This is a genomic window from Streptomyces sp. NPDC018000 (assembly GCF_044328025.1).
Lineage (GTDB): Bacteria > Actinomycetota > Actinomycetes > Streptomycetales > Streptomycetaceae > Streptomyces.
Genome location: NZ_JBIRGM010000001.1, coordinates 553,789 through 609,338, shown reverse-complemented (window position 1 = coordinate 609,338; position 55,550 = coordinate 553,789). Strand labels below are relative to the sequence as shown.

At 69.3% G+C, this 55,550-nt stretch carries 55 protein-coding genes and 2 pseudogenes (1 of these 57 running past the window's edge); 31 read left to right on the top strand and 26 right to left on the bottom strand.

Annotated features, from left to right (window positions below):
- Window positions 1-451 carry the 3' portion of an MIP/aquaporin family protein gene (locus tag ACH4EW_RS03005; RefSeq protein WP_398250462.1) on the top strand. It extends 371 nt beyond the left edge of the window, so 451 of the gene's 822 nt are visible here — the last part of the coding sequence; its start codon lies off the left edge, out of view; it ends in the stop codon at window positions 449-451.
- Here the strand turns inward: ACH4EW_RS03005 and ACH4EW_RS03000 are convergent.
- Window positions 349-1,410, bottom strand: a complete 1,062-nt coding sequence (locus ACH4EW_RS03000; RefSeq protein WP_398250460.1) for an EamA family transporter — start codon at window positions 1,408-1,410, stop codon at window positions 349-351. The two genes, ACH4EW_RS03005 and ACH4EW_RS03000, sit on opposite strands and share 103 nt — an antisense overlap.
- A 128-nt stretch (window positions 1,411-1,538) precedes the next feature.
- Here ACH4EW_RS03000 and ACH4EW_RS02995 point away from each other — a divergent pair, with 128 nt between their 5' ends.
- On the top strand, window positions 1,539-2,456 hold the full coding sequence (locus tag ACH4EW_RS02995; RefSeq protein ID WP_398250458.1) for a LysR substrate-binding domain-containing protein: 918 nt from the start codon (window positions 1,539-1,541) through the stop codon (window positions 2,454-2,456).
- A gap of 149 nt (window positions 2,457-2,605) precedes the next feature.
- On the top strand, window positions 2,606-4,483 hold the full coding sequence (locus tag ACH4EW_RS02990) for a glycoside hydrolase family 3 protein (RefSeq protein ID WP_398250456.1): 1,878 nt from the start codon (window positions 2,606-2,608) through the stop codon (window positions 4,481-4,483).
- Window positions 4,484-4,533: 50 nt separating this feature from the next.
- Here ACH4EW_RS02990 and ACH4EW_RS02985 read toward each other — a convergent pair whose 3' ends face one another.
- Window positions 4,534-4,941: a RidA family protein gene (locus ACH4EW_RS02985; RefSeq protein WP_398250454.1), complete on the bottom strand. Its 408-nt coding sequence runs from the start codon at window positions 4,939-4,941 to the stop codon at window positions 4,534-4,536.
- A 138-nt stretch (window positions 4,942-5,079) separates the two neighbouring features.
- On the opposite strand from ACH4EW_RS02985, the gene ACH4EW_RS02980 reads away from it, so the two are divergent.
- Window positions 5,080-5,460, top strand: coding sequence for a winged helix-turn-helix transcriptional regulator (locus ACH4EW_RS02980; protein WP_398250452.1), 381 nt, complete (start codon window positions 5,080-5,082; stop codon window positions 5,458-5,460).
- Between the two features lie 73 nt (window positions 5,461-5,533).
- On the opposite strand, the gene ACH4EW_RS02975 is transcribed toward ACH4EW_RS02980, so the two are convergent.
- Entirely contained in the window at window positions 5,534-7,003 is a 1,470-nt protein-coding gene (locus ACH4EW_RS02975; RefSeq protein ID WP_398250450.1) for a S28 family serine protease, read from the bottom strand.
- A 99-nt stretch (window positions 7,004-7,102) separates the two neighbouring features.
- Window positions 7,103-7,474, bottom strand: coding sequence for a hypothetical protein (locus tag ACH4EW_RS02970; RefSeq protein WP_398250448.1), 372 nt, complete (start codon window positions 7,472-7,474; stop codon window positions 7,103-7,105).
- Between the two features lie 247 nt (window positions 7,475-7,721).
- On the opposite strand from ACH4EW_RS02970, the gene ACH4EW_RS02965 reads away from it, so the two are divergent.
- Window positions 7,722-8,219 carry a hypothetical protein gene (locus tag ACH4EW_RS02965; protein ID WP_398250446.1) on the top strand — a complete coding sequence of 166 codons (498 nt, stop codon included), beginning with the start codon at window positions 7,722-7,724 and terminating at the stop codon, window positions 8,217-8,219.
- 21 nt (window positions 8,220-8,240) lie between these two features.
- Here the strand turns inward: ACH4EW_RS02965 and ACH4EW_RS02960 are convergent, their stop codons facing one another.
- The 3 genes from ACH4EW_RS02960 to speB form a co-directional block, all read right to left on the bottom strand.
- Window positions 8,241-12,086, bottom strand: a complete 3,846-nt coding sequence (locus ACH4EW_RS02960; RefSeq protein ID WP_398250444.1) for an ABC transporter ATP-binding protein — start codon at window positions 12,084-12,086, stop codon at window positions 8,241-8,243.
- A 94-nt stretch (window positions 12,087-12,180) separates the two neighbouring features.
- Entirely contained in the window at window positions 12,181-13,131 is a 951-nt protein-coding gene (locus ACH4EW_RS02955; RefSeq protein WP_398250443.1) for a serine hydrolase, read from the bottom strand.
- A 291-nt stretch (window positions 13,132-13,422) separates the two neighbouring features.
- Window positions 13,423-14,391, bottom strand: a complete 969-nt coding sequence (gene speB / locus ACH4EW_RS02950) for an agmatinase (RefSeq protein ID WP_398250441.1) — start codon at window positions 14,389-14,391, stop codon at window positions 13,423-13,425.
- Between the two features lie 145 nt (window positions 14,392-14,536).
- Here speB and ACH4EW_RS02945 point away from each other — a divergent pair, with 145 nt between their 5' ends.
- The 6 genes from ACH4EW_RS02945 to ACH4EW_RS02920 all read left to right on the top strand — a co-directional run bounded on the left by ACH4EW_RS02945 (window position 14,537) and on the right by ACH4EW_RS02920 (window position 20,312).
- Window positions 14,537-16,036 (top strand): PucR family transcriptional regulator ligand-binding domain-containing protein, encoded by a 1,500-nt coding sequence (locus ACH4EW_RS02945; protein WP_398250439.1) that lies wholly within the window; start codon window positions 14,537-14,539, stop codon window positions 16,034-16,036.
- A 280-nt stretch (window positions 16,037-16,316) separates the two neighbouring features.
- Window positions 16,317-16,730, top strand: coding sequence for a hypothetical protein (locus ACH4EW_RS02940; RefSeq protein ID WP_398250437.1), 414 nt, complete (start codon window positions 16,317-16,319; stop codon window positions 16,728-16,730).
- A gap of 485 nt (window positions 16,731-17,215) precedes the next feature.
- Window positions 17,216-17,623, top strand: coding sequence for a hypothetical protein (locus ACH4EW_RS02935; RefSeq protein WP_398250435.1), 408 nt, complete (start codon window positions 17,216-17,218; stop codon window positions 17,621-17,623).
- Between the two features lie 89 nt (window positions 17,624-17,712).
- Window positions 17,713-18,456, top strand: coding sequence for an ATP-binding cassette domain-containing protein (locus ACH4EW_RS02930; protein WP_398250433.1), 744 nt, complete (start codon window positions 17,713-17,715; stop codon window positions 18,454-18,456).
- Window positions 18,457-18,459: 3 nt separating this feature from the next.
- Entirely contained in the window at window positions 18,460-19,707 is a 1,248-nt protein-coding gene (locus ACH4EW_RS02925) for a hypothetical protein (RefSeq protein WP_398250431.1), read from the top strand.
- Complete coding sequence (locus ACH4EW_RS02920) at window positions 19,704-20,312, top strand: hypothetical protein (RefSeq protein WP_398250429.1); 609 nt, start codon at window positions 19,704-19,706, stop codon at window positions 20,310-20,312. Before ACH4EW_RS02925 ends, ACH4EW_RS02920 begins: the two co-directional genes overlap by 4 nt.
- Before the next feature lie 321 nt (window positions 20,313-20,633).
- Here ACH4EW_RS02920 and ACH4EW_RS02915 read toward each other — a convergent pair whose 3' ends face one another.
- The 4 genes from ACH4EW_RS02915 to ACH4EW_RS02900 all read right to left on the bottom strand — a co-directional run bounded on the left by ACH4EW_RS02915 (window position 20,634) and on the right by ACH4EW_RS02900 (window position 23,917).
- Window positions 20,634-21,386, bottom strand: a complete 753-nt coding sequence (locus tag ACH4EW_RS02915; RefSeq protein ID WP_398250427.1) for an ABC transporter ATP-binding protein — start codon at window positions 21,384-21,386, stop codon at window positions 20,634-20,636.
- Window positions 21,387-21,397: 11 nt separating this feature from the next.
- Entirely contained in the window at window positions 21,398-21,937 is a 540-nt protein-coding gene (locus ACH4EW_RS02910; protein WP_398250425.1) for a hypothetical protein, read from the bottom strand.
- A gap of 38 nt (window positions 21,938-21,975) precedes the next feature.
- Window positions 21,976-23,316, bottom strand: coding sequence for a hypothetical protein (locus tag ACH4EW_RS02905; protein WP_398250423.1), 1,341 nt, complete (start codon window positions 23,314-23,316; stop codon window positions 21,976-21,978).
- A gap of 124 nt (window positions 23,317-23,440) precedes the next feature.
- On the bottom strand, window positions 23,441-23,917 hold the full coding sequence (locus tag ACH4EW_RS02900) for a hypothetical protein (protein ID WP_398250421.1): 477 nt from the start codon (window positions 23,915-23,917) through the stop codon (window positions 23,441-23,443).
- Window positions 23,918-24,828: 911 nt separating this feature from the next.
- Between ACH4EW_RS02900 and ACH4EW_RS02895 the strand changes: the two are divergent.
- The 3 genes and pseudogenes from ACH4EW_RS02895 to ACH4EW_RS02885 form a co-directional block, all read left to right on the top strand.
- Window positions 24,829-25,065: pseudogene (locus ACH4EW_RS02895) on the top strand (helix-turn-helix domain-containing protein); the annotation flags it as partial.
- Window positions 25,066-25,184: 119 nt separating this feature from the next.
- Window positions 25,185-25,850, top strand: a complete 666-nt coding sequence (locus ACH4EW_RS02890) for a class I SAM-dependent methyltransferase (protein ID WP_398250419.1) — start codon at window positions 25,185-25,187, stop codon at window positions 25,848-25,850.
- An 11-nt stretch (window positions 25,851-25,861) separates the two neighbouring features.
- Entirely contained in the window at window positions 25,862-26,143 is a 282-nt protein-coding gene (locus ACH4EW_RS02885) for a sulfurtransferase TusA family protein (protein WP_398251251.1), read from the top strand.
- 79 nt (window positions 26,144-26,222) lie between these two features.
- Here the strand turns inward: ACH4EW_RS02885 and ACH4EW_RS02880 are convergent, their stop codons facing one another.
- Window positions 26,223-26,774 carry a GNAT family N-acetyltransferase gene (locus ACH4EW_RS02880; RefSeq protein WP_398250417.1) on the bottom strand — a complete coding sequence of 184 codons (552 nt, stop codon included), beginning with the start codon at window positions 26,772-26,774 and terminating at the stop codon, window positions 26,223-26,225.
- Window positions 26,775-26,824: 50 nt separating this feature from the next.
- Here ACH4EW_RS02880 and ACH4EW_RS02875 point away from each other — a divergent pair, with 50 nt between their 5' ends.
- Entirely contained in the window at window positions 26,825-27,436 is a 612-nt protein-coding gene (locus tag ACH4EW_RS02875) for a TetR/AcrR family transcriptional regulator (RefSeq protein WP_398250415.1), read from the top strand.
- Here the strand turns inward: ACH4EW_RS02875 and ACH4EW_RS02870 are convergent, their stop codons facing one another.
- Window positions 27,437-27,775, bottom strand: a complete 339-nt coding sequence (locus ACH4EW_RS02870) for a hypothetical protein (protein WP_398250414.1) — start codon at window positions 27,773-27,775, stop codon at window positions 27,437-27,439.
- A complete protein-coding gene (locus ACH4EW_RS02865; protein ID WP_398250412.1) occupies window positions 27,772-28,110 on the bottom strand; it encodes a hypothetical protein in 339 nt (112 codons plus the stop codon). Before ACH4EW_RS02865 ends, ACH4EW_RS02870 begins: the two co-directional genes overlap by 4 nt.
- 197 nt (window positions 28,111-28,307) lie before the next feature.
- Here ACH4EW_RS02865 and ACH4EW_RS02860 point away from each other — a divergent pair, with 197 nt between their 5' ends.
- A complete protein-coding gene (locus tag ACH4EW_RS02860) occupies window positions 28,308-29,105 on the top strand; it encodes a helix-turn-helix domain-containing protein (RefSeq protein ID WP_398250410.1) in 798 nt (265 codons plus the stop codon).
- Window positions 29,098-29,319, top strand: coding sequence for a DUF397 domain-containing protein (locus ACH4EW_RS02855; RefSeq protein WP_398250409.1), 222 nt, complete (start codon window positions 29,098-29,100; stop codon window positions 29,317-29,319). Before ACH4EW_RS02860 ends, ACH4EW_RS02855 begins: the two co-directional genes overlap by 8 nt.
- Window positions 29,320-29,408: 89 nt before the next feature.
- Here the strand turns inward: ACH4EW_RS02855 and ACH4EW_RS02850 are convergent, their stop codons facing one another.
- Both ACH4EW_RS02850 and ACH4EW_RS02845 read right to left on the bottom strand, forming a co-directional pair.
- Complete coding sequence (locus tag ACH4EW_RS02850) at window positions 29,409-30,497, bottom strand: CU044_5270 family protein (protein ID WP_398250407.1); 1,089 nt, start codon at window positions 30,495-30,497, stop codon at window positions 29,409-29,411.
- On the bottom strand, window positions 30,494-31,171 hold the full coding sequence (locus tag ACH4EW_RS02845; RefSeq protein WP_398250405.1) for an RNA polymerase sigma factor: 678 nt from the start codon (window positions 31,169-31,171) through the stop codon (window positions 30,494-30,496). Before ACH4EW_RS02845 ends, ACH4EW_RS02850 begins: the two co-directional genes overlap by 4 nt.
- A 144-nt stretch (window positions 31,172-31,315) precedes the next feature.
- On the opposite strand from ACH4EW_RS02845, the gene ACH4EW_RS02840 reads away from it, so the two are divergent.
- From ACH4EW_RS02840 to ACH4EW_RS02825, 4 genes are all read left to right on the top strand, one after another.
- Window positions 31,316-32,881 carry a serine protease gene (locus ACH4EW_RS02840; RefSeq protein ID WP_398250403.1) on the top strand — a complete coding sequence of 522 codons (1,566 nt, stop codon included), beginning with the start codon at window positions 31,316-31,318 and terminating at the stop codon, window positions 32,879-32,881.
- Between the two features lie 207 nt (window positions 32,882-33,088).
- A complete protein-coding gene (locus tag ACH4EW_RS02835) occupies window positions 33,089-33,493 on the top strand; it encodes a peptidase inhibitor family I36 protein (protein WP_398250401.1) in 405 nt (134 codons plus the stop codon).
- A 257-nt stretch (window positions 33,494-33,750) separates the two neighbouring features.
- Entirely contained in the window at window positions 33,751-34,908 is a 1,158-nt protein-coding gene (locus tag ACH4EW_RS02830; protein ID WP_398250399.1) for an acyl-CoA dehydrogenase family protein, read from the top strand.
- Between the two features lie 31 nt (window positions 34,909-34,939).
- Window positions 34,940-35,854: an acyl-CoA thioesterase gene (locus ACH4EW_RS02825; RefSeq protein ID WP_398250397.1), complete on the top strand. Its 915-nt coding sequence runs from the start codon at window positions 34,940-34,942 to the stop codon at window positions 35,852-35,854.
- A gap of 89 nt (window positions 35,855-35,943) precedes the next feature.
- Here ACH4EW_RS02825 and ACH4EW_RS02820 read toward each other — a convergent pair whose 3' ends face one another.
- The 4 genes from ACH4EW_RS02820 to ACH4EW_RS02805 all read right to left on the bottom strand — a co-directional run bounded on the left by ACH4EW_RS02820 (window position 35,944) and on the right by ACH4EW_RS02805 (window position 40,695).
- Window positions 35,944-36,723, bottom strand: a complete 780-nt coding sequence (locus ACH4EW_RS02820) for a phosphatase (RefSeq protein WP_398250396.1) — start codon at window positions 36,721-36,723, stop codon at window positions 35,944-35,946.
- Window positions 36,724-36,795: 72 nt separating this feature from the next.
- Window positions 36,796-38,325, bottom strand: coding sequence for a DUF6056 family protein (locus ACH4EW_RS02815; RefSeq protein WP_398250394.1), 1,530 nt, complete (start codon window positions 38,323-38,325; stop codon window positions 36,796-36,798).
- Window positions 38,326-38,420: 95 nt separating this feature from the next.
- Window positions 38,421-39,869, bottom strand: coding sequence for a glycosyltransferase (locus ACH4EW_RS02810; protein WP_398250392.1), 1,449 nt, complete (start codon window positions 39,867-39,869; stop codon window positions 38,421-38,423).
- A gap of 220 nt (window positions 39,870-40,089) precedes the next feature.
- Window positions 40,090-40,695 carry a TetR/AcrR family transcriptional regulator gene (locus tag ACH4EW_RS02805; protein WP_398250390.1) on the bottom strand — a complete coding sequence of 202 codons (606 nt, stop codon included), beginning with the start codon at window positions 40,693-40,695 and terminating at the stop codon, window positions 40,090-40,092.
- A 198-nt stretch (window positions 40,696-40,893) separates the two neighbouring features.
- Here ACH4EW_RS02805 and ACH4EW_RS02800 point away from each other — a divergent pair, with 198 nt between their 5' ends.
- Together ACH4EW_RS02800 and ACH4EW_RS02795 are read left to right on the top strand one after the other, a co-directional pair.
- On the top strand, window positions 40,894-41,163 hold the full coding sequence (locus ACH4EW_RS02800) for a type II toxin-antitoxin system Phd/YefM family antitoxin (protein ID WP_398250388.1): 270 nt from the start codon (window positions 40,894-40,896) through the stop codon (window positions 41,161-41,163).
- Window positions 41,156-41,416, top strand: coding sequence for a type II toxin-antitoxin system RelE/ParE family toxin (locus ACH4EW_RS02795; RefSeq protein ID WP_398250386.1), 261 nt, complete (start codon window positions 41,156-41,158; stop codon window positions 41,414-41,416). The genes ACH4EW_RS02800 and ACH4EW_RS02795 overlap by 8 nt, the downstream gene beginning before the upstream one ends.
- Window positions 41,417-41,566: 150 nt before the next feature.
- Here ACH4EW_RS02795 and ychF read toward each other — a convergent pair whose 3' ends face one another.
- Complete coding sequence (gene ychF / locus ACH4EW_RS02790) at window positions 41,567-42,655, bottom strand: redox-regulated ATPase YchF (protein ID WP_398250384.1); 1,089 nt, start codon at window positions 42,653-42,655, stop codon at window positions 41,567-41,569.
- Window positions 42,656-42,907: 252 nt separating this feature from the next.
- Here ychF and ACH4EW_RS02785 point away from each other — a divergent pair, with 252 nt between their 5' ends.
- Window positions 42,908-43,504 carry a DUF6542 domain-containing protein gene (locus ACH4EW_RS02785; RefSeq protein WP_398250382.1) on the top strand — a complete coding sequence of 199 codons (597 nt, stop codon included), beginning with the start codon at window positions 42,908-42,910 and terminating at the stop codon, window positions 43,502-43,504.
- A gap of 42 nt (window positions 43,505-43,546) precedes the next feature.
- Here ACH4EW_RS02785 and ppgK read toward each other — a convergent pair whose 3' ends face one another.
- Window positions 43,547-44,287, bottom strand: coding sequence for a polyphosphate--glucose phosphotransferase (gene ppgK, locus ACH4EW_RS02780; protein WP_398250380.1), 741 nt, complete (start codon window positions 44,285-44,287; stop codon window positions 43,547-43,549).
- A 67-nt stretch (window positions 44,288-44,354) separates the two neighbouring features.
- Window positions 44,355-45,344 carry a 4-hydroxy-3-methylbut-2-enyl diphosphate reductase gene (locus ACH4EW_RS02775; protein WP_398250378.1) on the bottom strand — a complete coding sequence of 330 codons (990 nt, stop codon included), beginning with the start codon at window positions 45,342-45,344 and terminating at the stop codon, window positions 44,355-44,357.
- A 184-nt stretch (window positions 45,345-45,528) separates the two neighbouring features.
- Here ACH4EW_RS02775 and ACH4EW_RS02770 point away from each other — a divergent pair.
- The 4 genes and pseudogenes from ACH4EW_RS02770 to ACH4EW_RS02755 form a co-directional block, all read left to right on the top strand.
- Window positions 45,529-45,912, top strand: a pseudogene (locus tag ACH4EW_RS02770) (amino acid permease); the annotation flags it as partial.
- An 89-nt stretch (window positions 45,913-46,001) separates the two neighbouring features.
- Window positions 46,002-47,213: an exodeoxyribonuclease VII large subunit gene (gene xseA, locus ACH4EW_RS02765; protein WP_398250376.1), complete on the top strand. Its 1,212-nt coding sequence runs from the start codon at window positions 46,002-46,004 to the stop codon at window positions 47,211-47,213.
- 107 nt (window positions 47,214-47,320) lie between these two features.
- Entirely contained in the window at window positions 47,321-47,587 is a 267-nt protein-coding gene (locus ACH4EW_RS02760) for an exodeoxyribonuclease VII small subunit (RefSeq protein WP_398250374.1), read from the top strand.
- A 188-nt stretch (window positions 47,588-47,775) separates the two neighbouring features.
- Window positions 47,776-48,366 carry a malonic semialdehyde reductase gene (locus ACH4EW_RS02755; protein WP_398250372.1) on the top strand — a complete coding sequence of 197 codons (591 nt, stop codon included), beginning with the start codon at window positions 47,776-47,778 and terminating at the stop codon, window positions 48,364-48,366.
- A gap of 93 nt (window positions 48,367-48,459) precedes the next feature.
- On the opposite strand, the gene ACH4EW_RS02750 is transcribed toward ACH4EW_RS02755, so the two are convergent.
- The gene (locus tag ACH4EW_RS02750; RefSeq protein WP_398250370.1) at window positions 48,460-48,978 is read right to left on the bottom strand and encodes a DUF4245 domain-containing protein; all 519 of its coding nucleotides are present in this window, start codon (window positions 48,976-48,978) and stop codon (window positions 48,460-48,462) included.
- A gap of 142 nt (window positions 48,979-49,120) precedes the next feature.
- On the opposite strand from ACH4EW_RS02750, the gene glpX reads away from it, so the two are divergent.
- On the top strand, window positions 49,121-50,152 hold the full coding sequence (gene glpX, locus ACH4EW_RS02745) for a class II fructose-bisphosphatase (protein WP_398250368.1): 1,032 nt from the start codon (window positions 49,121-49,123) through the stop codon (window positions 50,150-50,152).
- A 120-nt stretch (window positions 50,153-50,272) separates the two neighbouring features.
- Here glpX and ACH4EW_RS02740 read toward each other — a convergent pair whose 3' ends face one another.
- On the bottom strand, window positions 50,273-50,656 hold the full coding sequence (locus ACH4EW_RS02740) for a WhiB family transcriptional regulator (protein WP_398250366.1): 384 nt from the start codon (window positions 50,654-50,656) through the stop codon (window positions 50,273-50,275).
- Between the two features lie 164 nt (window positions 50,657-50,820).
- Window positions 50,821-51,483 (bottom strand): DUF1707 domain-containing protein, encoded by a 663-nt coding sequence (locus ACH4EW_RS02735; RefSeq protein ID WP_398250364.1) that lies wholly within the window; start codon window positions 51,481-51,483, stop codon window positions 50,821-50,823.
- A gap of 185 nt (window positions 51,484-51,668) precedes the next feature.
- Between ACH4EW_RS02735 and ACH4EW_RS02730 the strand changes: the two genes are divergently transcribed.
- Both ACH4EW_RS02730 and ACH4EW_RS02725 read left to right on the top strand, forming a co-directional pair.
- Window positions 51,669-53,336 carry a fumarate hydratase gene (locus ACH4EW_RS02730; RefSeq protein WP_398250362.1) on the top strand — a complete coding sequence of 556 codons (1,668 nt, stop codon included), beginning with the start codon at window positions 51,669-51,671 and terminating at the stop codon, window positions 53,334-53,336.
- Between the two features lie 793 nt (window positions 53,337-54,129).
- A complete protein-coding gene (locus ACH4EW_RS02725; RefSeq protein WP_398250360.1) occupies window positions 54,130-55,431 on the top strand; it encodes a M18 family aminopeptidase in 1,302 nt (433 codons plus the stop codon).
- Window positions 55,432-55,550: the final 119 nt, after the last annotated feature.

Here is a 55,550-nt window from a genome sequence, read left to right as displayed (position 1 = left end):
CACCTGGGCCATTCACGGCAGCGCCGCGCGGGCCACCACGCACCTCGGTGCCACCAACCCTGCGCCCGGGGTGAGCGATGGCCGTGCTCTGGTCGTCGAGATCCTGATCACCTTCGTGCTGGTCCTCGTGGTGACCGCCGCGGCCACCGACAAGCGGTTCCCGGCCCCCGTCGCCCCGATCGTGGTCGGCTTCGCCCTCGCCGCGGCGGTCTTCATCGGCGGCCCCAGTGACGGGGCTGCCGTCAACCCGGCCCGCGGTCTTGGTCCGATGATCGCCGCCGGCTCGTTCAGCGGCTGGTGGGTGATCCTGGTAGGCCCTGTGGTCGGCGGTGTCCTCGCCGCGGTGCTCTACGACCGATTCGTCCGCAGGGGCCGGCCCTCAGCAGTTGAGCAGGTATCCAGGGCCCGCGTCGCCGGCAGCGGACGCGTACGCAGCCGGCGCGTGTCGTAGGCCGGGGCCGGGCTGCCCGGCCCCGCATCGTCCGCCACCGCCGGATCCGGCCCCGCATCGTCCGCCACCGCCGGCTCCGCCCCCGGTACCGCCGTACGGACCCGCCGCGTCCCCGCCAGGGACGTCAGCGCCACTCCGCCCACCAGCAGCGCCGCCGCGCACCACCGCAGCGGGCTCACCGACTCGCCCAGCAGCAGCGCGGCCGAGGACATCCCGAAGACGGGGACCAGCAGAGTGAACGGGGCCACCGACGACGCCGGATGCCGGCTCAGCAGATAGCCCCAGGCGCCGAAGCCGAAGACGGTGGTGATCCACGCGACGTAGACGATGATCCCGGCGCCGCTCCAGTCGAGCGCGGCCAGCGCGGCGGCGTCGCGGTCCCAGCCCTCGAAGACGAGGGAGAGGCCGAGCAGCGGCAGCACCGGCACGGTCGAGACCCAGACCATGAAGTTGAGGGAATCGGGCGGGGCGGCCTTGCGGGTCAGCACGTTGGACACGCCCCAGCAGGCCGCCGCCGCGATCACCAGGACGAAAGCGAGTGCGGGACCGCTCGCGCCCTCGTCGGCCGCGGCCACCCCGATGCCGACCAGAGCTATCCCCATCCCCAACACCCTTGTTCTGCCCGGTCGTTCACCAAGCACGAGAGCTGCGAAGAGGGCCGTGAAGACCGCCTGGACCTGGAGCACGAGGGAGGAGAGACCGGCGGGCATTCCGCGGTCCATGCCGATGAAGAGCAGCCCGAACTTCGCCACTCCGAGGACGAGCCCGACACCCACGATCCACTTCCACGCGACCTTGGGCCGGCCGACGAAGAAGACCGCGGGCAGCGCGGCGACCAGGAAGCGCAGGGCGGAGAAGAGCAGCGGCGGGAAGTGCCCGAGGCCGACCTCGATGACGACGAAATTGACACCCCAGACGGCGGCCACCAGGGCGGCCAGGGCGATGTGGAGGGGACGCATGCACCGAGGATCGCCCGCACCGTCCATGTAGCACCAGCGCCGATTTCTTCATGATGGAATTGAGCAACGCTAACGAATCACGTGACTCGACCCGACCGGCCCGACCGGCAAGAGCCCCGGAGGCTGTGGTGCTCGATCTGTCCCGGCTGCGCGCACTGCACGCCATCTCCGTCCATGGCTCCGTCGCGGGCGCCGCCGCCGCGCTCGGCTACACCCCGTCGGCGGTCTCGCAGCAGATCACCAAGCTGGAGCGGGAGACTCGCACGACCCTCCTCGAACGCCGCGGGCGCGGTGTCGCACTGACCGAGGAGGCGCTCCATCTGACTGAGACGGCCCAGCAGTTGCTGGCGATCGTGGAGCGCGCGGAGGCGGCACTGGAGGAGCGCAGGGGGCTGCCCACCGGGCGGCTGTCGATCGGCGCCTTCGCATCCGCGGCGCGTGGGCTGCTGCCCGGCGTGCTGGCCGAGCTGGACCGGCACCATCCCGCCCTGGACGTCCGGTTGACCGAGGTCGATCCGCATCTCTCGGTCGACCTGGTGGCCAAGGGTGTGATCGATCTGGCGGTCGCACACGACTGGGACATCGCCCCGCTGCCCGCCCCGGAGGGAGTGGCGCAGGCGGTGATAGGTGACGACCTGTGCGATCTGCTGGTGCCCGAAGGCCATCGGCTCGCCGGGCGGGACGGGGTGCGGCGCGAGGAGCTGGCGAAGGAGCGGTGGATCTGCCAGCCGCCGGGGCGGGTCTGTCACGACTGGCTCGTACGGACGCTGCGCGCGGCGGGTCACGAGCCCGACATCCGGCACCAGGCGGAGGAGAACCACACCCAACTGGCCCTGCTCGCCGCCGGTCTCGGGGTGGCGGTGATCCCGCGCCTCGGGCGGGGGCCGCTGCCGGCGGGGGTCGTGGCGGTGCCGCTCGATCCCGTACCGGTGCGTCGGCTGTACGCACTGTGGCGTACGGAGGCGGCCCGGCGGCCCGCGATCACGGCGGCGGTGCCGGCACTCCAGGCACACGGGGCCTCGGTGGGGCTGAGGCAGGAGGCCTGACGCCGCGACCTTGAGCGCCGCGTCCTCGGCCGCCCGGCAGGCTCAAAACGGCCCAGACCCTTGACCGGAAGTTATTTTCTGGATATCCGTGCTTCTTGGAAATTTCTTTCACCACCCCCTCGTCCCCGAGTACGGCCGAAGGAGCTCACGTGCACCACCGCACCTCCAGACGCACCCTCCTCACTGCTACCGCCGCGACCGCCGCAGCCGCCGTCACCGGTGGGGTCGTCGCCCCCGGCGCCGTCGCCGCCCAGAGGTCCCCGGGCAGCGGGCACAGCAGCGGGCACCACACCTCAGCCGCCACCACCAAGCGCCTCAAGCGGCTCATCTCCCGGATGACCCTGGAGGAGAAGGTCGGGCAGCTCTTCGTGATGCGGGTGTACGGGCACTCCGCCACCGAGCCCGACCAGGCCGACATCGACGCCAACATGGCGGAGATCGGGGTCCGTACCGCCGCCGAGATGATCGCCAAGTACCACGTCGGCGGGATCATCTACTTCGCCTGGGCGCACAACACCCGCGACCCGCACCAGATCGCCGACCTCTCCAACGGCATCCAGCGCGCCGGTCTCGCCGGCCCCACTCCCCTGCCGCTCCTCGTCTCCACCGACCAGGAGCACGGCATCGTCTGCCGCGTCGGCGAACCCGCCACCCTGATGCCGGGCGCGATGGCGCTGGGCGCCGGCGGTTCGCGCTCCGACGCTCGCCGGGCCGGGCAGATCGCGGGCGCCGAACTGGCGGCGGTCGGCATCAACCAGAACTACGCCCCGGATGCCGATGTGAACGTCAACCCGGCCAACCCGGTGATCGGCGTACGCTCCTTCGGCTCCGACCCGCAGTCCGTGGCCGGGATGGTCGCCGCCCAGGTGAAGGGGTATCAGAGCAGCGGTATCGCCTCGACGGCCAAGCACTTCCCGGGACACGGCGACACCAACACCGACAGCCACACCGGTCTGCCCGTCATCCGCCACACCCGGGAGCAGTGGGAGGAGCTGGACGAGCCGCCGTTCCGGGCCGCGATCGCCGCGGGCATCGACTCGATCATGACCGCACACATCGTGGTCCCGGCCCTGGACCCGGCCGAGGACCCGGCGACACTGTCCCGCCCGATCCTCACCGGCATCCTGCGCGAGGAGCTCGGCTACGACGGTGTCGTGGTCACCGACTCGCTCGGCATGGAGGGCGTACGGACGAAGTACGGCGACGAGCGCGTGCCGGTCCTCGCGCTTCAGGCGGGCGTCGACCAACTGCTCAACCCGCCGAGTCTCGACGTCTCCTGGAACGCCGTCCTGAAGGCCGTGAAGAACGGCGAGATCAGCGAGGCCAGGATCGAGGAATCGATCCTGCGGATCCTGCGGCTGAAGACGAAGCTCGGGCTGTTCGACGACCCGTTCGTCAGTCACGCGGGGGTGGACCGTACCGTCGGGACGCGGGCCCATCTCGCCGCCGCCGACCGGATCGCCGAGCGCACGACAACTCTGCTCGCCAACAACGGCGGGGTACTGCCGATCTCCCGCCGCTCCCACAAGAACCTGCTCGTGGTCGGCGCCGATCCGGCCTCCCCGTCCGGCACCACCGGACCGCCGACCACCACCCTGGCCACCGCCTTCGGCGAACTGGGGTACGCGGCGACCGCGCTGTCCACCGGCACCGCCCCCACCAAGGCGAAGATCGACGAGGCGGTGGCAGCCGCACAGGGCAAGGACGCGGTGATCGTGGGGACGTACAACGTCTCGGCCACCAGCTCGCAGCGCACCCTGGTGAGCGCCCTCGCGGCGACCGGCATCCCGGTGATCACGGTCGCGATCCGCAATCCGTACGACATCGCCCGGCTGTCCGGGACCGGGTTCGCGGCGAACCTGGCCACGTACTCCTGGACCGATGTCGAACTGCGGGCCGCCGCCCGGGTGATCGCGGGCCGCGCCGAACCGGAGGGCACTCTGCCGGTGCCGGTGCAGCGCGCTGACGATCCGACGCAGGTGCTGCACCCGGTCGGCTACGGGCTGACGTACCGGTCGCGGCACTAGGACCGACCGAGCGGGGCCGGGTGCGTGCCCGGCCCCGCGACGCCGCCCCTTCAGTCGATGACCGCGGTGGCTTCGACCTCGACCAGGATGTCGGGCCCGGCCAGGGCGGCGACGCCCACCCCTGTGAAGGGCGGGGCCGGGGTGACCCCGAGCTTCGCGGCCGCGCGAGCGATCCCCTCCGTGAGCAGGGGCATCTTGTCGGGGGTCCAGTCGACGAGGTAGACGGTCAGTTTTGCCACGTCGTCGAAGGAGGCACCGGCCTCGGCCAGGGCCGTGCCGACGTTGAGGTAGCACTGCTCGACCTGAGCGGCGAGGTCACCTTTGCCGACCGTGACCCCGTCGGCATCGCAGGCGACCTGCCCGGCGATGAAGACCAGCTTCGACCCGGTCGCGACCGACACCTGCCGATAGAGGTCGACCTTCATCAGTCCTTCGGGGTTTGCCAGGGTGATGGCCATGCTGACTCCTCGTCACGAGAGCTCGTGGGCTCGCTTCCACCGAGCCAGGACGCTCGTGGTCTCTTGTGGTTACTGAGGAACCGTAGGAGAGTTCCGCCTGGCGGGGAAGAACGCACTTTTCAGTGACTGGGGAACCTCATGGTGACTAAGCAGCTCAACGGCTCACCCGACGAAGCAGACCTGACGCGGGCGGACTCCCTGGCGCGGGAGATCTTCTCGGACGTCGCCAACAAGTGGGCGCTCTTGATCATCGAGTCCCTCGGTGAGGGAACCATGCGCTTCAGTGAATTGCGGGACAAGGTCGAGGGCATCAGCCACAAGATGCTCACCCAGAACCTGCGCATGCTGGAGCGCAACGGCCTGGTCGATCGAAACGTGCACCCCACCGTGCCGCCGCGGGTCGAGTACACCCTCACCGAGCCGGGCCGAGCCCTCCGGGCGACCGTCGATGGAATGTGTGACTGGACCCACCGCTACCTCGGTCACATCGAGGCATCCCGACACCGCTTCGACGCCTGACGGGCCTGTGCCCCGCCCCGGAGAACGGAAAGGGCTGTGCAGACGCACAGCCCTTTCCCGGCCCGAGAACCGCTTACGGCCGCAGCCCGCGCTCGTTCGTCACGTCCCGCTTGTCGAGCCGTCCGTCGAACTTCGCGAGCGGCTTCGCCTTCGCCGGGTCGTCCTGCACGGCGGCCGGGGCGACGCCCGCCCAGCGCAGGATGGCCGCGGTGGCCTTCGCCTTGTCGTCGACGTCGAGCCCGGCCACGTTGGCACCGTGGTTGCCGCCCGCCACGGTCATGACATAGCTGTCACGGGCGCCCGCACCGAGCCGGAAGCGCTCCGCGCCCCACGGGTCGTTCTGCCCGTACACGTACAGCATGTGGTTGGCGTGGCGCTTCACCCAGTTGTCGACGTCACGCATCACCGACGGCTGGAACTTCATCGGGATGGAGCGCGGCACGAAGGTGCGCGGCGGCTGGTATCCGTACCGGCTCAGATTGCCGAGCCACGGCTGCTCGATGTCGGGCGAACCGAGCTGGGTACCCGCCTGGTAGTAGTACGGCGTGTACTTCTCCAGGCCCTGGTCCGTGTAGGCGGAGAAGCCCGAGATCGAGTCGATCGAGTCCCAGATCGCCTGGTCGGGGGCGGTCTTGGCGTCGGCCGGGATGGAGTCGCAGTCGGACAGCAGGCTGTACTGCCAGAACGCCCAGACGTAGTCCATGACAACGGCTTCGTACGCCTTGTCGAGCGAGCCGACGGTGTTGAAGGTGTAGCCCTTCCCGGCGGCGTACTCCTGGTACTTCTTCTCCAGCGGCTCGCGACGGATCAGCGCCTCGCGCTGCACACCGTTCAGCTTGTCGCGGCACTCCTTGGTGCCGACGCGTCCGAAGAACCGGTCGTACGCCGAGTCCTCCTTGTTGACCACGTCGTTGGGCGCGACGTAGGCGACGACGCCGTCCATGTCCTCGGGGTAGAAGCGCTCGAAGTACGTGGCGGTCATGCCGCCCTTGGAGCCGCCGGTGCTCAGCCAGTTCTTGGTGTAGATCTGCTTCAGCGCGGTGAAGACGCGGTGCTGGTCGCTGGCGGCCTGCCAGATGTCGAGCTTGGACCAGTCGGCGGGCGCCGGACGGGACGGGGTGAAGAATCGATACTCCAGGGAGACCTGGTTGCCGTCGACGATCCGGGTCGGCTCGGAGCGGCTGGGGTTCGTGGAGACGTTGTAGCCGCCGGTGTAGAAGACCGTCGGGCGGGACGTGTCCTTGTGCAGCAGGGTGATGCGCTGCTGGAAGGTGCCCTTGGACGGGTGCCGGTGATCGATCGGCTGGGTGTAGTTGAGGACGAAGTAGCGGTAGCCCTCGACCGGCTTCTCCTCGATGAGGCTCATTCCCGGAATGGCCAGGATGCGGTCCTTGATGTCCGTGCTCGTGCCGCTGTCACTGCCGGCCGCACTCCGGAACGCGGTCGGTTCCGCGGCGGTGGCCGCCCCGGCCGAGGCACCCGTCGCACTCACTGTGCCGATGAGCACCGCGAGCGACAGAAACCCTCTGAGCGCCTTGCGCATGCACCCTCCCCTTGATTCACAACAGACGTCGCGAACCTAGCGGGGCAACACCTCTACCGCCAGACCCTGTTGGCACGGAGCCACGACGAGCTGCCGCCGTCAGCAGAGAATCCAGCCCGTGGAGCCGGACTTTCCCGAGATCGTGGCCGTGGCCCTGACACACCGGTTCAGCGCGTGGACCGTCACCGGGCCGGCCTGTCTGGTGTATGTGCCGCTGTCGACGACGGGGCTGCCGCCGCGCGCCTGGATGAGCACGGACATCTTGCGGCGCGGGGCCGGCTTCTTCGCGATCGCGACCGCGCAGGCGTAGGAGCGGCTCTTGTAGACGCGCAGCTCGCCGGTCTTGAAGTCGACCTTCTTCGCGGGGCGCCCGGCGCAGGCCGTTGCGGCGTCGGCGCTGTTCAGCGCGCTGTCGCTGAGTACCAGACCGAGGGCGGCCACCAGCGGCAGGACGAGAAGACGCACAAGCATCCGGTGCCCCCGGCCGCTTCCGCCCCCGCCGACCGATCCGGCCTTTCCAACCTCTCCGGTCCCTCTGATCACCAGCAGCCCCATCGTCCGATCGAACACTTACGCCCCTACTCGGCACATGTGTGTACATGCGTACGACGCAGGAGGCCATCCGGAGGTTGCACCCGGCGCGCTCCGCTTCCGGGACAACCGAATCGCCACAACATGGCTCCAACAGGGCAGAGCCATATGAAAGGCAGGAACTGCCATGCTCCAACTCCGCAACTCACAGGGTCTCCGCGGCCGGCGCGCCATCGGCCGGACGCTGCTCGCCACCGCTCTCCTCACCGTCGTCGCCGCGGTCCCGGCCGCTGCGGCGGCCCCGCAGGCCCCGGTGGCCGCGGCGCCGGTGCGCAGCGACGCCGGAACCCCGGCGTACCAGCAGGTTGCCCACTTCTACGGCGCCTACATCGATGCCGTCACGGCGAAGGACGGCGACAAGCTCGCCACCGCCCTGAGGACGTTCTATCTGACGCCCCAGCTGTGCACCCAGCTGAAGACCTGGGAGCAGCGCAACCACGCTGACGGTGTGCTCCGCGCCCAGAACACCCCGCTCGCATTCCGGGTCGTCTCCGGCGAGAGCGGCGCGGGCCACACCTGGTCGAAGGTGCGGCTCACCTGGCGCAACGGCAAGCACCCCACCTATTCGTATCTGACCGTGCGGTCGGACCTCCGGACCGGCAAGATCTCCGCCATCGGCGAGTGAACCGGCGGACGGGCCCGGCTCTCACACCCCCGCGGGCTCGTCCTCCCCTATGAAGGTGCGCCACAGCACGGCGTAGTGCCCTTCCCGGGCGAGGAGTTCGTCGTGCGTGCCGTCCTCGACGACCCGGCCGTGGTCCATCACCACGACCCGGTCGGCGCGGGCGGCGGTGGTCAGCCGGTGGGCGACGATGAGGGTGGTGCGGCGGCCGGAAATGGGGCCTCCCCTGCTCGAACGGAGTTGAGAGCTTGGGGAACGGTCGGTCGCCTGGTTGACCAGGGCCTCGCTGGCCAGGTCGAGGGAGGCCGTCGCCTCGTCGAGCAGCAGGATGTCCGGGTCGACGAGTTCGGCGCGGGCGAGTGCGATCAGCTGGCGCTGGCCGGCCGAGAGGTTACGGCCCCGCTCGGCGACCTCGTGCAGATAGCCGCCGTCCAGGGTGGCGATCATGTCGTGGGCGCCGACCGCCCGCGCCGCCGCTTCCACCTCGGCGTCGGTGGCCTCGGGCCGCCCGTACGCGATGGCGTCGCGGACCGTACCGGCGAAGAGGTATGCCTCCTGCGGTACGACTCCGAGCCGGTGCCGGTACGCGGTGAGGTCGAGGCGGCGCAGATCGGTGCCGTCCGCCGTGACCCGGCCGCCCGTCGGGTCGTAGAACCGGGCGACGAGCTTGACGAGGGTGGACTTCCCGGCGCCCGTCTCGCCGACGAACGCGACCGTCTGGCCGGCCGGGATCCGCAGGTCGACACCGATGAGGGCTTCCTCGGCGTCCTCGCCCGAGCCGTAGGCGAAGGACACGTCCTCGAAGGCGATATCGCCGCGCAGCGATGGCACGTCCAGCGGTTCGTCCGGGGTGTCGGTGGAGGTCGGCTCCCGCAGGAGTTCCTGGATGCGGCCGAGGGAGACGGAGGCCTGCTGGTAGCCGTCGAAGACCTGGGAGAGCTGCTGCACCGGGGCGAAGAACAGGTCGATGTAGAGGAGGTACGCGACCAGCGCACCAGTGGTGAGCGTGCCGTTGTCGACCCGGCCCGCGCCGACGATCAGTACGGCCGCCGCGGCCACCGACGACAACAGCTGCACGAACGGGAAGTAGACCGAGATCAGCCACTGGCCACGGACCCTGGCCTTGCGGTAGTGGTCGCTGCGCTCCGCGAACCGGTCCGCGCCGTCGTGCTCGCGGCGGAACGCCTGCACGATCCGCAGTCCGGAGACGGACTCCTGGAGGTCGGCGTTGACGACGCTGATGCGTTCGCGGGCCAGCTCGTACGCCTTGACGCTCTTGCGGCGGAAGAAGAACGTGGCGATGACCAGCGCCGGCAGCGTCGCGAAGACGACGAGGGCCAGCTGTACGTCCAGGACGAGCAGCGCGACCATGATGCCGAAGAAGGTGACGACGGAGACGAAGGCGGTGACCAGGCCGGTCTGCAGGAATGTCGACAGCGCGTCCACGTCGGTCGTCATCCGGGTCATGATGCGGCCGGTCAGCTCGCGTTCGTAGTAGTCCAGGCCGAGTCGCTGGAGCTGCGCGAAGATCTTCAGCCGCAGTGAGTACAGCACCCGTTCGCCGGTGCGGCCCGTCATCCGGGTCTCGCCGATCTGGGCCGACCACTGCACGAGCACGACCACCAGGCCCAGCGCGGACGCCGCCCAGACGGCGCCGAGTGCGAACTGCGAGACACCCTGGTCGATGCCGTGCCGGATCAGTATGGGCAGCAGGAGTCCGGCGCCCGCGTCCACCGCCACCAGCGCCAGGCTCACCAGGAGCGGCAGCCCGAAGCCGCGCAGCAGTCTGCGCAGCCCGTACGAAGCCTCGGCGGCGACGGCCCGCGCCTCGTCGATGTCGGGTGTGTCGGTGGCGGGCGGCAGCGCCTCGACCTGGGCAAGCAGCTCGGGCGTCGCGGGCATGCCGGCCACGCCGGTGTCGCGCGGCTCCTCCTTGCGGATCCACAGGTGGGGGCTGATGCCACGCTCGGCGTCGAACTCGGCGTCCAGTTCTTCCTGGAGCGCGCGGTCGTCCTCGGGGGTCGTGTCGGCGGCGGTGGTCGGCGGCTCGTGTCCGGGCGAGGTGCCGCCCAGCTCGTCCGGGTCGGTGAGCAGCCGCCGGTAGAGCGCGGAGCGGCGCTCCAGCTCCTCGTGCGTACCGATGTCGGCGAGCCTGCCGTGTTCCAGGACGGCGATCCGGTCGGCGAGGCCGAGGGTGGAACGGCGGTGCGCGATCAGGAGGGTCGTCCGCCCGGCCATCACCTGCCGCAGCGCCTCGTGGATCTCGTGCTCGACACGGGCGTCGACGGCGGAGGTGGCGTCGTCGAGGAGGAGCAGCCGGGGGTCGGTGAGGATGGCGCGGGCGAGCGCGACGCGCTGGCGCTGGCCGCCGGAGAGGGTGAGTCCGTGCTCGCCGACCTTGGTGTCGTAGCCCTCGGGCAGGTCCGCGATGAACCGGTCGGCCTGGGCGGCCCTGGCCGCTTCCTCGATCTGTTCCTGGGTGGCGTCGGGGACGCCGTACGCGATGTTGGCGCGGACGGTGTCGGAGAACAGGAAGCTGTCCTCGGGTACGAGACCGATGGCGGCGCGCAGGGACCGCTGGGTCAGCTCGCGGACGTCGTGGCCGCCGACCAGGACCGCGCCGTGCGTCACGTCGTAGAAGCGGGGCAGCAGCAGCGAGACGGTGGACTTCCCGCTGCCGGACGCGCCGACGAGGGCGACGGTCTCACCGGGCTCGATGGTCAGCGAGAACCCGTCGAGGACGGGGCGGTCAAAGGCTTCGCTCCCGAGGTCGTCGTCGGTGGCGGAGCGGAGCGGAGCGTATCCGAACCGTACGTCGTCGAACTCGACGCTCGCGGGGGCGTCGGCCGGGAGTTCCTTGGTGCCGTCCTGCATGGTCGGCTCGGTGTCGATCAGTTCGAGTACGCGCTCGACGCCGGCCCGGGCCTGCTGTCCGACGGTGAGGACCATGGCGAGCATCCGGACCGGGCCGACGAGCTGGGCCAGGTAGGTGGAGAACGCGACGAACGTGCCGAGGGTGATCTCGCCCCGGGTGGCGAGCCAGCCGCCGAGGGCCAGCATCGCGACCTGGCCGAGCGCGGGGACGGCCTGGAGGGCGGGGGTGTAGCGGGAGTTCAGCCGGATGGTGCGCAGCCGTCCGGCGAAGAGCCTGCGCCCGACCTCGCGCAGCTTGCCGGTCTCCTGTTCCTCCTGCCCGAACCCCTTGACGACCCGGACCCCGGAGACGGCCCCGTCGACGACTCCGGCGACGGCGGCGGCCTGCCCCTGGGCGTACCAGGTGGCGGGGAAGAGACGGGAGCGGGAGCGGCGCGCGATGAACCAGAGGACGGGAGCGACGGCGATCGCGACCAGGGTGAGCAGCGGCGAGAGCCACGCCATGATCACCAGGGAGAGGATGAAGAGCAGCACGTTCCCGATGGTCATCGGGAGCATGAACAGGAGCCCCTGGATCAGCTGCAGGTCGCTGGTGGCGCGCCCGACGACCTGCCCGGTGGACAGCTCGTCCTGGCGCTTCCCGTCGAGGCGGGTGATCGTCCCGTACATCTCGGTACGCAGATCGTGCTGTACGTCGAGGGCGAGCCGGCCGCCGTAGTAGCGGCGGATGTACGTGGCTATGTACACCAGTACAGCGGCGAATACGAGGAGTCCGGTCCAGGCGGCGAGGGACCGGGTGTGGTTGCCGACGACATCGTCGATGATCACCTTGGTGATCAGCGGGACGAGGGCCATCACCGCCATACCGGCCAGTGACGAGCCGAGCGCCAGCAGCACATCGCGCCGGTGGCGCCATGCGTAACCGCTCAGCCGCCGAGCCCAGCCCGGGGCCTGCGCCGCGGCCTCTGTGTCCCCTGCGTCCCCTGCGTCCGTCACCGGTGCCTCCCGTTCGACATGGTCTGCCGGAAGGCGACAACGCGATGGGCGGCGGATTTCATCCCGCCGGCCGGTGCCGGCGCCCCCTGCCCGGCTACGACCGCGGCGTCGCGGTGAGCATCCCTACCGCCGGTGCCTCCGGTACCGCGGGCACCGCTTCCTGCGGGGCGGCGGGCGGTACGACGGTCTCCGACGCGTCGGCGGTCGGATTGAGGTCCTTGTGCACGGCGCGGGCAACGGCCTGAATGGTGTCGATGCCGTCGTTCATCGTCTTGTTGTCCTGGGTGAGCACGGTGATCGCGTAGTCGTACCCCTTGCCCGTGAAGGCGCCGATGCTGTGCACCCGCCAGCCGTGCGTGGCGCGCGGCAGCCAGCCGTTCTTGACCTGGACGGTCACTCCGGACGGCGCTCCGGCGGGCGTGCCCCAGCGCTGGGAGGAGACGACCTTGCGCATCAGTCCCAGTTCGTACTCCCGCGCGTTGTCGCTCAGCACGGAGTTCTTGGCGGTCAGCAGAGCCAGCAGCCGCAGCTCGTCCTGGGCGGTGATCTGGGTCAGCCCCCAGTAGCCATCGGAGCCGGGCACGGTCTGCGTCATCCCGGCAGCCTCCAGGAACGCCTTGACCTTGGTCACCCCGAGCTGCTTCCACAGGCTGGTGGTCGCGTCGTTGTCGGACTTGGTGATCATGGCGGTGGTGAGGTCGATCTCGCGCTGGGTGAGATAGCGGTTCTGCTTCTTGTTGTCCCAGAGCAGCGTCGCCAGCACGGTCGCCTTCACGATGCTGGCGGAGTCGTACGTCGTCGTCGCCCGCAAGGAGCAGGTCGTCCTGGTGGTCCGGTCGTAGAGCGCCACGGCCGTGGTCGACTTCCGCGCCGTGAGCGCGGCGGTGATGTCATTCGACAGCTTGGCGGCCAGCCCCGCCTTGCCGGACGTGCAGCTCGCCGTCGGCGTCGCAGCGACGGCGGTGGGCGCGGCGCCGAGCGCCATGGGTGCGAGCACGCCCGTGGCGAGCGCAACGGACAGCGCGCCCCGCGCACGGCAAGACATACGAAGCTGTTTCATACGGCATTTGCCCCTGGCGATTTCGTTCCTGACGGACAGAAAGGTTGTACACCGCGAGCCGGTGTTCCTCGGCCGGGTGGGCCGGGCAGGGATGACATTCGCCGGCAAAACGACTTCCGTCGGCGTAACAACGACTTCCGTCGGCGTAACGGGGAGAGACCACGGCGCAGCTGGACGCCATCGGGAAAATCAGGAACGGGACCGCCGGACGCTGAACCGCCCGCGCCCCCGGCTTCCGGGGGCGCGGGACGGGCGCGATCTACGTGACGGTCGGCCCTACTTCGTGCGGGCGTCTGCGATCTGGCGGGACATGATCGTCGTCAGTTCGTACGCCGTGTGGGAGGCGGCGACGGAGGTGATCTCTGCGTGGTCGTACGCGGGTGCGACCTCGACCAGGTCGGCGGAGACCAGGTTGCAGGAGGACAACCCGCGGACGATCTCCAGGAGTTCACGGGACGTCAGGCCGCCGGCCTCGGGGGTGCCGGTGCCGGGGGCGTGCGCCGGGTCCAGGACGTCGATGTCGATGGAGATGTAGAGCGGCCGGTCGCCGATGCGCTGGCGAAGCTGGTCGGCGACCTCGTCGACACCGCGGCGCATGACGTCGGCGGAGGTGACGATGCCGAAGCCCATCTTGGCGTCGTCGTCGAGGTCCTGCTTGCCGTAGAGCGGGCCACGGGTGCCGACGTGGGAGAGGGCGGAGGTGTCGAGGATGCCCTCCTCGACGGCCCGGCGGAACGGCGTGCCGTGGGTGTACTCGGCGCCGAAGTAGGTGTCCCAGGTGTCGAGGTGGGCGTCGAAGTGGAGCAGGGCGACCGGGCCGTGCTTCTTCGCGACGGAACGCAGCAGCGGCAGCGCGATGGTGTGGTCGCCGCCGAGCGTCATCAGGCGGGCGCCGGTCGAGAGGAGGTCGTCGGCAGCGGCCTCGATCGTCTCGACGGCCTCGTTGATGTTGAACGGGTTCGCGGCGATGTCACCGGCGTCGGCGACCTGCGCGAGGGCGAACGGCGAGGCGTCCTGCGCCGGGTTGTACGGGCGCAGCAGGCGCGACGCCTCACGGATCGCGTTGCCGCCGAAGCGGGCGCCGGGGCGGTAGGAGACACCCGTGTCGAAGGGCACGCCGACAACGGCGACATCGGCGGCGGGGACCTCGTCCAGGCGGGGCAGCCGGGCGAACGTCGCGGGTCCGGCGTACCGCGGGACGCGGGAGGAGTCGATCGGACCGCGCGGCGTTTCGTTGCTGCTCATGGCGGGTGCCTTTCTTGTTGCGATGCGGGGTGGCACGGAGGCGGTGCGCGCTTTGTGGGCGTTCGCGGGCAGGCCGGTAGTGAAGACGGTAGGTGGCCCGCAGGCGGTGCTGAAGTGTACGTTTCATCCATAATTGAAGTTGTCGATGGATGGACCATCCATGCCGGAAGCCTCGACCGGACTCACCCCGCCCGCTCCCCCCTCTCCCTCCGCTCCCCCCACTCCCCCGATCCCGCTCACCGAGCTGCTCGCCCATGAGGAGCTCGGGTTGCGCCGGATCGCGGGTCCGGCCGAGGCGGATCTGCTGTGGGTGCATGCCTCGGAGATGGCCGACCCGTACCCGTATCTGCTCGGCGGTGAGCTGCTGCTGAGCGCGGGGGTGCTGCTCAAGGACCCGGACGCGTATGTGACCCGGCTGATGGAGGCGGGGGCGGCGGCGCTCGGTTTCGGGGTGACGCCGGTGTTCGACACGGTGCCGCAGGCGCTGGTCGAGGCATGCGACCGGCACGGCCTGCCGCTGCTGGAGGTGCCGCCCGGGACCCCGTTCACGGCGATCGCCCGGGCGGTGTGGCGGCTGATGGCCGAGGCCCGGCACCGCGAGCTGCGCCGGGTGACCCGCGCCCAGCAGGCCCTGGCCACGGCGGCGGCCCGGCCCGACCCGATCCCCGCCGTGCTGCACCAGCTGGCGGCCCAGCTGGAGGGCCGGGCGGTGCTGCTCTCCGAGGACGGCGAGGAGCTGCATACGGCGGGCCGCCGCCCGGCCCCCGAGGTCGGGGCGGCACTGACCCGGCTCACCCGGATGGTCTCCGGCGTGACGCGCCCCGCGCCAGTGTCCGCCACCGACACGCTGCGGGACGCGCACCTGTCCGCGTACGCACTGGGCGGCGGCCAGGGTCTCGTGCTGGCGCTCGCGACGCACCGGCGCGAGGCGGGCGACCACACGATCGCCGGGGTGGCGGTCGTCCTGCTCTCCCTGCTGGCTGCCCCGCATCAGGGCGCGGACGCGGCGGGCCGGTCGGCGGCCCTCGTACGGATGCTGCTGGGCGCGGACCCGCAGCACGTCGCCCCGCTGCTGGGTGGTGCCGAGCAGTGGACGGTGGTGCACGCGCGCCGCAGCGGCGACGGCCCGGTCGACCCGCTCACCGCCGGCGCACTGGGCGCCGCTCTCGGCTCGGCCCTGGTCGACGCGGGCCGGGGCGGCGACGCCGTCAGGGTCCTCGTCCCCGGCGGCGACCGGATCACCCCGCAGCCCGGCTGGACCCTCGGCGCCTCCGCCCCCGCGCCCATCACCGCCCTCGACCTCGCCGACGGCCAGGCGGCCCGCGCCCTGGGCCGCGCCATGGCCACCCGCACCCCGCTGGTCCATCACCACACCGGCACCGGAGCAGGTCTGGCCGCCCTGATCCCTCCCGACCAGGCCGAGGCCCACGCCCGAGCCCTCCTCGCCCCGCTCGCCGAGCCCCTGACCGAGACCCTGCGCTGCTGGCTGAGCCTGCACGGCAGCTGGGACCGCACGGCCACCGCCCTCCAGGTCCACCGCAACACGGTCCGCCAACGCATCGCCCGCTGCGCGACGCTACTGGACGCGGACCTGGACGACATGGACGTACGCACGGAACTGTGGTTCGCGCTGCGGCAGCGGTGAGCCGTCGACACTCCTGACGAACCGACCGTTCCTAACCAGTGCGCATGAGTGAGTCCTGGACCCACTGCTGCGTTCTGGGCGCATCCCGAACGGTGTTGGATGCGCGGGGTTCCCGCTTTCGCGTCCCGTTCGGCAGGACGCCTCCAGGGGCGTGAGCCGTTGCGGGTGGGCGGGTTCCCTCACACCACCGGTTGCCTGGTCCGGCCTGGCCGGTCCGATACCCCGCACGATCACTCCGGTCGTGTGGGCGCCGCAGATCCGGCCCATATCTCCTCAGTCGGTGGGGATTCCCGGGTACGGGGTCGATGCTGCCGTCGCCCCGGACGCGCAGGAGGACCTCCGCTTCGACGGGCTGGGTCGGGCCGCGCACGGAGGCGTGCGGCTTCTTCCGGCCGGTGACGGCGTCGGCCTGGTCGGGCCGCAGCATGTCGAGTCTCGGGGCGGCGGTATACCCGTCGGGTGGGACATGGCGGAGGGTGAGCGCGCCGCCGACGTCGGAGTGGGTGCGGGCCGTAGGCGAGCGCGGCGTGGACCAGTACAGGGCGCCCGCGATGTCGTCGGCGGTGAGGGGGCCGTCAGCACGGGCGAGCGCGGTGATCAGGGTGAGGGCGTCGCGGGCGGTTCCGGATGGGCACCGGTCGAGGACTTCGCGGTGGCGGGGCCGCTCGAAGGGGGCCCTCAGTCAGGATGTTGATCTCGGCCAATGTTTGATCTACTTTCGGGCACCCCCCTCCACTCACTTCACCCTCTGAGTGTTACCCAGAGTGTTCTCGCGTGTCCCAAATGGTGGTTGCCGCACGCCGAAGAAGGCGTTCCGTATGGCCAGGATGTAGGCGGGAGTGGCTGGTCGCACTACGGAAACGGAGTGAAGACGCGCTACATCGCATGAGAAGCGGGCCGAGTTCGCCGTGCATGAGATTTGCGATTTGCCTGGCGTCATCGATGCCTAAGCGGAGCGGATCTCGGGCGGTGATGAGGAGGTGCGCTGCGGCTCGTCTACGCATCTCACGCAGCGTGGGATGAGGCGGTGGCTGTCACAGGGGGTAAGCCTGGCGAGGACCACAGCGATGGCACAGATATTCGAGCGCTCATGTCGGAGCTGCCGTATGGTCGCTGTGCGAATTTGCAAACGACATCAATGTGCTCGGGTTCGTTACCTAAGCCCGACGAGGGGGATCTATGCGTACGTCTCGGATAGCAGCTGTTGCGACGGGTGCTGCGGTCATCGGAGTGCTGGGAATCGCGCCGGCGTTCGCGGAGGGCGGTTACACCAGCAGCATTACCGCGTGGCTGCCGGGGAAGGAGTCGAGCCACTGGACGGACAACAACAGGGACAGTGTCTCGACCAGTGTGAAGTTCGCCGGCTGCTCCGTGGACAACGGCCGGTTCACCTACGCGGGACTCCAGTTGAAGCAGGAACGCCCCGGTCTGCCCGACCCGGTCGTCAACAGGGACAACAACTACTGCGACACGTCGAGCTTCGGTGACAAGGCCGCAGGCAAGTACTACTTCAACTACTCGAACCTGAATGGGCAGGACTCCGTGTCCGCGTATCTCAGCGTCGACAAGGTCACTGTGAGTTACTGACCAGTTCGTGGTGTTGTGGGGTGTGTGGTTGCAACCACACACCCCACAACACCGTCTGGACCGGTAGTTTTCACTCACCTGGAGTTTGCGTGCCACTGCGTTTCACGGACTGTTCGTTTGCCTACCGGGCCGACACTCCGGTGCTTGACGGACTGACGATGGACTTCCCGGGAGGGTGCACGGTCCTGCTCGGCCCTAACGGGGCGGGGAAGTCGACGCTGCTCTCGCTCGGTGCGTCCTCGCTCGCCCCGGCGTCGGGGTGCGTCAGCCTGGGCCCCCTGGACAGTGTTCGACGGCGGGACCGTCAGGCTTTTCGGCAGAGGGTGGGGTGGCTGCCACAAGAAGTGAAGGCGATCCCGGCCCTGACGGTTCGCGAGCAGGCCGCGTACGTGGGCTGGCTGAAAGGCCTGTCCAAGCGCGACGCCTGGGACCGATCGGCCACCGCACTTGAACGGGTCCGCCTCACAGAACTGGGCGGGCGTAAGAGCCATGAACTCTCCGGAGGCCAGCTTCGCCGCCTGGGTATCGCGCAGACGCTGGTGCACCAGGCCGAGGTTGTTCTCCTGGACGAGCCGACCGCGGGCCTCGACCCGGTTCAGCGCGGTGTCTTCCGTGACCTGCTCGCTGAACTGAGCGGCTCGGTGCACTTCATCGTCTCCACACACCAGACCGAGGATCTCGCCGACATCTACGACACCGTCGTCGTCTTCGACCGCGGTCGGCCGGTCTTCCGGGGACCGGTGCCCGAGTTCTTCTCCACCGCCCCCGCCGACACGCCGTACGAGCGGCGCGCGGAGAGCGCCTACCGCGGCCTGGTCCGAGGGGAGGTCTGAACTGTGCGCACCACAACGCTTCTGCGCACGGGCCCGGCCGTGTGGGCCGCTCTGGTTCTGGTCCCGGTCCTGGTGTGGTTCAGCGCCCAGAACACCGGGTCCGTTATCGCCTACTGGCCCTCCATCAGCTCCCAGACCACCATCGTCGCCGGCTTCATCAGCGCCGCGTGCGGGGCGGGAGCTGCCTGGGAAGCAGCCCGGATCAAACAGGGCGGGATCAGCGTGCTGGCCCCGGCCCGCGGGATGCTCAGCGTGGCATTCCTGCACCTCGGCCCCATCGCCGTACTCGGTTTGATCGCCATGATCGCCCCTTTCGCCGTCGTCATGACCTCGGTGGCATCCACGTCCGGCTTCCCGAACCCGGCGATCCTCGCCGTCTCCTACAGTGTGATCCTGGCTCACATCGCCCTGGGCTGGTTCGTCGGCGCCCGTATGCCGAAACTCCTCGGCGCCACCACCATGCTGCTCTTCGGATACCTGTGGGGATTCTGGCCAGCTGCTCTCGGCGGTCTGCCCTGGCTTCGCCACCTCAACGGACAAGGCGTCACCGAATGCTGCGGCCTCAACCAGGAACCCTCCATCCGCAGCATGGCAGCCACCCTCGCCTTCTCCCTCGCAATCGTGACGGCTGTCGTCCTCAGCTCAGCACTGCACCATCGCCTCTGGCGCCCCTTGCTGTCTTTGACCGGGTTCACCGTCGCCACCGCCGTGGCGCTCACCCTGGCCGTCCCCCTCGACTTCCACGGCACTCAGGCCCGCGACACTGCCCTGCGTACCTGCTCCGGGCAGAACCCGCAGATCTGCCTGTGGCCGGAACAGAACTCCCGGCGAGCAGACATCACCCATTGGGCCGACGAGACCATCGCCCAACTGGCAACCGTCGGAGTCACCCCAGCCCGACAGGTCGAGTTCGGAGACCCCCGCCCCGACAAGACCAATGTCGTCTCGAACATCGCCACCAGCCCCCTGCCCAGCGAAGCGCCCCCGTGCGCCCTGCGCCAAGGTGCCGCATACCCCGGTGACGAAGCCATGATCGCCATATACGCCTGGCTCTCCCTCACCGGCGGCGTCCCCAAAAACGACCTCGCTCAGCGCTGGCCCCACGAAGCCATCACCCTCGCCGAACAGATCCGCGCCCTGCCCGCACAAGCCCAGCACGCCTGGTACGAACGCAACATGCGCTCCGTCCACGACTGCGCCGTTCTGCCTGACCTCGCACCCGCCTCCTACACCAAGGCAGCCGCATCGTGAACTGGTGGCACCGCGCACACACCACACCCCTCATCGCAGCCGCCCTTGCCGCCACCATGCTCCTGGTGCCACTCGTCGGCGGCTCCGTTCTGCCCATCCCGTCCCTGCTCGCCGGGACGAGCGCAGGGATCCCCGTAGCCCTCGTACTCCCCGCCATCCCTGCGGCGCTCATTCTGCACGCGCTCAACAGGGTCCCCCGCGTCTACGACACCACCGCGGTCCGCCCCGTAGCCAGCTACCAGGCAGGAATGCTGGCAGCAACTGCCCTGCTGGCCATCGCCCTCGGTCTCGGCGCCGCCTACGCGGCGGACTCCTCCATGCCCCTCGCCGCAGCAAGGAACCTCTTCGGATACCTCGGTACCGGGCTCATCGTCCAATACTTCGTCGGCCACCTGTACGGCCCACTGGCCGTCGCCCTCGTGCCAGTCCTCTGTGCACTCATCGGCCTCGGTCCCGGCGGACGCCCCTACCCATGGACCTGGCCCCTGCACGAAGCGCCCTCCCTCATCGCAGCCGCCGCCTCCCTGCTCCTCCTCGCCGGAGGAATCGCGGCAACGACTCTTCTCGCACCTCAGCGCGATGCGTCGCGGCCCGCGGCTGCCTAAACTTCCGCGCATTAGCAGAGTGGGGACTATCCCCGAGCCCCTGCGGGGAGAGTCCCAACGTGTCGCTGTTTCGGGGTTCAATCCTGTCTTCACACACTGACGTTGGACTCCCACCTCCTATGTGCGCAGGCGATCCCTTGAAACCGGTCACTAGAAAGTGGATCTCGTTCATGGCCATCACGTCTTGTGAGACGCGGTGATCTGACGAACAGCCAGTGGGACCGGCTGGAACCGTTATTACCGCAGGGCATCAAGCCAGACAGACCGCCGGGTGGCCGTCACATTGAACTCCCGCACCTGCGGAGAGTATTGATCGCACGGTTACCGGGATTCCTGCGCGCTGGTGTGGGAGGAGACGATGGCATAGGCGGTCTCGGCGCGGCGTAGCTGGGGGGTGTCGTGCGGGGCGTGGGCCAGGAAGTCCTGGGTGGGGCCGGTGAAGGCGATCTGGCCGTTCTGCAGGACGGTGACGTGGTCGGCTTCCTCGGCGAGGTCGGCGACGTCGTGGGTGGACATCAGTACGCGGACCTCGGCCGTGGCAAGACTGACGATCAGGTCGCGGAACACACGCCGCTGCGTGGGGTCCATGCCGGCGGTCGGTTCGTCAAGGAGGAGGACGCCGGCGCCATGGACGAGGGCGGAGGCGACGCCGACGCGACGGAGCTGACCACCAGAGAGCTGCTTCGCCTTGGCGTCGGCGTGCTCCGCCATGTCGACCCTACCCAGGGCGGTGAGTGCGGCGTCCCAGGCGTCGGATTTGTCCATGCCCTTGAGCCAGCCGGTGTAGGCCACTTGTTCTCGTGCGGTGAGCCCGGTCATGGGAGTGATGGTTTGCGGCATCCACGCGACCTGCTTGAGGTAGGCGGAGTCACGGGATGCCAGGTTCCCCATGCGGACAGTTCCGGTGCGGGGTGGGTAGAGGCCGCTGGCGAGCTTCAACAGGGTGGACTTGCCTGCGCCGTTGGGGCCGAGGAGAACAGTGAAGCCGTCGGGAATGGTGTAGGTGAGGTCGGTGAGGATCGGCCGGTTGGTGCGTCCGTAGCCGAAGGTGCAGGATTCGAGACGGATCGGCATGGCAGGGCCTTTCAGATGCGGCGCGTGCGGACGTGGAGGAGGAGTCCGCCTGCGAAGACGAGCAGGCAAAAGCCGAACGTGGGCAGAAAGTCGGCGGGGTGGAGGGTAACGGCCCAGGGCCAGGGGCGGTGGAAATCGCGGTAACCGACGAGCATGACGGCGAACACCCAGCCCACCGGGAGGGCGGTGGTGGCCTGCTCGTGGGCTGTTCGGCCCAGGAGCATGAGACCGGTGAGGAACATGGCGTTGCGGCCCGCCATGGTCGCCTCCTGCGAACCGGTGAGCGTACCGATGGCCAGGCTCGTCAGGACCGCAGCCGCAACGACGGCGGCGATCAGGGCCGCGTCCAGTGCGCGTGTCTTGCGCTGTGCTGTCGCCTCGACCTCGGCTACGGCCTGGGCAAGGCTGTAGCCGAGCGTGGAGGTAATGATCAGCGGCACCAGTTGCATGAGGAACACCCGGTTCCCGCTGGCAGAGAGCAGGCTCGGCAGCTGGACGTACTGGTCGTGTGCCACCGCGACGACCAACGTGAACGCGGCAAGGCCTGGCACGAGCACAGCTTGGACACGGCGGACTTTGAGCCAGAAAGTCACCGCGTGGTCTCCTGCACGAGACGGCAGGCCTTCTGCTGCTCTGTGTGGAGCCAGGCGCTCTGCTCGTGCGAAGGGAGTCTGCGGGCGTTGTGGGCTCGCTGCTGGACCTTCGCCATCACCTGACCGGCGTTTTGGAACGTGCCGCCGTACTCGCCGCGGCGCCAGGCCAGATAGGGCTCGTCGGCATCGATGACCAGCCCGGCCCACAGCATGGCTGCGTCGTGGTTGACCACCCAGTCCGCCGACCGGCCCGCTGGGAATGACTGAGGAAAGGCGCAGGGGAACTGCACCGACGTGAGCAGGACTCCGTAGCGGACTCCGGTCATCCCGGGACCGTTATCTCCCGCCTGGTGGGACAGCGGAAGCCACCACTCGCTCTGAGTCGAACGCTTCTTGTGACGGCCGGTAAGCAAGCTGTCCGAGACGGTCGTGGGCACGATGACCTTCACGCCGGCCTGGCGGAGCTTGGTGAGAGACCGGACAATCTCGCTGTGCACCTCATCCAACTGGTCCTGAGCACCGCCTGTGGCGGCTATACAGACGCGTGGAGCGGTCCCTGCGCAGCGGGCGGACGCGTGGCCTGCACTGATCGGCCCGTTGCCGTAGCCCCATCCGGAGGCGGTGTGGGCACACAGGACCATCACGACCACCGCGGCGACGGCCGACGCGGCACGAGCGCCGCGTTGCACCGCGCGTGGGGCGGGCAGCCACCACGTGACCACGGCCATGGCTACGGACGCAGTGAACAGGAACGGGACGAGCAGCGTCAGTACCCGGTACTGCTCCCCGAAGTCCAACGACGTGTCAGGGGCGCCGGAGACATGTCGCAGCCACACCGGGTCCACCTGCCCTGTCTTGGTGATCAGGTAGTAGACGAAAACGGCGGACAGCGGTGCGGAGATCAGACGCGGGGTGAGATGGCCGATGGCGCATCCGACCACCGCCCAGGCGATCACCAGGCCCATGCCGAGCAGGAGTGGGGCGAGAGCCTGCGGCGTGGGGACCAGCCGTGTTTCGATCAGGCGCATCACGACCGGCAGGCACAGGACGAGCCAGCCGGCGCAGACGACCGGGGTGAGGGTATCGGCGGCGACCCGGGACCGTGAGCGACCGGGAGCGAGGGTCCACACGCCGTCGCGTTTGAGACGCCCACCTTCCCACACAGCGAGCCCGCAGGTGATGGCGTAGGCGAAGGCGTAGAAGTAGAAGAGGGACTGGGCGACCTGCTGCGGCGCCCACAACGGGCCGGCGACGACTTCTTCGTATGGGTCTTCGAGGTGAAGGGCGTGGAAGAAGTAGAAGACAACGCTTCCGACCCATAGTGGTGCGGTCCACAATGCCGGGGTGGTGCGCAGGCGGGCTCATAAATTCACAAGAGGACACCGTTCTGAAGAACAAGGCGGGCCGGGAGGCGCCGTGCGTTGCCTCCCGGCCTCAACGACGTTGCGTTGAAGTAGACGGTCAATCGGCCTTCGTGGTGTCCACGTAGCCCTTGTCCACGTTGACCACGGCACGGGTGTACACGGAGCCGTTGAGGTGGGCGATGGTGAAGTACTGGTTGTCACCGCCGTCATAGTGGGCGTTCCACTCGCCCTTCGACGTCTTGCCCGAACCCGTGAAGCAGTTCGTGAAGGTCTTCGTGTCCATGTCCTTGTCCTGGGCGAACGGAATGGCCTGCCACAGCTTCACCCCGACGGACCCGCCCCCGGCACCGATCATCTCGCAGGTGGTGAACTGAATCTCGGTGTAGTCGTTGTCCGCCCAGTGGAGTGACTCCTTCGAGCCCGGCGCCCAGCCCGTCAGGCTGCTGGTGAAGTTCTGCGGCTGGGTCCCGCCCTCGTCGTCAGCAGGTGCCTGAAGCTCGAACAGCCCTTCCTCGTCAGGGTTGAACGTGTGCGCGCCCTCGCTCACCGGTGCGGTGTCGTCCGCGGTCGCCACGGTCACGGTACCGGTCAGAGCTGCAGCGGTGACGCAGCGATCAGGCCAGCGCGTATCTGGTTTCTGTGCTTTCGTGGTCTCCTCTAGGCGAAGGTCGTGACTTCTGCCCCCACGGCAGAAGTCAGCACGTCCAGCCCGTGAAGGAACATGCGAAGACAGGTCGGCATGCGCAAATGCCCGGTACCACGGCATGACGAAGTGCCCCCCGTAACGACGGTGTCCCCCCGGTCACTGGTCGACGTACACTGTGGCGGATGCGTCAGATCCGCTCGGCGCGGCGATCATGTTAGGCACGCGCTGGCATAGCCGAGCAAGAGTCGTTCTCACAGATGACGCGAAACCAGCACCTGCGCCTTCGGATCCAAGCACTCAACTCGCCTGCGTTTCACGAGAGTTACCTGCGTTGCTGCGTAAGCAAGAAGCGAGCAACAGCTATCTCCAAAGCCCGAAGCTGACCAAAAATGCACCGTCCCAGAGACCAATGGGCGCGGGTCGTGCATCGCTTGACGGCCGGCACCAACACGTCGCAGCTCGACCTGAAGAGCGACGCCGCTGTCGACACCGCCAGCGCCTGTCCAGACCAGCCCGTCGCCTACGAACCCGTCAGGTGGCGTCGTGAGCTGACCCCGGTTTCGTAGAGTCCCTGAGCCAGGCTCGCTGTTGAGGACGGGCGCGGCGCGGGTGATGTTCAGTGACGGCGAGTTCGCCATTCGGGGGCGAGGATCCCCCACATCTGCTTGTCGTGACGGGTGCCGCCGTAGGGCCAGTACTCGCGCCGTACGCCTTCGAGCGTCATGCCGAGCCGCTTGGCCACTGCGGAGCTGCGCTCGTTGTCGGCTCGGCAGTGCCACTCGGCGCGATGCAGCCCTTGGGGAGATGAAGGCCCAGTCCAGCAAAGCGCGGCACGCCTCTGTGATCAGGCCGAGGCCCACGCCCGAGCCCTCCTCGCCCCGCTCGCCGAGCCCCTGACCGAGACCCTGCGCTGCTGGCTGAGCCTGCACGGCAGCTGGGACCGCACGGCCACCGCCCTCCAGGTCCACCGCAACACGGTCCGCCAACGCATCGCCCGCTGCGCGACGCTACTGGACGCGGACCTGGACGACATGGACGTACGCACGGAACTGTGGTTCGCGCTGCGGCAGCGGTGAGCCGTCGACACTCCTGTGACGTAACGCCCCCAGGCCAACCAGCTGCGCAGAGCCCTGATTAACGCCCTCCGGGACAGCGCTTAGGCTGTCGGCAAATCCGGAAAGGGAAGAAAGCAGACATGAGCGACGACGCCGAGGAGCTGGCCGAGACACAACGGCAGCACTGGCAGAACACCTACACCTCCCACCCGGGCATGTACGGCGAGGAGCCCTCCGCCCCCGCCGTCCACGCCGCCCGGGTCTTCCGCGCGGCCGGAGCGAAGGACGTGCTGGAGCTGGGCGCCGGGCACGGCCGCGACGCCCTCTGGCTCGCCCGCCAGGGATTCACCGTCCGGGCCGCCGACTTCAGCCCCGTCGGCCTGGAACAGCTGCGCCGGGCCGCTCTGTCCCAGGACGTCGCCGAGCGGGTGACCACCACGGTCCACGATGTACGCGAGCCCTTGCCTCTGCCGGACGCGTCCGTGGACGCGGTCTTCGCGCACATGCTGCTGTGCATGGCCCTGTCCACCGAGGAGATCCACGGCCTCGTGCGCGAGGTCCGTCGCGTGCTGCGGCCCGGCGGGACCTTCGTCTACACCGTCCGTCACACCGGCGACGCCCATTACGGCGCCGGCACCGCCCATGGCGACGACATCCACGAACACGGAGGCTTCGCCGTGCATTTCTTCCCCCGTCATCTTGTCGACTCCCTCGCCGACGGCTGGACACTCGATGAGGTCCACGCCTTCGAGGAAGGCGACCTGCCCCGCCGCCTGTGGCGCATCACCCAGACCCTGCCCCGGTGAGCGCCGACCTGATGCCCCCGGCGGACATCACCGTTGATGGCACCGGACTGCTGTGCGTCACGCTTCTGCTGCGTCTGCGCAGGCAGATCGAGGGAGCGCCGGCGGGCACCGTGGTGCATGTGATCGCGACGGATCCGGCCGCGCCCCTCGACCTGCCGGCCTGGTGCCACATGGTCGGCCACGACTACCTGGGCCCGGTGCCCGGCGAACGCCCGGCGTACGCGCTCCGGCTGACCGCAGACGCCCGTCCCACCCGCCCTGACGCACCCTGGCACCCGGTCCCGACTGCGTGAAGTCACCGCGGCGGCCGGTCCGCCGCTGGCGGTGGCCGTTCCCGGATGCTGTTGAGAGCGAGCGCGGCGCGGGCGATGTTCACTGACGGCGAGTCCGCCATTCGGGGGCGAGGATCCCCCACATCTGCTTGTCGTGACGGGTGCCGCCGTAGGGCCAGTACTCGCGCCGTACGCCTTCGAGCGTCATGCCGAGCCGCTGGGCCACTGCGGAGCTGCGCTCGTTGTCGGCTCGGCAGTGCCACTCGGCGCGATGCAGCCCCCGGGAGATGAAGGCCCAGTCCAGCAATGCGCGGCACGCCTCTGTGATCAGGCCGTGGCCCTCGGCGGCCGGCTCCAGCCAGCAACCGATCTCGCACGATCCGGAGGCGGCGTCGAAGTCCACGAACATCACGCCGCCGACCAACGTGCCGTCGAGCCAGATACCGAAGATCCGGGCGCCGTCCCCGGCCTGACGCTCGGCGTAGCGGCGAAGCGTGGCGCGCGCCCCGTCGAGGTCGTCGGTGACGAACGCCGCCCCGACCCACGGGCGGATGTGCTCGCGGGCCCGGTCCAGGTGGGTGGCGAACTCCTCTGCATGCCATATCTCAAGCGGACCGAGGCGGGCGTTGTCCCGCAGCGGGAGGGAGAACATGATGACCTCGCATTCACACAACAAGCGTTATGGTTATGTACCGTAGCAGCATGACACGAACCAAGGGGGACCACGAGGCCCGTCGACGCGACGTCTCCGAGGCGGTCTGGCGGGTGTTGGCCGCGCACGGCTTCGGCGGACTGACCATGCGCGCCGTCGCTGCCCAGCTCGACGCGACCACCGGTCTGCTCACCCACTACTTCCCCACCAAAAGCGACCTGGTTGCGTACGCACTCGACCTGCTCGAACAGCGCAGCGCCTCCCGCCCCCGACGCCCCGCCGGGGAAGGCCTGTCCGCCCTGAGGGCCGCGTTGCTGGACGTCCTGCCACTGACCGATGAGGCCGCCGACAGCAACCGGATCTGGGTGTCCTCCTGGGACACCGCGCTCGCCGACCCCGAGGTGAGCGACGACTACGCCCGCAAGTACACGCAGAGCCGCGACAAGCTGCGCGACCTCGTCGCCGCAGCCCAACAGCTCGGCGAACTGCCCGCCGGGGACCCTGCCCGCATCGCGGCCGGCGCCCAGTCCTTCGTGCTCGGCCTGGTGGTGCAGGCCCTCTTCAACCCCTCGGTGTTCCCGCCCCACCGCCAGGCCGAGCTCCTTGACGACTACCTGGCCACGCTGTCCTCCCCGCCCTCATCCGCTGGCGGTCACGGGTGACTACGGAGAGGTCCCGCCGCTCCGGGCGGCCGGGGCGTCGCGTTCGCGGCCGGGGGCCTGGAGGCGAAGGCCCCGGCTTTCAGCGATCCGGTGCACATCGCGCAACGCCTCGGCCATGCGGGCCACGACATAGCGGAGCTGTGCCGAAGTGACCTGACGGTCGTCGAGCATGTCGGCGGCGTGGTCGAGGAGTTCGGCGGCCATGCCGAGCTGCACGCTCTCGATGTTGTCGGCGACGCGGGAGACGTATCCGGTCCCGTCGCCGATGACGTAACAGGGTTTGCCATCCGGCCTGGACCATGGGAGCAGCCGCGCCGAACCGTGGTGCGGGGTGATCACGCGGTCACCTCGACATCGTGGATCAGGCGAGGCCCGACATCGATGCCGTGCACAGCAAGCCACAGCACCCGCCGCCGCGCCCGCCGGACACGGGCCTCCTCGCGCCGTTCGTGAGCGACGAGGTAGGGGCGGACGAGCGGGCTGTCCTCGCCGCGCAGTACAAGTTCGGGGCGCCGGCCGCCGGGCGCGGGGCATACGTCTGCGGCGGGCGCGACGGGGTACGACGCCGCTGGCTGGTGACAGCCCTGCGCGGGCCACAGGAACCGCAACAGCGGCTCAAAAATAGGGGCGATACAGTGCAACACGTCGTCAACTCCGTTGAGGTTGATGGCCATGCCCCCGGACCGTGTACAGCGGTCGCGGGGGTCTTGCGTTCGCGGCCGGCCTCCAGGGGCCAGGGTCATCGCGACGACAGCGGTCGACGCCTGGACGTCCACCACTGTGTAGCGATCCACTCACAGAGTGAGACGGAGCGGACTAGGCTCGCCAGGGGATCGCAGGTGACAGTGCCTTTGGCGCACGGGAGTTGACCATGAGTAATACCTATGGGGATTGGTTGAGGGCACAGCGCGAGGCGGCCGGGCTGACGCAGCAGGAGCTGGCCGACGCGGCGATCATGACGCGGTCGCACATCTCGCACATCGAGGCAGGTCGTCGCATCCCGTCGGAGGAGGACGCCCGGCGCCTGGACAAGGCATTGAACACGGGGAACGTGTTGAGCAGTTTTCTGCCGAGCAGGAATGACGGCACCGTCGCCGACCATTTCGAGCCCGCGCGCCAGCTCGAACAACAGGCGACGATGATCAGGGAGTTCGCCCATAACTTCGTGCCCGGCCTCCTCCAGACCGAGCGATACGCTCGTGCGGTGCTCGGCTCGGCGTTCCCACCCACGAGCGACGAGGAGCGTGACAAGAACGTCGTCACACGGCTTGAAAGGGCCAAGATCCTGAACGACCCGGTGACGCCCGTAGTCTGGGCGCTGCTGGACGAGGCGGTGCTGCATCGCCCCGTAGGCGGGCCGGACGTCATGGCGGAACAGCTCATGCACATCGTCCGCCTGGCCGAGACCGAGCGCATCCGCGTACACGTGATGCCGTTCGCGCTGGGCCTTCACCCACTCATGGACGGCATGCTCACGCTGATGTGGTTCGAGGACCAACCGCCACTGGCGTACAGCGAGGGCGTGTCCATGGGTAAGGTGCACGACTCTCCGTCCGTAGTACGGAAGTTGCAGAGCCGCTACGATCTGGCCCTGAGCGACGCCCTGCCGCTGAAGGAATCACAAGCCCTGCTGAGGGCGACAGCGAAGGAGTACGGACACCATGACTGACCGCGTCATCCCGGACACATCCACCCTGAGTGGCTGGCGCAAGTCGTCATACAGCTCAAGCGAGAACGACAGCTGCGTCGAGGTGTTGGACGGTTACCCCTCCGGCGTCCCCGTCCGCGACTCCAAGGTCCCACACGGCCCCGCCCTCGTCTTCCCGGCGGCCGGCTGGTCAGCCTTCGTCGCCGCGGTCAAGGAAGACAAGCTCCCCGCCTGAGAGCCCCTGAACGCCTCGTCCCCGGCCCGCAGTACAAGTGGGCCGGGGACGAGGCTGTTCATGCCGCGCGGGCGTACCGGGCTGCCGTGTTACGCCGTCGTCGGCGCGGGAGTCTCGCCGGTACGGTCGACCGCGGCCTTGGTGAGGACCGCGGAGGTGCCGACAACGGTTCCGGCCGGTCCGGCGTCGCCGGATTCGGTGAGGACCGTACGCTCGCCGAGGAACGCGTACGTGGTCCGGTCGAAGACCCACTGCGTCTGCTGCCCGTGTGCCGTACGGGCGACGGCGATGCCCTCGCGTCCTGCGGCGTCGGTGGCCGCATCGACCACCGTGACTCCGGGGATCTTCGCGGCGGCCCGGTAGAGCGCGGCGCTGACCTGCGGGGGTGCCCAGGTCTCGGCCAGCAGGTCACCGATCGCGGTGAATGCCCGCTGGTCCGGGTCCTGGCCTTGTCCGTGGGTCTCGTCCCGGATCAGCTTCAGCAGTGCGTCCGGGTCGGTGGGCAGCGAGGCCACGTACGCGTGCGTCGGGTCGCTGATCGACGCGGCCTTCTTCTGCGAGGTGCGGGGCCGGGGTGTTGCCCCTCGGCTGTCGAGGTCGTAGACCGGTGCGTCTTCGCCGAGCGAGGAGTCGGGCTCGCCCTCCTCGCGCAGCAGGCCGGGGCGGCTGCCGTCGGCGGACAGCCACACCTGCCGCGTGTGCGCGGGAGGCATGGTCACCTTGCCGCCCCCGGCGCTCTGCCCGGCGTAGGCGACCTTGCTCTCGATGTACACGAACTGGTCGGCGCCGACCGTCGGTTGCTTCTTCCCGGCGGCCGCGAGTGCGATGCGGTCGAGGAGTTGTGCCGCTTCGGACGTGCCGGGGGCGCGGCCACCCGTGACGGCGGTGGTGCCGCGCCCCGGTGTGTCCGCGAGGTTGACCACCATGATGCCGCCGACCGCCAGGGCGCAGGCGACGGCGGGCACCATGACCCGGACCAGATGCCGACGCGGGCGCGAGGTCCGGGGGGTGAGGCCGCCGCGCGGTTCGGTGACGGCGGCCTTGTTCAGCAGCGCTTCCTTCAGCAGCAGTTCACGGTCGGGGTCCAGGCCGGGGACCGGCGGCGGGGGCAGCAGTGCGGTGAGGTCTTCGGTCTCCTCGGACCGGTGGTGCGTACGGCGCCGCGAGGTGAAGTTCATCCGTGGTTCTCCTGGGTCAGCAACGGGGCCGCGGTGCGGCCCGGCAGTGGCTTGGCGGGGGTGGGGGTGTCGGTCACGGGGGCTCTGTTTCCCGCCGCGGGTGGTCGTTCGGTTCCGGCCCGCGCGTCCTGCGAGCGTGTGGCGCGGGCTTCGGCGTCAGTGAGCTCGCGCAGTCGGGTACGGGCGCGGGACAGACGCGACCGGACGGTGCCGACCGGCACGCCGAGTGCCTCGGCCGCTGCCGCGTAGTCCAGGCCGGCCCACACCACGAGGGTGAAGACCTCCCTGTCCCGGCGGCGCAGGCGAGCGAGAGCGGCGTGCGCGGCTCGCAGTTGCTCGCTGTCCGCGAGGTGCGTGACGAGATCGTCGGCGAAGTCCGGGATCGAGCCGCGTTCCGGGACGCGGGCGAGCGCGATCTCGCGGCATCGGCGTGCGCGTGCGTTGCGGCGCATGATGTTGGTGGCGATGCCCAGCAGCCACGGGCGCAGACCGTCCCCGTCGGGCCGCAGTTTCTCCCGGCTGCGCCACGCCTCCAGGAAGGTCGACGAAACGACGTCCTCGGCCTCCGCCCAGTCGCCCGTCACCCGCAGGGCATAGCGGTACAGCACTTGGGCGTGCTCGTCGTACAGCTCCCCCAGGGCGTCGCGGTCTCCACGGCGGAAACGATTCCTCATGAGTGATTCCACACTCTGCTCTGCCGCGCCCGTTGCGCCGGTTCCGGTGACCTGCGCCACACACGCGCCGCCGAGGGGCCCACCCCCGTGTCCGGTGTGACTCAGCTCACGGGAACGCCGACGCCCGGCAGTGCAGTGCCAGTCATGAACAGTTCTTCCGTACCCCGCCGCAGCGCGCTCCGGACGCTCGCTCTCGCCGTCGCCCTGGTCGGCAGCACGACACCCGCATGGAACGCCGCCGCCTTCGCCGCAGAACCGGCGACGTACACGCTCACGATCCATCACCTCGACCGCACCGGCCACAAGACGGCGGACTACAAAACCAACATCACCGGAATCTCCGGGCCGGGCGCCGACGAGGCCGCCCAGCCGTACGACGCCTCCGGCACGACCACCGTTCGTCTGCCCAAGGGCCGGTACCTCCTGGACAGTGCCCTGACCGCCGGGACGGCCGCGGAAGGCACGGACTGGGTCGTCCAGCCGCGCCTCGACCTGGACCGCGACACCACCATCACCGTCGACGCGCGGACCACCGCCCCCGTCGACGTACGGCCGCCCGACCGCTCCGCAGGTTTCCAGCACAGCGTGATGTTCGTCGAGGCCAAGCACGACGGCGCGGTCGAGAGCGTCAACCTGGTCAACGGCACACCGAACCTGCGCGTCGCGCACCTGGGCCCCGACAGCGAACCCGGATCGGTGAAGCAGTGGTTCGACTCCTACTGGACGACCGAGACCGCCGGTTACGCGCTCGGCCACACCTTCACCGGCAGCCGCGCCCTGACCGGGCTCGTCCGGCACCCCGCCGCGAAGGACCTGGCCACTGTGCAGGTCCGCGGCGCGGCCCGGCCGGGCACCGAGGGGAGGGCGACCGTCGCCCTGCAACCCACCGCCGGACCGACCCTCGGCGCCACCCAGTCCCTGCCGGCCCCGGCAAGCGCCACCTACTTCGTGACGCCTGAACGCGGCACCTGGGACATCACGTACTGGGCCCCCGCCGCGCCCGGCGCGGAAGCGAACCGCTACAGCGCCAACGGCATCGCCGTGCGCGCCGGAAGTACGACCACGCACACCTTCGACAACGCCGTCTTCGGCCCCGATCTCACCGACCGCCCCGGCGTCGTGCGCGACGGCGACCGCCTGGCCGTCGATGTCCCGCTGCTCGCCGACGGCGACGGCCACGTGCCGTCGTCACCGTCGTACGACATGGCCTCGACCACTCTGCACCGCAACGGTGTGCGCGTCGGAGCGAAGACCGGCACCCCCGGAAAGGCCGAGTTCACCGTGGAACCGGGGCGCGCGGAGTACCGGCTCACCAGCACGGTGAGGCGCGGCGGTGCGCCCGGCGTCGCCACGCGGGTGACCGCTTCGTGGACCTTCACCTCGGACACGACGACGGGTCCGGTCCCGGTGCCGGTGAGTGCTGTGCGGTTCTCGCCCGAACTCAGCCCGACCGGCACCGCGGTGGCGAACGAGACGTTCCGCGTCCCGGTCACCGTGCTGGGCGCCGCCGCGAACGGACGCGCGCGCTCCGTGGCGGTCTCGGTGTCCGTGGACGGCGGCGCTTCGTGGACCCGGGTCCCGGTCGAGCGCGGCGCCGTCACGGTCCACAACCCGCGCGCGGGCACCGGCGTCTCCTTGCGCGCCGCGCTGACCGACACCGACGGGAACACCCTCACCCAGACCGTCATCGACGCCTACCGCACCCAGTGACTCCGTGACGCCTGCGCCATGACCACGTAGCTCGGGCCGGGTGAACGGCGACCGTGTACGCGCCGGTGCACACAGGGGCGCCCCGAGCAATGACACACGCTTCGGGCGCCCCTCCCTCCGCCCTGGCTTCTGCGGTAACAGGCGTGCCACGCTGACGATCACCAGGAGTGCCTGATCCATCACAAAGAGGAATGAAGGGGATTCGCCATGAACCGCATCACAGCGCTCGCCGTCACCTCGATCGCCTTGACTCTGGGGCTCGGCGCCGGACCCGTCGCAGCCACAGCAGCCGAGAACGCCGCCGCCGAAAGCGCCGCTGTCGAGAACTCCAGGGCTTCGTACAGCTGCAGCCCCGGCTACTTCTGCATCTACAGCGACTGGAACGGAGGTGGCACCCGCTGCCAGTGGTCGGACAAGAAGCGGGCGAATACCGCCGACGACTGCTCGTTCATCCAGCGGGGCCAGAACGTCCGCTCCGTCTGGAACGCGACCGGGCATCGCGTTCAGTACTACACCCAGACCAACTACAACGCCCGGGTCGGATCCACCCCTGCCGGAAGCGGCGGCAACCTCCAGGGGAACTACCAGATCCGCTCCTTCAAACCCCAGTAGGCCAGTAGTCGGAAGACAGCGATGTGCCCTTCCCGACCGGTGGCCGCGAAGGGCACATCGGCGTCTGAGGCGGACGCTCCGCCCGGCGTGCTGAGCATCACCCTGGACAGCCTCGGTGACCGCCGGGTAACTTCTGAGCAGAACTGAGCAAGCGCTTAGACCGACCGGCGAATGGGGCCCGCGACGCCGCCCCTATTCGCCGGTCGGTCTGAGCCGGTTCGACCGAAACCGCCCGAAGCTGACCAAGGAGGCACCCCGTGCGCCGTACGGTATTCAACGAGGACCACGAGGCGTTCCGGGAGACCATCCGCGCCTTCATCGAGGCCGAGGTCGCCCCCGTCTACGACGAGTGGTTCGCGGCCGGCCAGGTGCCCCGCGACTTCTACTACAAGCTCGCCGAGCTGGGCATATTCGGCATCGAGGTGCCGGAGGAGTACGGCGGCGCCGGCGTGGAGTCCTTCAAGTTCGAGGCGATCATCTCCGAGGAGTGCGCCCGCGCAGCCGTCAATTTCGGCGGCTCCGGTGTGCACGTCCTGCTCTGCCTGCCGTACATCAAGGCGTACGCCACCGAGGAGCAGAAGAAGCGCTGGCTGCCGGACTTCGTCAGCGGCAAGACGATGTACGCCATCGCCATGACCGAGCCGGGTACCGGTTCCGACCTGGCCGGTATGAAGACCACCGCCAAGCTCTCCGAGGACGGCACGCACTACATCCTCAACGGTGCCAAGACGTTCATCACCGGTGGCGTCCACGCCGACCGTGTGATCGTCTGTGCCCGTACGGACGCGCCCAAGGCGGATGACCGCCGACACGGCATCTCCCTCTTCGTCGTCGACACCAAGGCCGAGGGCTACTCGGTCGGCCGCAAGCTCGACAAGCTGGGCCTGCGCACCTCCGACACCGCCGAGCTGGCGTTCGTCGACGTCAAGGTGCCCGTCGAGGACCTCCTCGGCGAGGAGAACAAGGGCTTCTCCTACCTCGGCCAGAACCTGCCGCAGGAGCGCCTCGGCATCGCCGTCGGCGCGTATGCCCAGGCCAAGGCCGCTGTCCGGTTCGCCCAGAGTTACGTCTCGGAGCGCACCGTCTTCGGCAAGACCGTCGCGTCCTTCCAGAACACCAAGTTCGAGCTGGCCGCCTGCCAGGCCGAGGTGGACGCCGCCGAGGCCGTCTGCGACCGCGCCATCGAGGCTCACGACGCCGGTGAGCTGACCGCCGCCGAGGCCGCCTCCGCGAAGCTGTTCTGCACCGAGGTCGCGCACCGCGTCATCGACCGCTGCCTTCAGCTGCACGGCGGCTACGGCTACATGAACGAGTACCCGATCGCCCGCCTGTACGCGGACAACCGGGTCAACCGCATCTACGGCGGCACCAGCGAGGTCATGAAGTCGATCATCGCCAAGTCCATGGGCCTGTAGAGGTCGGTCCAAGAACGGTTTCGTTCTTTCCATGAGCTCAGCACTGGACTCCCTGCTCGATCTGCTCGACCTGGAGCAGATCGAGCAGGACATCTTCCGGGGTACGAGCCGTTCGGCGGTCATTCCCCGTGTCTTCGGCGGCCAGGTCGCGGCCCAGGCCCTGGTCGCCGCAGGCCGTACCGTCCCGGCCGCCCTTCCCCGGCCTCACGGCTCCGCTCGAGCAGCACAGAGCCCGACCGCCCACTCCCTGCACTCCTACTTCCTGCGGATGGGCGACCCGAACGCGCCGATCGTCTACAGCGTCGACCGGATCCGGGACGGCCGGTCCTTCACCACCCGCAGGGTCGTCGCCGTGCAGCACGGCCAGCCGATCTTCCATCTCTCGGCGTCCTTCCAGACGCACGAGGAGGGCCTGGAGCACCAGACGGACATGCCGTCCGCCCCGGACCCGGAGACACTGCCCACGGCCGCGCAGATGCTGCCCCGGTACGCGGACCGCTTCAGCGATCCGGGTGTCGTGGACCGGCTGCTCGAGGCGCGGGCCGCGGTCGACCTGCGGTACGTGGACGAGCCGCCCTTCGGCACGGTCGGCGAACCGCGTGAGCCCCGCTCCCAGGTGTGGTTCCGCACCAACGGCAAGCTCGTGGACGACCCGCTGCTGCACGTCTGCATGGCGACCTACGTCTCCGACATGACGCTGCTCGACTCGGTACTCCTCGCCCATGGGCGAGGAGGCTGGGCGGTCGGCGACGTGGTCGGGGCGAGCCTGGACCACGCGATGTGGTTCCACCGGCCGTTCCGGGCGGACGAATGGCTGCTGTACGACCAGGAGTCGCCGTCCGCGTACGGCGGGCGCGGGCTCGGTCAGGCACGCATCTACACACAGGACGGCCGACTGGCGATCACCGTCATCCAGGAAGGTGTCGTCCGCGTCCCCCGGGGCTGACCATGCCTCAGCCGTGCGCGCCGAACACGCCACGGCCCGTCAATTCGGACACATTCCCCACAAAGGTCGGCCCCTTCCCCCCTCCACCCTCAGATCAACCCTGCCGCGTCCAGCAGATAGTCCGTCAGCGGGTCATAAAAACGCGGGTCCACGACATGGTCGTCCAGCGGTACGGCCACCTGGAGCGTTCCCTCCGCCTCGCCGAGGAACAGCGCCGGGTCGTTGCAGTCCGCGTACCCCACCGCGTCCAGCCCGCGCTGCGCCGCGCACCCCGCCCACCCGTGGTCGGCGACCACCAGGTCCGGCAGCGGCCGGCCCTCCCGCTCCAGACCGTCCAGGATCGCGGCCATCGGCGCGGGCGAGTGCGTGTGCCAGAGCGTCGCGCCGCGCTCCTGCACCGCAACGTCCGCGAACTGGAACACCATGCCCTCGTCGGCCACCAGCCCCGAAGGAATCCGCACGATCTCGCATCCGGCCGCCCTCAGCGCCTGCGCGGTCTGCCGGTGCACATCGAGAAGCCCGCCCGGGTGCCCGGTCGCGAAGAGCACCCGCTCCGCCCCCGCCGCCGCCTTCTGCAGCCGCGCCGCCATCCGCTCCAGGGCGTCGACCGTCAGCTCCGGGTCGATGGTGTCCTGCCCGAACCGGTGCTCCGGGTCGTCGCTGACCCCGCAGCGCTCGGCCATCACGGCCAGCACGTCCTGCTCGTCGCGCCACCGGTCCCCGAGCTCCAGGCCGAGCCAGTAGTGGCGGTCGCCGTTGGCGAGCTTGCGGTAGTGGGAGAGGTTGTTGTCGCGGGGGGTGGCGACATTTCCGGCGATGCGCGTACGGACGAGGTGTTCGACGAGGGCGGCACGGCTGGGTATCGGCATGAACCCATTGTGCCGTCAGGTGTGCGCAGTGTGCCCGGCATCTTGCCGGACGGACGGCTCCCGGGCGGCCACTCAGGGAAGCCGGGTCGAGTACGTGATCTTCTTGAGGTGGTAGTACTGGGCGACGCACTGCGCCGGCCACAGTTTCTTGCCGTGGTTGCCGAACGGCTCCACCATTCCGCTGACCGACACCGGTGTGTACGGGAGCACCTGGGCGCCGCGCGCCGCCTGGGTCCTCAGCGAGCGGTCCTGGCGGTCCCAGCGCTGGGCGCGCACGTCCATCTTCCGCTCCAGCTGGATCAGCGGGACGGCCAGGCCGACGCAGGCCAGGGCGCATACGGCGCCGGCAGCCATCACCGCATCGATCCTCCACCTCCGGGCGCGCAGCGCCCGTCCCAGCAGGGCGCCGACACCGACCAGGAACATCACGAACAGCAGAAGGAAGTCGCCCCAGACGCGCGAGGCGGTCACCACGCTTGCCCCGAAGGCCGGGTAGGCGACGACGGTGCAGAGGTATCCGGAGACCAGGAAGGCGAGGAAGCCGACGAGGACCAGGAGGAGGGGCCTGCGGCGCAAGGACCCGTCCGGCCCGTCCGCTCCCTGCTCACCATCGCGCACCAGCAGCCCCAGCACGACGCCGACGGCGACCGCTCCCAGGTACTGCCAGGTCGTGAAGATCGTCCCCAGGATGTGTCCGAACGCCCGCAGCACCGTGGTCAGTGCCTCCGGGCCGAACATGGAGGCACTGTCCGCGCCGAACCGTTCACGCCGGGCGCGTGCGCCGGGCGACAAGTACAGGATGGCCGTCCCGACCGCGATTCCGGCGAAGGCGAACGCGCACCAGATCCGCGCATGGGTGCGGCCGGCCCCGGGCAGGGCCCAGCAACTGATCAGCAGGGTGGCGGTGAGCACGACGAACGCGACGACCGCCGTCTCCTCCGACAGCGTGCCGATGAGGACTCCGGCCACGAACGCGATCGCCACCGCGAAGTCGCGTGCACGGCCGGTCCGTGCGCGCAGCAGCGGGATCACGGCAGCGCAGGCCAGCACCGGTGAGACGGTGTGCGAGACGGAGTTGGCGGGCCAGTAGAACGTCTTGTACGTGTTGGGCGTCGCGAGGAAGAAGACCGCCGCCATCATCGCGCCCACCAGCAGCGCGAGCCCGCGCGGCGCGGTCAGCCCGGCCTTCTTGATCGCCGCGGAGGTCAGTGCCCAGAGGATGCCCAGCATGAGCACTCCGCTGACCAGGGCGAACCACCGGTGGCCTGCGACGCCGAGGGACCCGTACGCGACGACCAGCAGCGCGTTGGCGACGCGTCCGTTGTCGTGGAAGAAGAATTTCTCGATCATTCCGGAGGCGCCCTCGTCGCGTACGACCGGGAGGAAGCACCAGTCGTCCCCTCCCGGGCGGACCAGGCGGCCGATCCAGAAGGCCGCGCCGAGCAGCGCGAGCGGCAGCAGGGTGAGGGCGGCCGTCCAGATCGTCGCCCGCCGCCGTGAGGTGCCCGAGCGGTTGCCCGGGCGGTTTTCCGGGCCGTTGTCCGGGCGGGATTCTCCGCCCTCCTGCTGTGCGTCGGCGGTCTTCGACGATTCCGCGGTCATGTGCGCTGGTGCCCTTCGTACGTTTCACGCGTCTTGCGCGCCGAGTGGTTCAGGCGTTCGGGATCGAGGTGCCGGATGCCCGGCACGGTTTCCGGTCAGGCGGCGCGCTGCCCGGCCAGGGCGGCGCCGGAGTCGATGGCCCAGCGGGCGAGCAGGAACGAGAACGGCGTGGCAACGATTCCCGCGGCCACGGCGGCGATGTTCTTGTCCATGCCCAGCCTGCTGACGCCGAGGTAGAGCAGGGCGCCGGTGAGGACGAGATTGACGATGCTCGACAGGGGATACCGGACGAAGGCGTGCCAGGTCGGCTTCGTCCGGCAGGTGATGTACGAGTTGAGAAGAAACGATCCCACGACGCTGACCGCATATCCGAAGACATGCGCGACAAGATAGGGAATCCAGATGTTCAGCGAGGCGTATACCGCCAGATACACCGCCGTATTGATGGTTCCGAGCATCGCGAAAACGACGAACTGTCGTACGGTACGGGACCTGGCGGCCCCGAGCGCGGTCGACCCGGCGCGCCCCGCCATTGGTCTCTCGACCACGGGTGCGGGCGAAGCGGCTTGCGCGTCTTCCGGCGTATCGGCCGCACTGTCGAACGGGAGAACATTCGGGGATTCATTCGTTTCGCGCACCACGTAGTGCGGACGGCGTTTCGACTCGCTGTAGATGCGTCCCACGTATTCGCCGATGACGCCGAGCGTGGCGAGCTGGATTCCGCCGAGTGCCACGACGGCGGTCAGCAGGGTGGTGTAGCCGGGTACGGCGACACCGTGCAGAACGACGTCGGCGATGATCCACAGGGCGTATCCCAGTGCCGCCAGCGCGAGGGCGAGGCCGACGTGGATGGCCAGGCGCAGTGGACGGCTGTTGAAGGAGATCAGCCCGTCGATCCCGTAGTTGAGCAGCCGCCGGCCACCCCACTTCGAACGGCCCGCCGCCCGCTGGGCGTTCCGGTAGGTGAAGCTGACGGTGTCGAAGCCGACCCAGGAGAAGATCCCCTTGGAGAACCGGTTGGTCTCGGGCAGTGCGAGCACGGCGTCCACAGCGGTGCGCGACAGCAGCCTGAAGTCGCCCTCGCCGTCGACGACCTCGACGTCCATGCACCGGCCCATGACCCGGTAGTAGGCGGAGCTGAGAAAGGCACGCAGGGCACCTTCACCTGTCCGGTCCCGCCTGGCGACGACCTGGTCGAACCCGCGCTGCCGCAACTCGAGTATGCGGGGGAGAAGTTCGGGCGGATGCTGGAGGTCGGCGTCCATGAGGACGACGGCTTCGCCGCGGGACATGCGCAGCCCCGCGAGCATCGCGGCTTCCTTGCCGAAATTGCGGCTGAAGGAGGTGTAGCGGACCCGCCGGTCCGCGGTGGCGAGCGATCTGATCCGGGCCCTGGTCCGGTCGCTGCTGCCGTCGTCGACATAACAGATCTCGAAGGTCCGGCGAGTCGGTTCGAGGGCGGAGATCAACGCACGGTGAAATGCCTCGATCACCTCATCCTCATTGAAACAGGGGACAACGACCGAAACCTGACATCTTTTCATTTGATTACCCCATCAGGCGTGGGTGAGACAGCTCAAACCATATGCCTGGTGGGCGTTGCGACACTCCGACCGGAGGAGCTTCGCCGAGGAAAGGAAAGGGAATTTAGGGAACCACTCCTTCCCCGTTGTATAAATTAATATTTTCGAAGGCCGGTCGAAATTGCATTGTTTCCACCGGAACGCCCGTGAACGCGCCCATGAACGCGCCCACGGACACGCCCTATGCGCGGGCCGCCGCCTCGAACGCCCCGCGCGCCAGCCGGTGCAGCAGCGCCGCCGTGTCCGCGCGGTCCGGCTGCGCACCGGGTCGGCCCAGGTGCGGGGTCGAGTTCAGGAGGCCGAAAACGGCATGCACGGCCGCGCGGGCCTCATGCTCGGACAGGTCCGGATACAGCTCGCGGACCACCTCCACCCACACCTCGACGTACTGCCGCTGAAGCTGCCGGACCCGCTTGCGGTCGGCATCCCTGAGGCGGTCCAGCTCACGGTCGTGGAGGGTGATCAGGGGGCGGTCGTCGAGGGCGAAGTCGATATGGCCCTCGATGAGCGCGTCGAGCAGGGCCCGCGGGGAGCCGTCCTCGCAGGCCGCGTCCTCCGACACGCGCAGTTGCCCGCCAGCCAGCAGGCGCTCACTGATACCGACCAGCAGCTCGGCGAGCATCGCGTCCTTGCCGGGGAAGTGCCGGTAGAGACCGGGACCACTGATACCGACGGCGGCACCTATCTCGTCGACGCCGACGCCATGGAAGCCGCGCTCAGCAAAGAGGCGAGCAGCCTCCTTGAGGATCTGCTCGCGGCGGGTGAGGGCGTCCGTCCTGGTGGTCATGGATTCGATTCTAGACAGTCGGGTTAGCGAGCGTTAACCGGAGCGCCCTGCGTCGCCGAGCCGGGGCCCCCGCGACAGAGCGCGTGAGCGGCGTACAGAGCGGCATGAGCGGCATGAGCGGCAAGCCATGCAGCCGCCGCTGCACACCTTCACCCCTTACCATTGTGTACATATGCGACATCCGGCACCTTTGAGCCCATGACGCAGCCACTGCCCATAGAGTCCATTCGCGATGTCCGGGCGCACCTGGCCGAGGTCGTGGAGCGAGCCGACCGCGACGACGTACCCACGGTGATCACGCGCCGAGGCAAGGAGGTGGCCGCCGTGGTGTCCATCGACGTGCTCCGGAAGTACCAGGAGTGGGAAAAGCGCGAGATCAACCGGATCATCGACGAGCGCATGGCCAATCCGGCACCCGGCATCCCGATCGAGGACATCATGAGGGAGACGCTGGCACGCAGTGAGTGAATACCGCACCGTCTTCCGGCCCGAAGCTCAGGCCGAACTCCGCAAGGTCCCGCGAGGCATGGCCCTCCGCATTCTGGCCAAGCTGACTGAGCTGGAGAGTGACCCGATGGGGTTCATCACGACGGCCCTCGTCTCCCAGCCCGACCGACGCCGCCTGCGGGTGGGCGACTACCGCGTGATCTACACGATCGACAACGGCGAGTTGGTGTGGGTCGTACACGTCGGGCATCGCTCCACCGCCTACGACACCTGAGCACTTCTGACATCGGTCAGAAAATCCAGCGACGATCCAGCGCGGGATCGACGAAGGGGCCAGGCCCGTGAGAGCCCGGCCCCTTCTGACTTGCATGTTCGCCTGACTCGCATGTTCGCCAAGGCGCCAACGTGGTGTTACTTCATCCGCTCAGACGTTGAAGCGGAACTCCACCACGTCCCCGTCCTGCATCACGTAGTCCTTGCCCTCCATGCGGGCCTTGCCCTTGGCGCGGGCCTCGGCGACCGAGCCCGTTTCGACCAGGTCCTCGAACGAGATGATCTCCGCCTTGATGAAGCCCTTCTGGAAGTCGGTGTGGATCACACCGGCCGCCTCGGGAGCCGTGGCGCCCTTCTTGATCGTCCAGGCTCGGGCTTCCTTCGGGCCTGCGGTGAGGTAGGTCTGCAGGCCCAGGGTGTCGAAGCCGACGCGGCCGAGGGTGGCGAGGCCGGGCTCCTCCTGGCCCATGGACTGGAGGAGCTCAAGGGCCTCGTCGTCGTCGAGCTCGATCAGCTCGGACTCGATCTTGGCGTTGAGGAAGATCGCCTCGGCGGGGGCGACCAGGGCGCGCTGCTCGTCCTTGAAGTCCTCGTCGACCAGCTCGTCCTCGTCGACGTTGAAGACGTAGAGGAAGGGCTTGGTGGTGAGGAGGTGCAGCTCGTGGAGGAGCTTGCCCTTCTCCGTGCCTGCGGTGATGCCCGCGGCGAAGAGGGTCTGGCCGGACTCGAGGATCTTCTGGGCCTCCTCGACCGCGGCGAGGACCGCCACCTTCTCCTTCTGGAGGCGGGACTCCTTCGTGAGGCGCGGTACGGCCTTCTCGACGGACTGGAGGTCGGCGAGGATCAGCTCGGTGTTGATCGTCTCGATGTCGTCCTTGGGCGAGACCTTGCCGTCGACGTGGACGACGTTCTCGTCCTTGAAGGCGCGGATGACCTGGCAGATCGCGTCGGACTCGCGGATGTTCGCGAGGAACTTGTTGCCCAGGCCCTCGCCCTCCGAAGCGCCTCGGACGATGCCGGCGATGTCGACGAAGTCGACGGTGGCCGGGAGCAGGCGCTGCGAGCCGAAGATCTCGGCCAGCTTGTTCAGGCGGGCGTCCGGGACGCCGACGACGCCCACGTTCGGCTCGATCGTGGCGAACGGATAGTTGGCCGCCAGCACGTCGTTCTTGGTCAGGGCGTTGAACAGGGTCGACTTGCCGACATTCGGCAGGCCGACGATTCCGATCGTGAGCGACACGTTGGCGACTTCCTGAAGAGTGAGGAGGAGAGAGAAGAAGGGGGAGAGGAGGCGGTGGGACGGGCGGAAATGCGTCGGGCCCGGGTGGGCCGATTCTCCAGTTTACGGGCGGGGTCAACCGGGTACCCACGGGTCCGATCGGGCGTCGATTCGGTTCCCGTTCGGCCGTGTGGCATCGAACTCACCCCCTAGGTCGCCCAAAGCGCGTGTCCCGCACCTGTTTCCTCCCGCTCGGCGACCTACGTTGTCCCGGTGGAGCAGCACAGGACACGTCCCCCGCAGCGCAGGCAGTCTCGTCAGGCCCCGCTGTCCCCGCAGGGCACCATCGACGAAGCCGCCGCCGTCTATCGGGTGATGGACGCGAAGCCGGAGGGCCGGTCCCGGCCGGTGCCACCCGCCGTTCTCGCTCTACGCAGGCTGCCGAATCCCCGGCTGACCGGCATCGGTGCGGGGCTCTTCGCCGCCGCTTCCATGTTCGTACTGGCGTGCCTCGACCAACTGCTCCTCGACGGTTCATCGACCGTGTTCGGGGTGCTGTTCCTGCCGGTCAGCGCGCTGACCGCGCTATGGGTGCGGCCTGCGGACCTGGTGACCGCGCCGATCATCGTGCCGATCGCATTCGCCGTCGGCGTCATCCCGATCTCCGGTGGCACCGGCGGCCTCGGCGGCCAGACCATGGCGCTCGTCACGGCACTTGCCGTACATGCCGGGTGGCTGTACGGCGGAACGCTCATCGCCGGGCTCATCGCGACCGTACGGAAGGTACGGCTGATGCGGCAGAGGCAACGTCAGCGTCGGATGCTGCTCGCCGCGCGGCCCGCGCAGCCGCCCCGTCGCCCCCAGCGCTGACCGGGGGCCGCAGGGCGGGGCAGCCGGGCAGCCGGGTGGACCCTACGCCCTGTCCGCCGCAGCCATCGCCGCTCCCACGATGCCCGCGTTGTTCTGCAGCTCCGCCGGCACCATCTCGGCCCGTACGTGCTCGATCAGCGGCAGGAACTTGTCAGCCTTGCGGCTGACTCCGCCGCCGATGATGAAGAGCTCGGGCGAGAACAGCATCTCCACATGGGTCAGGTACTTCTGTACCCGGTGCGCCCAGTGGTGCCAGCTCAGGCCCTCGTCCTCCTTGGCCTTGGTGGAAGCGTTCTTCTCCGCCTCGTGACCGTTCAGCTCCAGGTGGCCCAGCTCGGTGTTGGGTACAAGCTTGCCGTCGATGAAGAGGGCGCTGCCGATGCCCGTACCGAGCGTCAGTACGATCACCGTCCCCGTGCGTCCGCGCCCCGCGCCGAACGACATCTCCGCGATACCGGCCGCGTCGGCGTCGTTCAGGACGGTGACGGGCAGGCCGAGTCTGTCGCCGAGCAGTCCGCGGGCGTCCGTGTCGATCCATCCCCTGTCGACATTGGCCGCGGTGCGGGTGCAGCCGTCGGTGACAACGCCCGGGAAGGTGATGCCCACCGGGCCCGACCAGTCGAAATGACCGACCACCTCGGCCACGCAATCGGCCACGCCCGAGGGCGTGGCCGGGTGCGGTGTCAGAACTTTGTGGCGCTCCTGCGCCAGGTCTCCGCGGTCCAGGTCCACAGGGGCGCCCTTGATCCCGGATCCGCCGATGTCCACGCCGAAGATCTGCATGCAGTCCACGGTACGGGCAGGTGGCCCGGCTCACTTCCCGGAACGGAAAGCCGTCGGCGCGAAGCCGTCACTTCTCCACAAGCGCCGCGGCCTCGGCGCGCAGGTCACGGCGGAGTTCCTTGGGCAGCGAGAACGTGATCGACTCCTCGGCCGCCTTCACGATCTCCACGTCCTCGAAACCACGCTCCGAGAGCCACGCCAGGACTCCGTCGACCAGGACCTCGGGCACGGATGCGCCCGAGGTGACGCCGACCGTGGAGACGCCGTCCAGCCAGGCCTCGTCGATTTCGTCGGCGAAGTCGACCAGATGGGCGTCGTTGGCACCGGCGCCGAGGGCGACCTCGACCAGGCGGACCGAGTTGGAGGAGTTCTTGGAGCCGACGACGATCACGAGGTCGGCGTCCGCGCCCATCTGCTTCACGGCGATCTGGCGGTTCTGCGTGGCGTAGCAGATGTCGTCGCTGGGCGGCGAGACCAGGAGCGGGAACTTCTCCTTGAGCGCGCCGACGGTCTCCATCGTCTCGTCGACGGAGAGCGTGGTCTGGGAGAGCCAGACGACCTTCGACGGGTCACGCACCTCGACATCGGCGACGTCCTCGGGGCCGTCGACCACCGTGATGTGCTCGGGGGCCTCGCCGGAAGTGCCGATGACCTCCTCATGGCCCTCGTGGCCGATCAGAAGGATGTCGAAGTCGTCCTGTGCGAAGCGGACGGCTTCCTTGTGGACCTTGGTGACCAGGGGGCAGGTCGCGTCGATCGTGGCGAGCTTCCGCTCTGCCGCCTCCCGGTGCACGGTCGGCGCGACGCCGTGTGCGGAGAACATCACGATCGAGCCCTCGGGGACCTCCGCCGTCTGATCGACGAAGATCGCGCCCTTCTTCTCCAGGGTCTGTACGACGTACTTGTTGTGGACGATCTCGTGGCGCACGTACACCGGGGAGCCGTACTGCTCCAGGGCTTTCTCCACGGCGATCACGGCACGGTCCACGCCCGCGCAGTAGCCACGGGGAGCGGCGAGGAGGACGCGGCGGGGTGTCGTAGCAGTCATGCGTCCCATCGTAAGGCCGCGCCGAACGCGCAGAAGATCGGCGGGGTCGCGAGACTGATGCGTACGCGATCGACGGAGGGTTCATGTCGGGGACCGGCAGCGGCGGCAGCGGCGGGGTCCCGCGGGCGAACGGGGCGCACCGGGAGGAAGGCGGTCTGCGGCGGACGCTCGGCTTCCGGGATCTGGTGGTCTACGGGCTCCCTCGCTGCTGTCCAAGGTCGACCCGCGGTCCGGGGTGCCGCGGATCGCGATCCTGCTCGCAGCGACGGTGACGCTGGTGGCGGCGGTGTGGGCGGCCCGGCGCGCCAACGGTCTCGACCGTCTGGTGTCGGTCGTCGGCATCGGTGCGCTGACCGCGTTCGTGCTGCTGCACGCTTCGGTGGTCGGCTGGTTCGCCGTACGTCGGATGGAGTGGCCGCCGAGCTGGTGGCGGCATGTGCTGGTGCCGGTGGTGGGTGCGGGGGTGCTGATCGCGGTGATCGTGGAGGCGACGGCGAGCGCTCAGGTGGTGGGGGTGTGCTGGCTGGGGGTGGGGCTGGTGGTGCTGGCGCTGCAGTGGGGGCGGCGCCAGGCCTGAGGGCGCAGTGGGGTCGGGGATTCCGGTGGCGGGGCGTGGCGGCTGTCGTGGGCGGCTGATTGTCGGTGGATGCGGATACGCTCGCTCGCATGGCTCTCCAAACGTCCGCGGAAGCTCCGCTGCCCGTCGGTGAGGTGTCGCGGCTCATCGGGGGGTGGATCGACCGTCTCGGCGCGGTCTGGGTCGAGGGGCAGATCACCCAGCTGTCGCGGCGGCCGGGTGCCGGCGTGGTGTTTCTGACGCTGCGCGACCCGTCGCAGGACATCTCGGTGAGCGTGACGTGCTTCCGCCAGGTCTTCGACCGGATCGCGGATGTCGTGACGGAGGGTGCGCGGGTCGTCGTCCTCGCCAAGCCCGAGTGGTACGCGCCGCGCGGCCAGCTGTCCCTGCGGGCCACGGAGATACGGCCGGTCGGCATCGGCGAGCTGCTGGTGCGCCTTGAGCGGCTGAAGAAGTCGCTGGCCGGGGAGGGGCTCTTCGCGCTCGACCGGAAGAAGCCGCTGCCGTTCCTGCCGCAGCTGATCGGACTGGTCTGTGGCCGGGCCTCGGCTGCCGAACGCGACGTCCTGGAGAACGCTCGGCGGCGGTGGCCCGCGGTGCGGTTCGAGGTGCGCAACACGGCGGTGCAGGGGGTGCACGCGGTGAATCAGGTCGTCCAGGCCGTCAAGGAGCTGGACGACCTCCCGGATGTCGATGTGATCGTCGTGGCGCGGGGCGGCGGCAGCGTGGAGGATCTGCTGCCGTTCTCGGACGAGCAGCTGATCCGTACGGTCGCCGCGTGCCGTACGCCGGTGGTGTCGGCGATCGGTCATGAGCCGGACTCCCCGCTGCTCGACCTGGTCGCGGATCTGCGTGCCTCCACTCCGACGGACGCGGCGAAGAAGGTCGTGCCCGATGTGGGCGAGGAGCTGGACCGGGTGCAGCAGCTGCGGGACCGTGCGCTGCGGACGGTACGGGGGCTGCTGGACCGGGAGGAGCGGGGGCTGGCTCATGCGCTGGGCCGGCCCGCGATGGAGCGTCCCCAGCGGATGGTGGACGAGCGTGCGTCGGAGATCGATGCGCTGATCGGGCGGGGCCGGCGGGTGCTGGGGCATCTGCTGGACCGGGCGGACTCGGAGCTCGCCCACACCCGGGCGCGAGTGGTCGCGTTGTCGCCCGCTGCGACGCTGGAGCGCGGGTATGCGGTGCTGCAGCGGGCGGACGGCCATGTGGTGCGGGCTCCCGCGGACGCGGGGGCGCCGGGCGATGTCCTTCGGGCGCGGGTGTCGGGGGGCGAGTTCGCGGTGCGGGTGGGTGAGTGAGCGAGCGGAGGTTCGATGCGGGGTGCGGACGGGCGGCCGCGGCGGCTCGAAGGTGATGACGGGCGAGGTCTCAGGCTCCTGATGGGCCGGAACGTAGGGTGGGACGCATGACGGACGACGGGACTACGACAGCTGGTGCCGCGGGCACGCTCGGATACGAGCAGGCGCGTGACGAGCTGATCGAGGTGGTGCGCCGCCTGGAGACGGGCGGTACGACGCTGGAGGAGTCCCTCGCGCTGTGGGAGCGGGGCGAGGAGCTGGCGAAGGTGTGCCGGCACTGGCTGGAGGGCGCGCGTGCACGGCTGGACGCAGCCCTCGCGGGGCCGGCCGACGCCCAGGAGAACGGCGGCGACACGACAGCCGGCAACGGCTGAGGCCCCCGGCTTTCCCGGCTTTCCCGGCTTTCCCTGCTTCCCAGCCGCCCCGACTTCCCGGCACACAAGAGGCCCGAGCTGTGGAACTGATCACTCCACTCCGGTTTTAGTTGAAAATTAACCTAACTCTCCCGTACCGTGGTCGGCGTTGCTTGATCTCCATGCACGCCGGAAGGTAAAAACGCAAGATGTCCCTCGTTCTTGACCCCGCCGCCCAGGACCTCCTCTTCCGTGAGGCCCGCACCGCCAACACCTTCACCGACGAGCCGGTGACCGAGGAGCAGGTCCAGGCGATCTACGACCTGGTCAAGTACGGCCCCACCGCGTTCAACCAGTCGCCGCTGCGCGTCGTCCTGGTCCGCTCCGACGACGCCCGTGCGCGCCTCGTCAAGCACATGGCCGAGGGCAACCAGCCGAAGACCTCGACCGCCCCCCTGGTCGCCATCCTGGTCGCCGACAACGAGTTCCACGAGGAGCTCCCGGCCCTGATGCCGCACTTCCCGAAGGCCAAGGACGCGTTCTTCTCCGAGCGCCCGGTCCGCGAGTCGTCCGCCGCGCTCAACGCCGCACTGCAGGCCGCGTACTTCATCATCGGTGTCCGTGCCGCCGGCCTGGCCGCGGGCCCGATGACCGGCTACGACGCCGCGGGCATCGAGAAGGAGTTCCTGGACGGCGACCACAAGCTGCTGATGGTCGTCAACATCGGCAAGCCGGGCGAGGACGCCTGGTTCCCGCGTCTGCCGCGCCTCGCCTACGACGAGGTCGTCACGACCGTCTGATCGTCTCCGCACGTACGGAGAAGGCCCCGGAGCATCATGTGCTGCTCCGGGGCCTTCTCCGTATGTCGCGTGCCGGTGTGTCGCGTACGACGATCAGGACGACTTGAGCGCGGCCGCCATCTCCGCCAGCCGCTCCGGCGAGGCGGAACCCGTGACCACCGTGGTCGCACCCTTGTCCTGGCGCACGAGGGCGTCGTACTTCTCGCCCTTCCAGCTCTGCCAGGTCTCGCCCGCGATCTGCTGCGTACGCCCGGTGTTCTTGGCGTTCTGGCTGACCTCGGTCACATACTTCTTCGCCGAGGACGTGGACTGCTCCACCGCGACGTACTTGCCCTCCGGGTCCAGGAAGCCCAGGTGCCAGCTGTCACCGGCCTCGCGGTCGTAACTGACCGAGGTCGGCTTCCACTCCTTGGCCAGTCCGTCCGGGGCGGCCACCGGGTACGGCGCCGCGCGCCGCGCCGTCTGGAGCTCCACCCGGTAGTCGATCGCCTTCACCGGGTTGGCGTTCTCGTCGTGCGGAATGAAAATGTAAAAAGCCCCTGCCACAGCGGAGATCACCGCCATCGACAGGAACATGTCCCGCACTGTCTGCTTGCCTCGCTTGCTAGCCACGGGTCCATGGTCGCATTAGGCCCGACGGGCCCGACCCGCGGGCAGCCCGCTCATACGTGACCCGGTCTGCTCATTTTGTCGACCTGACGATAGAGTCACAGCACCCTCTTCCGGTCGTCGTCGTACAGAAAGGTGCGCTCCGATGTCCGAGCATCATCTGCCGTCTCAGCTCGAGGTCTCCCCGGAGGCCCCCGACCGCAACCTCGCCCTGGAGCTGGTCCGGGTCACCGAGGCCGCCGCCATGGCAGCAGGTCGCTGGGTCGGCCGCGGCGACAAGATCGGCGCCGACGGCGCCGCCGTGAAGGCCATGCGGACCCTCGTCTCCACCGTCTCGATGAACGGCGTCGTCGTCATCGGCGAGGGCGAGAAGGACGAAGCCCCCATGCTGTTCAACGGCGAGCACGTCGGTGACGGCACCGGTCCCGAGGTCGACATCGCCGTGGACCCGATCGACGGTACGACCCTGAACGCCAAGGGCATGCCGAACGCGATCGCCGTGCTGGCCGCCGCCGACCGCGGCGCCATGTTCGACCCGTCCGCGGTCTTCTACATGGACAAGCTGGTCACCGGCCCCGAGGCCGCCGACTTCGTCGACATCAATGCGCCCGTCTCGGTGAACATCCGCCGTGTCGCGAAGGCGAAGAACTCCGCCCCCGAGGACGTCACCGTCGTCGTCCTCGACCGCCCCCGCCACGACGGGATCGTCAAGGAGATCCGGGAGACCGGCGCCCGGATCAAGTTCATCACCGACGGCGACGTCGCGGGCTCGATCATGGCCGCCCGCGAGGGGACCGGCGTCGACCTGCTGATGGGCATCGGCGGCACCCCCGAGGGCATCATCTCGGCCTGCGCCATAAAGTGCCTCGGCGGTGTCATCCAGGGCAAGCTCTGGCCGAAGGACGAGGCCGAGCGGCAGCGCGCGCTGGACGCCGGGCACGACCTGGACCGTGTCCTGTCCACCGACGACCTGGTCAGCGGCGACAACGTGTTCTTCGTCGCGACCGGCATCACGGACGGTGAGCTGATGCGTGGCGTGCGGTACCGCGCGGAGACGGCGACCACCGAGTCGATCGTCATGCGGTCCAAGTCCGGCACCATCCGGAAGATCGACTCGACCCACCGGCTGTCGAAGCTGCGTGCCTACAGCGCGATCGACTTCGACCGCGCGAAGTAGGTCCTGTCCCCGAGGTTCGGGGAGCAGAACGCGAAGAGGCGCCCCCGTGTGCGGTGGGGGCGCCTCTTCGCGTGAACGGACGCGGGTGCCGGTTCAGGCACCCCCGCCGGACGGTGACGGTCAGCCCGCCGCGGCTATGCGGCTCGTCGCGGCGGAGGATGCGGATGATGCCTTGAGCTCCATCTCGCGCCGTCTGCGACGGGCGAGCACCACCCGGCGTTCGGCGGCGGTGAGGCCGCCCCACACCCCGTACGGCTCCGGCTGCACGAGGGCGTGTTCCTGGCATTCGACCATCACCGGGCAGCGCGCGCAGACCCGCTTCGCGGACTCCTCGCGCGCGAGCCTGGCAGCAGTCGGCTCCTTCGACGGGGCGAAGAACAGCCCGGCTTCGTCCCGGTGGCACACCGCCTCCGAGTGCCAGGGGCCGGCCTGGTCCTCCCGCGCGGGGATGCGCTGGGGCGGGACGGCGGCGGCCTGCAGCGGCTGATGCGGCAGTTGCAGCACGGTCTACTCCTGACGACGGCTTCGCGAGCGAGAGACGATGCAGCACTCCCTACCCGCTGTACGCGCGCCTATGCACTGAGTGGCGCCTGGTTCCGGGCTGCGGAATTGCGACAGGTCAGGAATATGGCTTGTTCTCGAAGGCCACCACGGATAACGGACAGCCCTTAGCCGAGGTATTTGCGCAGCCGGTCCTGGAGATCCGCAATGAACTTCCCTCGCTTGGGCTTCGCCTCGACGCTGCCGAACACCGAATAGCCGTTGACAACCACCACTGGCGCTTCGGGGTCCGCGGATTCCAGTGTGGCGACTTCGAAATTACCGAAGACGCCCGTGCCACTGCCGCGCAGCGAGATGTTCTCGGGGACCTTGATCTCGACGCTGCCGAAGACGGAGGTCGCATTGATCACCGTGAGCCTCTGGCCGAAAAGCGCCTCGGTCAGATCGACCTCCACGCTGCCGAAGAGCGCAAAGGCGTTCGTACGGCCGCCGACCCGCCAACGGCCCTTGCGGGTGGAGCTGCTGAAGATCGCCACCAGGTTCTCGGCCGGGCCCGCGGGGCTCTCGTGAACGAAGGCGCCGGGCTCGGCGGCGGGGCGGGAGGCGCCCCGGGCGGCGGGCAGGTCCCGCACCAGCGGCTCCAGTTCGCCGATGGTCTTGGCGCGGTAGACCGCATCGACCCGCTCGGCATGTTCCTCGGCGGTGAGCCGGCCCTCGGCCATGGCCTCGCGCAGGATGTCGGCGATCCGGTCGCGGTCCGCGTCGGAGGCGCGGATACCGGTCGGCTCCGCCGGGGCTACGGGCTGCTGAGGGTGCTTTTCGAGGTCCACCGACCCAGGGTACCCAAACGCGATAGATCGCGACTAGTCCTTGCGGCGTCTCCGCCGTGTCGCCCCCGTGCGGGCGCCGAACTGAGCCCTACCTCACAGCTTCGGTGTCCGCACGGCGTTCTACCCTGGTGGGTGCGCTGCCCAAGGAAGGCCAGCCGCCGTCTGCCGAGTGAGGAATGGCCGTAATGCCAGAGTTTGCGTACTCCGATCTGCTCCCCCTGGGAGAGGACACCACGCCGTACCGTCTGGTGACCTCCGAGGGCGTCTCCACCTTCGAGGCCGACGGTCGTACGTTCCTCAAGGTCGCCCCGGAGGCACTGCGCACCCTCGCCGCCGAAGCCATGCACGACATCTCGCACTATCTGCGCCCCGCCCACCTGGCGCAGCTGCGGCGGATCGTGGACGACCCCGAGGCGTCGTCCAACGACAAGTTCGTCGCGCTCGACCTGCTGAAGAACGCGAACATCGCCGCCGCGGGCGTCCTGCCGATGTGCCAGGACACCGGCACCGCGATCGTCATGGGCAAGCGCGGGCAGAACGTACTGACCGAGGGCGGTGACGAAGAGGCCCTGTCGCACGGCATCTTCGACGCGTACACCAAGCTCAACCTCCGCTATTCGCAGATGGCTCCGCTCACCATGTGGGAGGAGAAGAACACCGGCTCGAATCTGCCCGCGCAGATCGAGCTGTACGCCACCGACGGCGGCGCCTACAAATTCCTCTTCATGGCAAAGGGCGGCGGCTCGGCCAACAAGTCGTTCCTTTTCCAGGAGACGAAGGCCGTGCTGAACGAGGCCTCCATGATGAAGTTCCTGGAGGAGAAGATCCGTTCGCTGGGTACGGCCGCCTGCCCGCCGTACCACTTGGCGATCGTCGTCGGCGGTACGTCGGCCGAGTTCGCGCTGAAGACCGCGAAGTACGCCTCCGCGCACTACCTGGACGAGCTGCCCGCCGAGGGCTCCCCCACCGGTCACGGCTTCCGTGACAAGGAGCTGGAGGAGAAGGTCTTCGAGCTGACGCAGAAGATCGGTATCGGCGCGCAGTTCGGCGGCAAGTACTTCTGCCACGACGTACGTGTCGTCCGCCTCCCCCGCCACGGCGCCTCGCTGCCCGTCGCGATCGCCGTGTCCTGCTCGGCGGACCGCCAGGCCACCGCGAAGATCACCGCCGAGGGCGTCTTCCTGGAGCAGTTGGAGAAGGACCCGGCCCGCTTCCTGCCGGACACCACGGACGAGCACCTCGAAGAGGCGGGTAACGTCGTCAGGATCGACCTGAACCGGCCGATGGACGAGATCCTCGCCGAGCTGACCAAGTACCCGGTCAAGACCCGGCTCTCGCTGACCGGACCGCTGGTCGTGGCCCGCGACATCGCACACGCCAAGATCAAGGAGCGGCTGGACGCGGGCGAGGAGATGCCGCAGTACCTGAAGGACCACCCGGTCTACTACGCGGGCCCGGCGAAGACGCCCGAGGGGTACGCCTCCGGCTCCTTCGGCCCGACGACGGCCGGCCGTATGGACAGCTATGTCGCGCAGTTCCAGGCGGCGGGCGGCTCCAAGGTGATGCTGGCCAAGGGCAACCGGTCCAAGCAGGTCACTGACGCGTGCGACGCGCACGGCGGTTTCTACCTCGGCTCGATCGGCGGACCGGCGGCGCGCCTCGCGCAGGACTGCATCAAGAAGGTCGAGGTCGTCGAGTACGAGGAGCTCGGCATGGAAGCGGTCTGGAAGATCGAGGTCGAGGACTTCCCCGCGTTCATCGTCGTCGACGACAAGGGCAACGACTTCTTCACCGAGCCCGCCCCGGCACCGACGTTCACCAGCATTCCGGTGCGGGGTCCGGGTCTCACCTGACGGTCCGAGAGCCTGAGGGACTCAGAGCCTGAGGGCCTCGGAGCCTGTCGGGCGGCCTCTGATCGAAGGTCACCCGACAGGCTCTCAGGCGTGCCGAGGCACGACAAGTACGGCCCCGCGGGGGCGTTCCGGCCGCATTCCATCGGCCGGGGCGCCCCCGCGGGCCGTTCTCGCTTCCCCGGCAGGCCCGATGCCGCGACCGGACAGCCGAGTTGGGCCCGGCTGTTGCTGCCCAGCTGCTCGGGGACCCTCCGCACGTGCTCGGCGACGCTGTGGCGGCTCATCCGCTCGGCGAGCGCCGTTGTCGATTCGCGCGGCGGCAGGTGAGGTGAGGGTTCGCTTACAACGGAATTCAGCCAATTTGGAGGCGCGCCCGTGCGGGGCCGACGGGCGCGGGCGGTGTCCGGAAACGGGGTGCCGCGGGTCCCGGTTCTCCGCAGCGCCTCTCCTGACGCCCGTGGCACGGGCCCCGGACACCCCGGGCCACCTCGGACCCGGGCGCCGGGGAGCCGGTCCGGCACCGCCGCTTTCACGCAGCGGGCCGCACCGCGGACTTGCGCTGTGCCGGGCAGCTGCGGTGGGTTGTCAAACGTCCCTGAAGTGCTCCGCCGACCCGGGACATCGGGAAGCAGTCCTGGGGAACCGGGAAACGGTCCCGGAAAACCGGCAGACCGTCCTCGGGAACCAGAAAACAGCCGCCACCCCACTCCGGACACCGCACCGCGCCCAGCGGCGCGGCGCGGGTCCACCCACCCTCCCCCTCACCGTCGAACACCGGAAAGGCGGACGCCGTATGACGCCGCTTCCCCACCGCAGCCACGCCGACGACCTGTTGTCCTTCATCAGTGCCAGCCCTTCCCCGTACCACGCGGTGGCGAGCGCCGCCCAGTGCCTGGAAAAGGCCGGCTTCTGTGAACTGCGTGGCACGGACGACTGGACGGGCACGACCGGCGGCAGCTTCGTCGTCCGCGGCGGTGCCCTGATCGCCTGGTACGTCCCCGAGGGCGCACCCGCGCACACCCCCTTCCGGATCGTCGGCACACACACGGACTCCCCGAATCTGCGGGTCAAACCCACCCCCGACACCGGATCCGCGGGCTGGCGGCAGATCGCCGTGGAGATTTACGGCGGCGTTCCGCTGAACACCTGGCTCGACCGCGACCTGGGCATCTCGGGGCGGCTCGCGCTGCGCGGCCGGGGCGGCGGGGTCGCGTCCCGTCTCATCCGGATCGACGAACCGCTGTTGCGGGTGCCCCAGTTGGCCATCCATCTGGACCGTACGGTCAATGAGGGGCTCTCCCTCGACCGGCAGCGCCATCTCGCCCCGCTGTGGGCGCTCGGGGCTCCCGAGGAGGGCGCGCTGCTGGGCCGGGTCGCGGCGGCCGCGGAAGTGGACCGGGACGACGTCCTCGGCTGGGATCTGATGCTCCATGACATCCAGCCGCCCGGATATCTCGGCGCGGACCGGGAGTTCGTGGTGTCCGCGCGGCTGGACAACCTGGTGTCGGTGCATGCGGGCGTCACGGCCCTGACGGGTGCGGCGACCGCGTCCGAGGTTCCCTCGTACATCCCCGTCCTGGCGGCCTTCGACCACGAGGAGGTCGGCAGCGGTTCGGAGACGGGCGCGCAGAGCCCCCTGCTGGAACGGGTCCTCGGCCGTTCGGTCACCGCGCGCGGCGGCAGCTCCGAGGACTTCTCCCGCGCCCTGTCCGGCGCCTTCTGCATCTCCGCCGACATGGCGCACGCGGTGCACCCCAACTACGCGGAACGGCACGATCCGGGCCACCACCCGCTGCCCAACGGCGGCCCCGCGATCAAGGTCAACGTCAATCAGCGGTACGCCACCGACAGCACCGGCATGGCGGTGTTCGCGGCGGCGTGCGAGCGTGCGGGTGCGCCGTGGCAGCCGTTCGTCTCCAACAACGCGATGCCGTGCGGCACGTCGATCGGCCCGCTCACCGCGGCCCGGCTGGGTGTCCCGACGGTCGACGTGGGGGTGCCCGGGCTGTCCATGCACTCGGCGCGCGAGCTGTGCGGGGCCGACGATCCCGGTCATCTGGCTGCCGTCCTGGGCGCGTTCGTGACGTCCGGCTGACGCACGGGCCGGGGGCGGGGGGGGGGGCGCCCCCCCCCCCCCCCCCCCCCCCCCCCCCCCCCCGGGGGGGGGGGGCCCCCCCCCCCCGCGCGCGGCCCGCGCCCCCCCGCCGCGGCACC

Bases quoted from the DNA above. Each gene is read 5' to 3' on its own strand.
- xseA (WP_398250376.1), top strand. From the start codon at position 46,002: ATGGCTCTCCAAACGTCCGCGGAAGCTCCGCTGCCCGTCGGTGAGGTG.
- ACH4EW_RS02840 (WP_398250403.1), top strand. From the start codon at position 31,316: ATGAACAGTTCTTCCGTACCCCGCCGCAGCGCGCTCCGGACGCTCGCT.
- ACH4EW_RS02835 (WP_398250401.1), top strand. From the start codon at position 33,089: ATGAACCGCATCACAGCGCTCGCCGTCACCTCGATCGCCTTGACTCTG.
- ACH4EW_RS02880 (WP_398250417.1), bottom strand. From the start codon at position 26,774: ATGTTCTCCCTCCCGCTGCGGGACAACGCCCGCCTCGGTCCGCTTGAG.
- ACH4EW_RS02810 (WP_398250392.1), bottom strand. From the start codon at position 39,869: ATGAAAAGATGTCAGGTTTCGGTCGTTGTCCCCTGTTTCAATGAGGAT.
- ACH4EW_RS02755 (WP_398250372.1), top strand. From the start codon at position 47,776: ATGTCCCTCGTTCTTGACCCCGCCGCCCAGGACCTCCTCTTCCGTGAG.
- ACH4EW_RS02935 (WP_398250435.1), top strand. From the start codon at position 17,216: ATGCGTACGTCTCGGATAGCAGCTGTTGCGACGGGTGCTGCGGTCATC.
- speB (WP_398250441.1), bottom strand. From the start codon at position 14,391: ATGAGCAGCAACGAAACGCCGCGCGGTCCGATCGACTCCTCCCGCGTC.
- ACH4EW_RS02890 (WP_398250419.1), top strand. From the start codon at position 25,185: ATGAGCGACGACGCCGAGGAGCTGGCCGAGACACAACGGCAGCACTGG.
- ACH4EW_RS02885 (WP_398251251.1), top strand. From the start codon at position 25,862: ATGCCCCCGGCGGACATCACCGTTGATGGCACCGGACTGCTGTGCGTC.
- ACH4EW_RS02845 (WP_398250405.1), bottom strand. From the start codon at position 31,171: ATGAGGAATCGTTTCCGCCGTGGAGACCGCGACGCCCTGGGGGAGCTG.
- ACH4EW_RS02775 (WP_398250378.1), bottom strand. From the start codon at position 45,344: ATGGGACGCATGACTGCTACGACACCCCGCCGCGTCCTCCTCGCCGCT.
- ACH4EW_RS02970 (WP_398250448.1), bottom strand. From the start codon at position 7,474: ATGCTTGTGCGTCTTCTCGTCCTGCCGCTGGTGGCCGCCCTCGGTCTG.
- ACH4EW_RS02945 (WP_398250439.1), top strand. From the start codon at position 14,537: ATGGATGGACCATCCATGCCGGAAGCCTCGACCGGACTCACCCCGCCC.
- ACH4EW_RS02850 (WP_398250407.1), bottom strand. From the start codon at position 30,497: ATGAACTTCACCTCGCGGCGCCGTACGCACCACCGGTCCGAGGAGACC.
- ACH4EW_RS02760 (WP_398250374.1), top strand. From the start codon at position 47,321: ATGACGGACGACGGGACTACGACAGCTGGTGCCGCGGGCACGCTCGGA.
- ACH4EW_RS02725 (WP_398250360.1), top strand. From the start codon at position 54,130: ATGACGCCGCTTCCCCACCGCAGCCACGCCGACGACCTGTTGTCCTTC.
- ACH4EW_RS02860 (WP_398250410.1), top strand. From the start codon at position 28,308: ATGAGTAATACCTATGGGGATTGGTTGAGGGCACAGCGCGAGGCGGCC.
- ACH4EW_RS02820 (WP_398250396.1), bottom strand. From the start codon at position 36,723: ATGCCGATACCCAGCCGTGCCGCCCTCGTCGAACACCTCGTCCGTACG.
- ACH4EW_RS02825 (WP_398250397.1), top strand. From the start codon at position 34,940: ATGAGCTCAGCACTGGACTCCCTGCTCGATCTGCTCGACCTGGAGCAG.
- ACH4EW_RS02955 (WP_398250443.1), bottom strand. From the start codon at position 13,131: ATGTCTTGCCGTGCGCGGGGCGCGCTGTCCGTTGCGCTCGCCACGGGC.
- ACH4EW_RS02915 (WP_398250427.1), bottom strand. From the start codon at position 21,386: ATGCCGATCCGTCTCGAATCCTGCACCTTCGGCTACGGACGCACCAAC.
- ACH4EW_RS02730 (WP_398250362.1), top strand. From the start codon at position 51,669: ATGCCAGAGTTTGCGTACTCCGATCTGCTCCCCCTGGGAGAGGACACC.
- ACH4EW_RS03000 (WP_398250460.1), bottom strand. From the start codon at position 1,410: ATGCGTCCCCTCCACATCGCCCTGGCCGCCCTGGTGGCCGCCGTCTGG.
- ACH4EW_RS02965 (WP_398250446.1), top strand. From the start codon at position 7,722: ATGCTCCAACTCCGCAACTCACAGGGTCTCCGCGGCCGGCGCGCCATC.
- ACH4EW_RS02805 (WP_398250390.1), bottom strand. From the start codon at position 40,695: ATGACCACCAGGACGGACGCCCTCACCCGCCGCGAGCAGATCCTCAAG.
- ppgK (WP_398250380.1), bottom strand. From the start codon at position 44,287: ATGCAGATCTTCGGCGTGGACATCGGCGGATCCGGGATCAAGGGCGCC.
- ACH4EW_RS02875 (WP_398250415.1), top strand. From the start codon at position 26,825: ATGACACGAACCAAGGGGGACCACGAGGCCCGTCGACGCGACGTCTCC.
- ACH4EW_RS02815 (WP_398250394.1), bottom strand. From the start codon at position 38,325: ATGACCGCGGAATCGTCGAAGACCGCCGACGCACAGCAGGAGGGCGGA.
- ACH4EW_RS02800 (WP_398250388.1), top strand. From the start codon at position 40,894: ATGACGCAGCCACTGCCCATAGAGTCCATTCGCGATGTCCGGGCGCAC.
- glpX (WP_398250368.1), top strand. From the start codon at position 49,121: ATGTCCGAGCATCATCTGCCGTCTCAGCTCGAGGTCTCCCCGGAGGCC.
- ACH4EW_RS02985 (WP_398250454.1), bottom strand. From the start codon at position 4,941: ATGGCCATCACCCTGGCAAACCCCGAAGGACTGATGAAGGTCGACCTC.
- ACH4EW_RS02855 (WP_398250409.1), top strand. From the start codon at position 29,098: ATGACTGACCGCGTCATCCCGGACACATCCACCCTGAGTGGCTGGCGC.
- ACH4EW_RS02865 (WP_398250412.1), bottom strand. From the start codon at position 28,110: ATGGCCATCAACCTCAACGGAGTTGACGACGTGTTGCACTGTATCGCC.
- ACH4EW_RS02975 (WP_398250450.1), bottom strand. From the start codon at position 7,003: ATGCGCAAGGCGCTCAGAGGGTTTCTGTCGCTCGCGGTGCTCATCGGC.
- ACH4EW_RS02980 (WP_398250452.1), top strand. From the start codon at position 5,080: ATGGTGACTAAGCAGCTCAACGGCTCACCCGACGAAGCAGACCTGACG.